The 57,671-nt window shown below is 43.0% G+C and carries 50 protein-coding genes and 1 pseudogene (1 of these 51 only partly in view); 28 read left to right on the forward strand and 23 right to left on the reverse strand.

Features of this window, described 5'->3' with window-relative positions:
- Positions 1-578 carry the 5' portion of a 1-acyl-sn-glycerol-3-phosphate acyltransferase gene (locus tag C7Y69_RS17280; RefSeq protein WP_013784275.1) on the reverse strand. 28 nt of this gene lie to the left of the window's left edge, so 578 of the gene's 606 nt are visible here — the first part of the coding sequence; its start codon is at positions 576-578; its stop codon lies off the left edge, out of view.
- Between the two features lie 129 nt (positions 579-707).
- Between C7Y69_RS17280 and C7Y69_RS17285 the strand changes: the two genes are divergently transcribed.
- Entirely contained in the window at positions 708-1,472 is a 765-nt protein-coding gene (locus tag C7Y69_RS17285; protein WP_041452886.1) for an NRDE family protein, read from the forward strand.
- 207 nt (positions 1,473-1,679) lie between these two features.
- On the forward strand, positions 1,680-2,870 hold the full coding sequence (locus tag C7Y69_RS17290; protein WP_126873541.1) for an aromatic amino acid transaminase: 1,191 nt from the start codon (positions 1,680-1,682) through the stop codon (positions 2,868-2,870).
- A 178-nt stretch (positions 2,871-3,048) separates the two neighbouring features.
- Here the strand turns inward: C7Y69_RS17290 and C7Y69_RS17295 are convergent, their stop codons facing one another.
- The 4 genes from C7Y69_RS17295 to C7Y69_RS17310 form a co-directional block, all read right to left on the reverse strand.
- Positions 3,049-3,498, reverse strand: coding sequence for a YaiI/YqxD family protein (locus C7Y69_RS17295; RefSeq protein WP_126873543.1), 450 nt, complete (start codon positions 3,496-3,498; stop codon positions 3,049-3,051).
- 22 nt (positions 3,499-3,520) lie between these two features.
- On the reverse strand, positions 3,521-4,282 hold the full coding sequence (locus C7Y69_RS17300) for an SDR family oxidoreductase (RefSeq protein ID WP_013784279.1): 762 nt from the start codon (positions 4,280-4,282) through the stop codon (positions 3,521-3,523).
- 78 nt (positions 4,283-4,360) lie between these two features.
- Positions 4,361-5,125 (reverse strand): SDR family NAD(P)-dependent oxidoreductase, encoded by a 765-nt coding sequence (locus C7Y69_RS17305; RefSeq protein ID WP_013784280.1) that lies wholly within the window; start codon positions 5,123-5,125, stop codon positions 4,361-4,363.
- A 74-nt stretch (positions 5,126-5,199) separates the two neighbouring features.
- Positions 5,200-7,002 (reverse strand): acyl-CoA dehydrogenase, encoded by a 1,803-nt coding sequence (locus C7Y69_RS17310; protein WP_013784281.1) that lies wholly within the window; start codon positions 7,000-7,002, stop codon positions 5,200-5,202.
- Positions 7,003-7,140: 138 nt separating this feature from the next.
- Here C7Y69_RS17310 and C7Y69_RS17315 point away from each other — a divergent pair, with 138 nt between their 5' ends.
- Together C7Y69_RS17315 and C7Y69_RS17320 are read left to right on the forward strand one after the other, a co-directional pair.
- Positions 7,141-8,130: a GlxA family transcriptional regulator gene (locus tag C7Y69_RS17315; RefSeq protein WP_126873544.1), complete on the forward strand. Its 990-nt coding sequence runs from the start codon at positions 7,141-7,143 to the stop codon at positions 8,128-8,130.
- A 122-nt stretch (positions 8,131-8,252) separates the two neighbouring features.
- Entirely contained in the window at positions 8,253-10,502 is a 2,250-nt protein-coding gene (locus C7Y69_RS17320; protein WP_126873546.1) for a TonB-dependent receptor, read from the forward strand.
- 251 nt (positions 10,503-10,753) lie between these two features.
- Here C7Y69_RS17320 and C7Y69_RS17325 read toward each other — a convergent pair whose 3' ends face one another.
- The 3 genes from C7Y69_RS17325 to C7Y69_RS17335 form a co-directional block, all read right to left on the reverse strand.
- Positions 10,754-11,194: a hypothetical protein gene (locus C7Y69_RS17325; protein WP_126873547.1), complete on the reverse strand. Its 441-nt coding sequence runs from the start codon at positions 11,192-11,194 to the stop codon at positions 10,754-10,756.
- Between the two features lie 146 nt (positions 11,195-11,340).
- On the reverse strand, positions 11,341-14,490 hold the full coding sequence (locus tag C7Y69_RS17330) for an efflux RND transporter permease subunit (protein WP_126873549.1): 3,150 nt from the start codon (positions 14,488-14,490) through the stop codon (positions 11,341-11,343).
- Complete coding sequence (locus C7Y69_RS17335) at positions 14,490-15,746, reverse strand: efflux RND transporter periplasmic adaptor subunit (RefSeq protein WP_126873551.1); 1,257 nt, start codon at positions 15,744-15,746, stop codon at positions 14,490-14,492. Before C7Y69_RS17335 ends, C7Y69_RS17330 begins: the two co-directional genes overlap by 1 nt.
- 361 nt (positions 15,747-16,107) lie before the next feature.
- Here C7Y69_RS17335 and C7Y69_RS17340 point away from each other — a divergent pair, with 361 nt between their 5' ends.
- On the forward strand, positions 16,108-16,416 hold the full coding sequence (locus C7Y69_RS17340) for an isoamylase early set domain-containing protein (RefSeq protein ID WP_126873552.1): 309 nt from the start codon (positions 16,108-16,110) through the stop codon (positions 16,414-16,416).
- Between the two features lie 93 nt (positions 16,417-16,509).
- Here C7Y69_RS17340 and C7Y69_RS17345 read toward each other — a convergent pair whose 3' ends face one another.
- The gene (locus tag C7Y69_RS17345) at positions 16,510-17,436 is read right to left on the reverse strand and encodes an electron transfer flavoprotein subunit alpha/FixB family protein (protein ID WP_013784288.1); all 927 of its coding nucleotides are present in this window, start codon (positions 17,434-17,436) and stop codon (positions 16,510-16,512) included.
- The gene (locus C7Y69_RS17350; protein ID WP_126873553.1) at positions 17,433-18,185 is read right to left on the reverse strand and encodes an electron transfer flavoprotein subunit beta/FixA family protein; all 753 of its coding nucleotides are present in this window, start codon (positions 18,183-18,185) and stop codon (positions 17,433-17,435) included. Before C7Y69_RS17350 ends, C7Y69_RS17345 begins: the two co-directional genes overlap by 4 nt.
- A gap of 365 nt (positions 18,186-18,550) precedes the next feature.
- Between C7Y69_RS17350 and C7Y69_RS17355 the strand changes: the two genes are divergently transcribed.
- The 5 genes from C7Y69_RS17355 to fldA all read left to right on the forward strand — a co-directional run bounded on the left by C7Y69_RS17355 (position 18,551) and on the right by fldA (position 22,505).
- Positions 18,551-20,200: an electron transfer flavoprotein-ubiquinone oxidoreductase gene (locus tag C7Y69_RS17355; protein ID WP_126873555.1), complete on the forward strand. Its 1,650-nt coding sequence runs from the start codon at positions 18,551-18,553 to the stop codon at positions 20,198-20,200.
- Between the two features lie 114 nt (positions 20,201-20,314).
- The gene (locus tag C7Y69_RS17360; RefSeq protein ID WP_126873556.1) at positions 20,315-20,716 is read left to right on the forward strand and encodes an H-NS family nucleoid-associated regulatory protein; all 402 of its coding nucleotides are present in this window, start codon (positions 20,315-20,317) and stop codon (positions 20,714-20,716) included.
- Positions 20,717-20,839: 123 nt separating this feature from the next.
- Entirely contained in the window at positions 20,840-21,622 is a 783-nt protein-coding gene (locus tag C7Y69_RS17365) for an alpha/beta fold hydrolase (RefSeq protein WP_126873558.1), read from the forward strand.
- Positions 21,623-21,732: 110 nt separating this feature from the next.
- Entirely contained in the window at positions 21,733-21,951 is a 219-nt protein-coding gene (locus tag C7Y69_RS17370) for a DUF2788 domain-containing protein (RefSeq protein ID WP_013784293.1), read from the forward strand.
- Positions 21,952-21,980: 29 nt separating this feature from the next.
- The gene (gene fldA / locus C7Y69_RS17375) at positions 21,981-22,505 is read left to right on the forward strand and encodes a flavodoxin FldA (protein WP_013784294.1); all 525 of its coding nucleotides are present in this window, start codon (positions 21,981-21,983) and stop codon (positions 22,503-22,505) included.
- Between the two features lie 100 nt (positions 22,506-22,605).
- Here the strand turns inward: fldA and C7Y69_RS17380 are convergent, their stop codons facing one another.
- A complete protein-coding gene (locus C7Y69_RS17380; protein WP_126873560.1) occupies positions 22,606-24,612 on the reverse strand; it encodes a methyl-accepting chemotaxis protein in 2,007 nt (668 codons plus the stop codon).
- Between the two features lie 314 nt (positions 24,613-24,926).
- Between C7Y69_RS17380 and fur the strand changes: the two genes are divergently transcribed.
- Positions 24,927-25,352 (forward strand): ferric iron uptake transcriptional regulator, encoded by a 426-nt coding sequence (fur, locus tag C7Y69_RS17385; RefSeq protein ID WP_057792126.1) that lies wholly within the window; start codon positions 24,927-24,929, stop codon positions 25,350-25,352.
- Positions 25,353-25,724: 372 nt separating this feature from the next.
- Here fur and C7Y69_RS17390 read toward each other — a convergent pair whose 3' ends face one another.
- Positions 25,725-27,065 (reverse strand): GntP family permease, encoded by a 1,341-nt coding sequence (locus C7Y69_RS17390; protein ID WP_126873562.1) that lies wholly within the window; start codon positions 27,063-27,065, stop codon positions 25,725-25,727.
- A gap of 283 nt (positions 27,066-27,348) precedes the next feature.
- On the opposite strand from C7Y69_RS17390, the gene C7Y69_RS17395 reads away from it, so the two are divergent.
- Entirely contained in the window at positions 27,349-27,954 is a 606-nt protein-coding gene (locus tag C7Y69_RS17395; RefSeq protein WP_126873564.1) for a gluconokinase, read from the forward strand.
- 94 nt (positions 27,955-28,048) lie between these two features.
- A complete protein-coding gene (locus C7Y69_RS17400) occupies positions 28,049-29,056 on the forward strand; it encodes a LacI family DNA-binding transcriptional regulator (protein WP_126873565.1) in 1,008 nt (335 codons plus the stop codon).
- A gap of 83 nt (positions 29,057-29,139) precedes the next feature.
- Here C7Y69_RS17400 and C7Y69_RS17405 read toward each other — a convergent pair whose 3' ends face one another.
- The 4 genes from C7Y69_RS17405 to C7Y69_RS17420 form a co-directional block, all read right to left on the reverse strand.
- A complete protein-coding gene (locus tag C7Y69_RS17405; protein ID WP_126873566.1) occupies positions 29,140-30,006 on the reverse strand; it encodes a D-amino acid aminotransferase in 867 nt (288 codons plus the stop codon).
- Between the two features lie 2 nt (positions 30,007-30,008).
- On the reverse strand, positions 30,009-30,941 hold the full coding sequence (locus tag C7Y69_RS17410; RefSeq protein ID WP_126873567.1) for a biotin-dependent carboxyltransferase family protein: 933 nt from the start codon (positions 30,939-30,941) through the stop codon (positions 30,009-30,011).
- Positions 30,931-31,635 carry a 5-oxoprolinase subunit B family protein gene (locus C7Y69_RS17415; protein WP_126873569.1) on the reverse strand — a complete coding sequence of 235 codons (705 nt, stop codon included), beginning with the start codon at positions 31,633-31,635 and terminating at the stop codon, positions 30,931-30,933. Before C7Y69_RS17415 ends, C7Y69_RS17410 begins: the two co-directional genes overlap by 11 nt.
- Before the next feature lie 127 nt (positions 31,636-31,762).
- A complete protein-coding gene (locus C7Y69_RS17420; RefSeq protein WP_126873570.1) occupies positions 31,763-32,491 on the reverse strand; it encodes a 5-oxoprolinase subunit PxpA in 729 nt (242 codons plus the stop codon).
- 65 nt (positions 32,492-32,556) lie between these two features.
- On the opposite strand from C7Y69_RS17420, the gene C7Y69_RS17425 reads away from it, so the two are divergent.
- The 5 genes from C7Y69_RS17425 to C7Y69_RS17445 all read left to right on the forward strand — a co-directional run bounded on the left by C7Y69_RS17425 (position 32,557) and on the right by C7Y69_RS17445 (position 41,632).
- A complete protein-coding gene (locus C7Y69_RS17425; RefSeq protein WP_126873571.1) occupies positions 32,557-33,429 on the forward strand; it encodes a S1 RNA-binding domain-containing protein in 873 nt (290 codons plus the stop codon).
- 26 nt (positions 33,430-33,455) lie between these two features.
- A complete protein-coding gene (locus C7Y69_RS17430; protein WP_126873572.1) occupies positions 33,456-33,863 on the forward strand; it encodes an OsmC family protein in 408 nt (135 codons plus the stop codon).
- A 185-nt stretch (positions 33,864-34,048) separates the two neighbouring features.
- Positions 34,049-35,125, forward strand: a complete 1,077-nt coding sequence (locus C7Y69_RS17435; protein ID WP_126873573.1) for an efflux RND transporter periplasmic adaptor subunit — start codon at positions 34,049-34,051, stop codon at positions 35,123-35,125.
- 23 nt (positions 35,126-35,148) lie between these two features.
- The gene (locus C7Y69_RS17440; protein ID WP_126873574.1) at positions 35,149-38,523 is read left to right on the forward strand and encodes an efflux RND transporter permease subunit; all 3,375 of its coding nucleotides are present in this window, start codon (positions 35,149-35,151) and stop codon (positions 38,521-38,523) included.
- Complete coding sequence (locus C7Y69_RS17445; protein WP_260563630.1) at positions 38,510-41,632, forward strand: efflux RND transporter permease subunit; 3,123 nt, start codon at positions 38,510-38,512, stop codon at positions 41,630-41,632. Before C7Y69_RS17440 ends, C7Y69_RS17445 begins: the two co-directional genes overlap by 14 nt.
- A 115-nt stretch (positions 41,633-41,747) precedes the next feature.
- On the opposite strand, the gene C7Y69_RS17450 is transcribed toward C7Y69_RS17445, so the two are convergent.
- Positions 41,748-42,065 carry a DUF3718 domain-containing protein gene (locus C7Y69_RS17450; RefSeq protein WP_126873575.1) on the reverse strand — a complete coding sequence of 106 codons (318 nt, stop codon included), beginning with the start codon at positions 42,063-42,065 and terminating at the stop codon, positions 41,748-41,750.
- Between the two features lie 369 nt (positions 42,066-42,434).
- Positions 42,435-43,229 (reverse strand): DUF2189 domain-containing protein, encoded by a 795-nt coding sequence (locus C7Y69_RS17455; protein WP_126873576.1) that lies wholly within the window; start codon positions 43,227-43,229, stop codon positions 42,435-42,437.
- A 362-nt stretch (positions 43,230-43,591) separates the two neighbouring features.
- Here C7Y69_RS17455 and C7Y69_RS17460 point away from each other — a divergent pair, with 362 nt between their 5' ends.
- Both C7Y69_RS17460 and yfbR (C7Y69_RS17465) read left to right on the forward strand, forming a co-directional pair.
- The gene (locus tag C7Y69_RS17460) at positions 43,592-44,812 is read left to right on the forward strand and encodes a pyridoxal phosphate-dependent aminotransferase (protein ID WP_126873577.1); all 1,221 of its coding nucleotides are present in this window, start codon (positions 43,592-43,594) and stop codon (positions 44,810-44,812) included.
- A 67-nt stretch (positions 44,813-44,879) separates the two neighbouring features.
- Positions 44,880-45,479, forward strand: a complete 600-nt coding sequence (gene yfbR / locus C7Y69_RS17465) for a 5'-deoxynucleotidase (protein ID WP_126873578.1) — start codon at positions 44,880-44,882, stop codon at positions 45,477-45,479.
- Between the two features lie 75 nt (positions 45,480-45,554).
- Here the strand turns inward: yfbR (C7Y69_RS17465) and C7Y69_RS17470 are convergent, their stop codons facing one another.
- Positions 45,555-48,044, reverse strand: a complete 2,490-nt coding sequence (locus C7Y69_RS17470) for a vitamin K epoxide reductase family protein (protein WP_126873579.1) — start codon at positions 48,042-48,044, stop codon at positions 45,555-45,557.
- A 720-nt stretch (positions 48,045-48,764) separates the two neighbouring features.
- Between C7Y69_RS17470 and coxB the strand changes: the two genes are divergently transcribed.
- From coxB to C7Y69_RS17510, 8 genes and pseudogenes are all read left to right on the forward strand, one after another.
- On the forward strand, positions 48,765-49,784 hold the full coding sequence (gene coxB, locus C7Y69_RS17475; RefSeq protein ID WP_126873580.1) for a cytochrome c oxidase subunit II: 1,020 nt from the start codon (positions 48,765-48,767) through the stop codon (positions 49,782-49,784).
- 68 nt (positions 49,785-49,852) lie between these two features.
- Entirely contained in the window at positions 49,853-51,796 is a 1,944-nt protein-coding gene (gene ctaD / locus C7Y69_RS17480) for a cytochrome c oxidase subunit I (RefSeq protein WP_013784318.1), read from the forward strand.
- Positions 51,793-52,464: a cytochrome c oxidase subunit 3 gene (locus C7Y69_RS17485; RefSeq protein WP_260563631.1), complete on the forward strand. Its 672-nt coding sequence runs from the start codon at positions 51,793-51,795 to the stop codon at positions 52,462-52,464. Before ctaD ends, C7Y69_RS17485 begins: the two co-directional genes overlap by 4 nt.
- A gap of 3 nt (positions 52,465-52,467) precedes the next feature.
- Entirely contained in the window at positions 52,468-52,851 is a 384-nt protein-coding gene (locus tag C7Y69_RS17490) for a hypothetical protein (RefSeq protein WP_126873581.1), read from the forward strand.
- 6 nt (positions 52,852-52,857) lie between these two features.
- Positions 52,858-53,808 (forward strand): cytochrome c oxidase assembly protein, encoded by a 951-nt coding sequence (locus tag C7Y69_RS17495; protein WP_013784321.1) that lies wholly within the window; start codon positions 52,858-52,860, stop codon positions 53,806-53,808.
- Positions 53,809-53,820: 12 nt separating this feature from the next.
- Positions 53,821-54,234, forward strand: a complete 414-nt coding sequence (locus C7Y69_RS17500; protein WP_126873582.1) for a c-type cytochrome — start codon at positions 53,821-53,823, stop codon at positions 54,232-54,234.
- A 9-nt stretch (positions 54,235-54,243) separates the two neighbouring features.
- Positions 54,244-55,146 carry a c-type cytochrome gene (locus C7Y69_RS17505; RefSeq protein WP_013784323.1) on the forward strand — a complete coding sequence of 301 codons (903 nt, stop codon included), beginning with the start codon at positions 54,244-54,246 and terminating at the stop codon, positions 55,144-55,146.
- Positions 55,147-55,411: 265 nt separating this feature from the next.
- A pseudogene (locus tag C7Y69_RS17510) lies at positions 55,412-55,762 on the forward strand (HD domain-containing protein); the annotation flags it as partial.
- Positions 55,763-55,880: 118 nt separating this feature from the next.
- Here the strand turns inward: C7Y69_RS17510 and yfbR (C7Y69_RS17515) are convergent.
- The 4 genes from yfbR (C7Y69_RS17515) to C7Y69_RS17535 all read right to left on the reverse strand — a co-directional run bounded on the left by yfbR (C7Y69_RS17515) (position 55,881) and on the right by C7Y69_RS17535 (position 57,497).
- On the reverse strand, positions 55,881-56,474 hold the full coding sequence (yfbR, locus tag C7Y69_RS17515) for a 5'-deoxynucleotidase (RefSeq protein ID WP_126873583.1): 594 nt from the start codon (positions 56,472-56,474) through the stop codon (positions 55,881-55,883).
- Between the two features lie 250 nt (positions 56,475-56,724).
- Positions 56,725-57,015: a recombinase family protein gene (locus tag C7Y69_RS17525; protein ID WP_126873584.1), complete on the reverse strand. Its 291-nt coding sequence runs from the start codon at positions 57,013-57,015 to the stop codon at positions 56,725-56,727.
- Entirely contained in the window at positions 57,009-57,143 is a 135-nt protein-coding gene (locus C7Y69_RS22095; protein WP_126873586.1) for a recombinase family protein, read from the reverse strand. The genes C7Y69_RS17525 and C7Y69_RS22095 overlap by 7 nt, the downstream gene beginning before the upstream one ends.
- Positions 57,144-57,146: 3 nt before the next feature.
- Complete coding sequence (locus tag C7Y69_RS17535; protein ID WP_126873587.1) at positions 57,147-57,497, reverse strand: hypothetical protein; 351 nt, start codon at positions 57,495-57,497, stop codon at positions 57,147-57,149.
- Positions 57,498-57,671 lie beyond the last annotated feature (174 nt).

Below are 57,671 nucleotides of genomic sequence, written 5' to 3' on the forward strand. Positions count from 1 at the left end.
TGGGCGCAAACGTTAGCATAAAACGCATAAATAGTTTGCATTTGTTCTTCAATATCGTCGATTTGGTCAATAATTGGGCCAAGTACAACGGTTTTCTTGGCGTAATCAAGCCCTAGCAGCTGAATGGGAATATTGGCCTCTTTAGCAATGTACATAAAACCGGTTTTCCAAGGAAATACGCCTTTTCGTGTCCCTTCTGGTGCCAAGGCCAATACTACTTCTTCGCTGTCTTGTATCTGACGTACGATATTATTCACCACCCCATGTGCTTTACTTCGCTCTATGGGTATGCCGCCAAGTTTCCTCACAATATAGCCTAAAGGGGGTGTAAAAATGGTGTGTTTGCCAAAAAAGTTAACCTTAATTCTTAACGCAAACACCACCAGTATGCCTATAAAGAAATCCCAGTTCGACGTATGTGGAGCAACAGCCAATATCACTTTTTTATCGTTGATGAGCTCGCCTTCCACTCGCCACCCCCGTTTAGTTAAAATAAAACTGCCGCAAGCACTTAGCCAGTGTGGCCATTTGCGTGGTAACTTATTGCCCACTAACTGATGATGAATCGTTTTTTTCATTCTTGTTATTCTCTTACTACGTTTTAGCGGGTAAGCATAAAAAAGTTAGCGGCAATCCACCACCTTTACATGATATTGAATGCGGTTACCGTGTTCATTATTCACAACAGTCAGCGAGTAAAGTTGTATATGTGCATATTGTTTATTGCAGTAGACCAAAGTCAGGAATTCCCTTTGGTTATTGCGGCAAATAGAGATGAATTTCACGCTAGACCCACTGCTGTGTCTGGGTTTTGGAATAATCACCCACATGTGCTTGCAGGCCATGATTTACAGGCTCACGGCACTTGGATGGGAGTTACGCGTAACGGAAAAGTGGCCGCCTTAACCAATATTAGAGCTCCTGAGACGATAAAAACCGATGCTATTTCTCGCGGCGGCTTAGTGGCAGATTGGCTTATTGATGAAGCAATGAAACAGCCCACCTACCTTAACGTATTACGTGCAAACCGGCACAAGTATAATGGCTATAATTTGGTTTATGGTGATGTAAAATCACTCGCGGTGTACAACAACTTCGAAGACACCCACGCTACGTTAACCCAAGGTGTTTACGGTTTATCCAACGCTAACTTAACGACACCTTGGCCGAAAGTCACCAAAGGAATAGCGTCGTTAACCGATTACGTGAGCCAAAATAATCAGCTTGATACTGAGGCACTTTTCGCCATTTTAAAAGACGAAGACAAAGCATCTGATCATACGCTGCCTAACACAGGCATTGGGTATGAATGGGAAAAACGTCTGTCGTCTATTTTTATCCAATCACCAGAATATGGTACTCGTACTTCTACTCTGCTTCTTGTAAATAGCCACCAACAAATACATTGGTATGAACGTACTTTTAATACGCGCGGTGACGTAGTGGGCAACCAACATTTTATTATCGGTTAAGTCGTGTTCTGCCTAGCACTACACACATAGGCGCAAGTGACATGCATCTGATGAGTATTAACTGACACGTAATTTTGTGATGTGTATTTCGTTTTACACCACAAATACCAATTTAATGACATATTTTCTACTATAAAGGGTCGTTTTTTCTACCATCGGTGGCATAATGCGTGCCTGCTATTTTTTGCATTGCAACGAGGAAATATCGTGTTTGAAGTATTACCCCATCTCGCCCCAGACCCAATACTTGGTTTGTCAGCTGCTTATCGTGAAGATTTAAATTCTCATAAAATCGACTTAGGTGTCGGTGTTTATAAAGATGAGCAAGGTAATACCCCTATTCTTACTAGCGTAGCGAAAGCGCAACAACTGTTGTTAGAACGTGAAACCAGCAAAACCTATATTACGCCACAAGGTAATCAGGGTTACATCGACAACATGCTTACTTTGCTTTTAGGCAAGAGCAGCCCTGTATTACTTGCTGACCGTGTTGCCGTGGTTCAAGCGCCAGGTGGTTGTGGTGCACTTCGCATTCTTTCAGAATTACTGGTTCGTTGTAACGAGAACGCTAAAGTATGGGTAAGCGACCCAACATGGGCTAATCATATCCCGTTAATTGGTTCTGCTGGTCTTAAAATTGAAACCTACCCGTACTTCGATAAAGCGTCTGCTAGCATTCGCTTCGATGCCATGATGGATACCCTTCGCGGTGCAGCGAAAGGCGATATCGTGTTACTTCACGGTTGCTGCCACAACCCAACGGGTGCAGATTTAACGAATGCACAGTGGGACGAAGTACTAGCGGTTGCTAAAGAGCGTGAGTTCCTACCTTTCATTGATGTGGCTTACTTAGGTTTCGGTGAAGGCTTAGATGAAGATGCGTATGGCCTTCGTCTTTTGGTTGAAAACCTACCAGAAGTGATTGTTGCGGCATCTTGCTCTAAAAACTTCGGTTTATACCGTGAGCGTGTTGGTCTTGCTGCCATCATTACTGCTGATACCAGCACACGCAAAATTGCTCAAGGCCAAATTCAATCTATTGCTCGTGGTATTTACTCTATGCCACCTAGCTACGGCGGTGCGTTGGTTGATATTATCTTGTCTGACGAAGCGCTTAATCAAGAATGGGTTAATGAAGTAGATGAAATGCGTAACCGTATGAAAACGCTACGTGCCATGCTGGTTAAGAACTTGCACGACAATGGTTCGCCAAAAGACTTCAGCTTTGTTAACGATCAAAAAGGCATGTTCTCGTTCTTGTGTATTACACCTGAGCAAGTGCGTGAAGTTCGTGAAAAACACAGTGTTTACTTTGTTGACTCTAGCCGCGTAAACATTGCGGGTATTAATAACGAAAACGTTGAAGCGTTAGCGAAAGCCTTAGTATCTGTGCTCTAGTTTTAAGAGCTTTGATATTTAAGTGCGCTAAGCTTTAAATAAGCTAAGTTTTAAAAGATAGGCTTTTCGGTTAAATAATAAAAATTAAAAAGGGCTACGTGATGAAAACGTAGCCCTTTTTTTGTTTGAGCGAGTCACTCAAATTATCTCAGTTGAGATAAAGATCAAACCCCTCGCGTTAGCGTGTGCCCGCGGTAATCATTCTATCTAACGCATTGGCGAAATTCTGTTTATCTCGCTGAGAAAACGCTTTAGGGCCACCCGTGTGTTCACCGCTTGAACGCATGGTATCCATAAAGTCTCGCATAGTAAGCGCGGCACGGATGGATGATTTGTCGTATTCATCGCCCCGGTTGTTCATGGCTTTGGCGTTCTTGGCCAGAATATCGGCAGCCAAAGGAATGTCTCCGGTAATCACTAAATCACCGGCTTCTATCTTTTCAACAATATAATCATCTGCGGCATCAAAGCCAGAAGGCACGATAGTTAACGTAATATGTTTATCTGGTGGAACAGACATAGAATGATTAGCAACTAAAGACAAAGGCAGACCGGTACGTCGGGCTGCCTTAAAAAGTATGTCTTTAATCACACTGGGACACGCATCTGCGTCAACCCATATATGCATGGTAAAATCTCGTTAGCGTTTTTTACGCTAGCATACCACCATCAACCACCACTGTCGTGCCTGTGGTGTAGCTAGATGCGTCAGACACTAAGTACAATACCGTACCTGCCATTTCATCCGGATCGGCAACACGGCCTAGTGGGATCACTTTAAGCGCGTGCTTCAAAATTTGATCATTTGAAGTTAGTGCTGAGGCAAACTTAGTATCAGTTAAGCCAGGTAATAACGCATTAACGCGAATATTTAAGCTTCCACATTCTTTTGCGAATGATTTCGTCATGCTAATAACGGCTGCTTTCGTAATAGAGTAAATACCCTGCATGTCACCAGGTGTTACACCGTTCACTGAAGCCGTGTTAAGAATGACGCCACCGCCCTGCTCTTTCATCATTTTGCCCGCTTCAATCGACATAAAGAAGTAGCCACGAATGTTCACGTCTACTGTTTTGTCGTAAGCGCCTAAATCTGTATCTAGGATATGACCAAAGTACGGGTTAGCTGCCGCATTGTTCACGAGTATATCTAGCTTACCGAATTCGCTTTTAATTTCGGCAAAAGCAGCGGTAATTTGCTCCATATCGCCAACATGACATGCAAGCGCTGTTGCTTTACCACCTGCATCACGAATTGAAGAGGCTACTGCTTCACAGCCATCAATTTTACGGCTAGACACAATAACATGTGCGCCATATTGCGCTAACAAACGTGCGATTGATTCACCAATACCTCGGCTAGCACCTGTTACTAAAGCAACCTTGCCAGTTAAATCGAATAAATTTTTCATAATAGTTTTCCCTTTTTTAAAATCTGTCGCGCTTTCATCAAACGCAATAACTTTTATCAAACTCAAGAAATTGGGTGATTAGGCCAACATGCCGCCATCAAGTACAACCGATTGTCCTGTCATGAATGAAGACTCGTCACTACACAACCATGCTATCGCATTCGCTATTTCTTCAGGTTTGCCTAAACGCTTCATGGGGTTTGCTCCCACCATGGCTTTTTGTCCACGTTCGTCTAATTTAGACAACACGCCCTGTACCATTGGCGTGTCAACAAAGCTTGGGCACACCGCATTAATGCGAATATTCGCACGGGCATATTCCACCGCTGCCGATTTAGTTAAGCCAATAACTCCGTGTTTAGATGCACTGTAGGCACTGATCATAGGCGCGGAGCGTAAGCCCGCTACCGACGCAATGTTAATAATATGACCACCACCATTTACGGTCATATGTTTAAGCGCATTTTTCATGCAATACCACACGCCCGCTAGATTCACCTGAATGTTCTTCATGAACATAGCATCGTCTACTTCAGTAAGGGGCGCTGGGAAATGGTCTATACCCGCATTATTGATGATTACGTCTAGCTTGGCTTGCTGTGAAAACGCCACTTCAAACATGGCATTCACTTGTGCAGGCTCAGTAACATCTACTTTTACCGCATAGGCATTACCGCCCGCTTCTTTGAGCTGATGCACTAAGGCTTCTGCTGCATCCATATTCAAATCGGCAACACCGACCAATGCCCCGCGCTCACATAAGGTTTTGGCCGAGGCTGCGCCAATACCTGAGCCGCCCCCTGTGATAAGGATATGTTTCCCTTCTACGTTTGATGCCACCATTTTATTGCCCCGCCTTAATATTTTTTGCAATGTGCCATTGTTGGTATGTCATTGTTATGCCCTTGAAGCCGTTATTAGAAATAACTGGCTTTCACATTTTCACAGGTTGGTTCTTGTGACGTAATGACTTCTATATCACGTTTCACTAGCGGTAATTCCCAATTGAGGAAGTATTCAGCAGCTGCCACTTTTCCTTCGTAGAAATCGCCGTCTTGACCACTTGCGCCATTAGCCAATGCTTGCTCGGCAACATTCGCTTGGCGTAACCAAATCCAACTCACTACGCAGGCAGAAAAGATATTCAAAAAGCAGCTTGCGTTAGTCAGTAACACGGCTTGTTTATCTGAACGTAAGTCACCCGCCGCTTGTTGAATGAGCCCGCCAAGTTGGTCAAGGTAAGGTTTAAGTTTTGCCGCTAGCGCTTGAGCTCGTGGTGTTGTAGCCGCTTTCATGTCGCCAGAAACACGAGCCATTAATACTTGGAGCCCTTTGCCTTCGCTTTGCCATAATTTACGACCTAGTAAATCCAAGGCTTGAATACCATTTGTTCCTTCGTGAATAGGGTTCAAACGGTTATCCCGCCAGCACTGTTCTACGGGGTATTCTCGGGTATAACCAGCGCCGCCAAGAATTTGAATGGCTAAGTCGTTAGCTTTAGGGCCAAATTCAGAAGGCCACGCTTTAAATACTGGGGTAAGTAGCTCGAGTAGCTGGGAAATTTCGGTGCGTTTTGCGGTGTCTTCTTCCGTCTCCAACGCATCAATTAAGGTGCTGCCATATAAACACAGTGCCATGCCACCTTCACAATAGGACTTTTGCGCTAACAACATGCGACGCACATCACCATGGTTAATAATTGGTGTTGCCTCATCTTCTGGAGCTAGTTTCGGCGCAGCACGCCCTTGGGTACGATCTTTTGCATACTCAAGTGAATAGCGATAGCCACGATAACCAATCATGGCAGCGCCGTAACCTACACCAATGCGCGCTTCATTCATCATCATGAACATGTAACGCAAGCCTTGGTGTGGTTCACCCACGAGATAACCATGACAGTCACCGTTCTCACCAAACGTAAGTGCAGTAGAGGTCGTACCACGATAACCCATTTTATGAATAAGCCCAGCCAGAGTGACGTCGTTACGGGGGCCAGGGTTACCGTTTTCATCTAGACGGTATTTAGGAACAACAAATAATGAAATACCTTTTACGCCCGCAGGGCCGCCAGGAATTTTCGCTAATACCAAATGAACAATGTTGTCTGATAATTCGTGTTCGCCTGCAGAGATATAAAGCTTACTGCCCTTCACGCGATACGTGCCATCTTCGTGAAGCGTTGCCGATGTGCGAATATCTGCCAAGCCAGAGCCCGCATGAGGCTCAGTTAATGCCATAGTGCCGGTAAAGTCACCTGTTAGCATTTTAGGTAAAAAAGCTTGCTTGGTTTCTTCATTGGCAAAATGTTTCACCACATTTGCCGCCGCAGCAGTAAGAAAAGGATACGCTGTAGTGGAAGGATTTGCCGCTAAGAAGTAACCCGCACACGCATTCATAATGGTAACGGGTAATTGCATTCCGCCATCTTCATAATCGAAGTGACCTGCAATAAAGCCTGACTCCCTATAAGTATCAAAGGCTTTTTTAACCTCATCTATCATGGTGACTTTTTTGCCATCAAAAGTAGGCTCATCTTTATCAGCGATAGCGTTGTGAGGAAGAAACAGCTCTTCAGCCATTTTTTCTGCCATATCAATAACGGCATTAAACGTTTCAACGTTATGTTCTTCAAAACGGGGTTTTTCACACAAAGACTGTGTATTTAATACTTCATAGAGTTGGAATTGCATTTCCCGACGGGGAATAAGTTGGTCAGCCATAATAAAGTCCTTGAGCAAATTGTTAATGCATTGTGTCATATTCGTTATCATGCCATTATTGTCATTTATGACACAATCATGGCCATTTACGCCAACAATCACCGTTAGTTATCGTATTTAATAAACTGTATTATTTTTATGAATAAACCACCGTTCGTCGTGACCGTATTAGGATTTGATCAAGCTTTGGCTTCTGCCATCACTGGCGCACTCGATGTCTTCGCATTTGCAGGCATCAGTTGGCAGCGCATTCATAACCAACCCACCACCCCTAAATTTAAAGTTCAGCTGGCGAGTTTTCACGGCAAACCTTTTCACTGTACTAACCAGTTACTGCTAACCCCTAACATTGCTATTGAAGATGTGACAGACACTCATATTTTGCTGATCCCCACGATTGGCGGCGATATCGATACGGTTTTACAAGAAAACGCGAATCAACTTGTACATATTAAACGGCTGCAAAAACAAGGGGCGGATATTGCAGGTAACTGCACCGGGACTTTTTTGTTAGCAGAGTCAGGGTTACTTGATAATAAAGTTGCCACTACCCATTGGGGCTATGCTGATAAATTTCGCTCTCATTATCCCAATGTTAATTTGCAGTCTGAAAAGATGGTAACTGAACAAGATGCTATTTTTTGTGCAGGTGGCGGTATGGCGTGGATAGATTTGGCTATTTTGCTTATAGAACGTTATTGCGGTCATCAAGTGGCCAGTGATACTGCCAAGTCTCATGTACTCGATTTTTCCAGGCCGAATCAAACCGTGTATGCAAGCAGTCGCCAGCATAAATTTCACCAAGATAAAGATGTGTTAGCAGTGCAAAATTACTTGGAAGAACATTTTACAAAACGGCTCACGCTGAAACATGTTGCCCACGAACATAATATGACTGAGCGCACATTAATAAGGCGTTTCAAGCAAGCCTGTGCAATAACGCCTATTCAATATTTACAAGGTTTACGGTTAGAACAAGCACGAAAAATTTTAGAAACATCTATGTCTCCTCTTGAATCCATTGTGAATAGTGTGGGTTACGAGGACCTCAGTTCTTTCACTCGGCTTTTCAAAAAATATACCGGTTTATCGCCCTCACAATATCGCGCCAAGTTCATAAGAAAATAAATATTTACAACAATGATAAGTTTTTATTACCTAGTTTGTGTAAAATGCTACGCCGCGTACAGACCGCTTTTTCTGTACCGAAAAACACTACAAAAGTATAATTCAAAACTCTTGGTGGACACATGAGAACACATAAACTAGCCTCTTTGGCGCTTGCAGTTAGTGCAGCGTTCAGTACTTCAATCCTTGCTCAAGAAGCAGAAACAATACAAAAAAAAGAAACGGCTCTTGAACAAATTACCGTAACAGCGCAAAAACGTACCCAGTCAATTCAGGAAGTACCTATTTCTGTCGCGACGCTTAGTGGTGAAAAATTTGAAAGCTTGTTTTCAGGTGGTGAAGATATTCTTGCATTGGCCGTTCGCGTGCCTGGCCTTTACGCTGAGTCGTCAAACGGTCGCGTAGCGCCACGTTTCTATATTCGTGGCCTAGGTAACACCGACTTCGATTTAGCCGCCTCTCAACCAGTTTCTATTATCATGGACGAAGTGGTAATGGAAAATGTGGTACTAAAAAGCTTCCCACTTTTTGATGTGCAACAAGTTGAAGTATTACGTGGCCCACAAGGCACCTTATTTGGCCGTAACACTACAGCAGGTATCATTAAGTTCGATACAGTAAAACCTACACAAGATTTAGAAGGTTACGCTAAAGCCGGTTTTGGTTCTTATGGCACAATGAATTTTGAAGGTGCTATTAGTGGCGGTTTAACTGATGAGCTATCAGCACGCTTGTCTGTACTTTCACAAGAGCGTGATGATTACATCGACAATGCTTTTACCGGTGAAAACGATGCGATTGGCGGCTTTGACGAAAAAGCTTATCGCTTACAGCTTCTTTGGGAACCCTCTGACGATTTCTCAGCTTTATTAAATGTTCACGGCAGAGAATTAGATGGCACAGCGTCAATTTTCCGCGCTAACATTTTTGATGTTGGCAGCAATAACCTAAACGCAAATTACGACCGCGATACCATTTATTATGATGGTGACATCGACGGCAACGGTGCTGACAATAACCCTCAAGAATATGACGGTTTCGGCGCATCACTAAAGCTTGAATACGATATGGATGATGTGACCTTCACATCAATCTCAGCCATGGAAACCGCTGAAGGTTCAAGCCTTGGTGACATTGATGGCGGTTTCAACAATGCTGATGGCACATCTGGCCCTGGCGTTATTCCATTCTCTGCTGTTACTCAAGATAATCTAGACGACCTTGAGCAATATACGCAGGAATTCCGCTTATCAAGCAACACCACTGATGCAATGAACTGGCAACTAGGCGCCTTCTATTACGACGCGTCTTTCAACGTGACCAGTATTGACGGTTTCTTTGGTGCAACCACTGTTTTCCATGAAAACAGAACATGGGCGGTATTTGGTCAAACGTCTTACCAAGTGAATGAGAAACTAAATATTACTGGTGGCCTTCGTTATACTCATGACGAGAAATCATTGATTGTTGGCGATCAAAACGTAGATGGCTTTGCCGTCGTTATTGGCGCTGCAAGCGTACAAGATTACGAGCCAATTAACGTTGATGATGGGCAAACCAGTTTCGAACTTAGCGCTAATTACCGTATAACAGACGATATGTCTGCTTACGCTCGCTACTCAAATGGTTTCCGTGCTCAAACTATTCAAGGTCGTGATGTTGCATTTGAAAGCTCACCATCTGTGGCTGACGCTGAAACGATTAACTCTTATGAAGTTGGTTTTAAATCTGATTTGCTAGATGGAACACTTCGTCTTAACGGTGCAGCGTTCTACTACACGGTTGACGATATGCAATTGTCAGCCATTGGTGGTGGTAACAACTTTACTGCACTCGTTAATGCAGATGAAGGCGAAGCCTACGGTTTTGAAATTGATTCTCAGTGGTTAGCGACTGATGAACTAACCTTTACTGCTGGCTACAGCTACAACCACACAGAAATTAAAGATGACACATTAACGATTGGCGGTTGTGGTTCTTGTACTGTTACCGACCCAGTAGCAGATGATGGCAACTACATTGTGAACGGTAACCCGTTCCCACAAGCACCAGAGTCAATCTTTAACTTTACCGCACGCTACACTGTACCTATGGGCGACAACGGTGAATTCTTCGTATTTACCGATTGGGCGTTCCAAGGTGAAACTAACATCTTCTTATATGAGTCTGTGGAATTTACAACTGACGACAACTTTGAAGGTGGTTTGCGTATAGGTTACGAAAACTTCGAGCATAACTACACAGTGGCATTGTTCGGCCGTAACATTACCGATGAAGATAACGTTAAAGGGGCTATCGACTTTAACAACCTTACCGGTATTATGAACGAACCACGTATCCTTGGTGTTGAAGTGAAGTACTCTTTCTACTAATCACTATTTTGATTTAGGTTGAAAGTGCAGATCTGATCTGCACTTTTATTCTTGGCTTTATCAAGTACTGCATTTAAGAGTGATAAACATAAAAAAGCGAAGGTGTCGTTTTAACGACCCTTCGCTTTTTTGTTTTCTATATTCCCTTAGCAGTTTACTCGTTCGTATTTGGTGTTGGGCATTCTTTTTAATATTTGCCATTTTCCCTAGGCCTACATACGTTTGCCTGATACTTACAACTACATTAGTGGCTAAGCCGCAAACTGCCCGGTTCGTGTCCACGCTCTGTCTTGCTGTAGCATTCCTTTCTGCAGCTTTGGTTCCTGTGGTATTCCTTGGGATGCATTTTCACGCAGATCCTTTTCTTCCAAGAGAATACGCTGCAACTTGCGGCAAACATTCACCATCCGAGACATCTTGGTAAAATAAACCTGCTCTATTAACTCCCCTTTTTCATTAAACATAAAAGTGGCTAACTTGCAGTTTTTATAGGGCAAATAAAAATGGTGGACTGTAAATCGACGAGACACAGGCGCGCCCATCACTTTTTGATACATACAAAAAGGCAACGAGTCAGCCCGCTTATCTCCACCAAATAAATGTGTTAAGCGCTGGAACTGATCTTGCCCTGGTGAAGATAATATTCCGAACTTTTCAATAAGTTGATCAACTGCTTTAACACCTGTTGTCATCGCGTTCACCTATATACTGTTTATTTATACAGTATATAGGCAATCGTACAAAATGCAAACAAAAACACCGCATTGGAGAACCAATGCGGTGTTTTTATAATCCGTCTAGCGAACTAGACGGGAGTTTTTCTATTTGTTAGCGCGTATTACTGCTGCTCGATAGATGCCGAACTAACAGACTCAGTATGCTTTCTACCTTTAAATACATTTTTAATGTCATTTAATATGAGGTACAAGGCAGGTACTAGTAGTAAGGTAATAATCGTGGCAAACAAAATACCAAAGGCCAATGAAATTGCCATAGGAATAACAATTTGGGCCTGTAGGCTTCGCTCAAATACGATTGGCATTAACCCCATAAAGGTCGTTAACGAGGTTAATATAATCGCGCGGAAACGCTGCGTACCAGCACTAATGGCTGCGCGCATCAGTGAATGGCCTTCTTGGCGTGCTCGATTAACAAAGTCCACCATAATCAAGCTGTCGTTAACCACTACACCGGATAACGCAATAATGCCACAAATCGACAGTACACTTACCGCCATGCCTAATACCAAGTGCCCAATAATCGCGCCTACCACACCAAATGGTATGACTGACATGATGATAAACGGTTGGCTGTAAGATTTAAGCGGAATAGCCAGTAGCGCGTAAATCGCAAATAAGGCAAATAATAAGCCCTGCGCCAAACTCATCATTGCATCAGCTTGTTCTTTTGCATTGCCTTGTAACTGGAAATCCACTTTAGGATAGCGAGCTAACAAATCAGGCATAACAGATTCGATAACCTCACCTGTTATTTCAGACGGATCCATCAAGGCCTTGTCTACTACGGCGGTTACCGTAACAGAGCGGCTGCCATCTACACGAATGATTGAATCGAAGCCTTCGCCTACGGTAAAGCTAGCCACTTGCAGGAAAGGTATCTCTTGGCCGTTAGGCGCACGAATACGCATATTTTCTAAGTGTTCAATAGAACTACGTTCTGCTCTTGGATAACGTACCATGACTTTTATTTCTTCATCGTCACGTTGAATACGCTGAACTTCCGCGCCGTAAAAGCCAAAGCGTACTTGCTGCCCTAGTTGTTGTAGCGTAATACCTAATGCGTCGGCTTGAGGTTTCAATGCTAATTGAATCTCTTCACTACCACCTGAGAACGTATCATTAATATCGGTTACACCGTCGTAGCCTGACAAGATACTTTTTAATTCATCACTTACGGCTCTTAAAGACGCAATATCACCAGAGCTAAATTCGAAGCTAAGATCAGCACCACCACCAGGGCCACCCGGAGCGCCAATACTGAATGTCTTAACACCTGGTATTTCAGACATTTCATCGCGCCACAGCTGATGAATTTCATAATCGGCCATGGTACGTGTTTCACCTTTGGTCAGTTCGGCAAACACCTCCCCACCCAAATCACCGTTATCAAACGCCATGGAGTGTTTAATTACGCCTTCACCTGTATCGTCACGCACCTTTTCATCCATACGCATCATGCCTTCACGTAATGCAGTAAGCACTTCGTCTCGCTGTTTTAGCGAAGAGCCTGGCTCTAGCTCAAAACTTGCAAACATGAAGTCACTAGGAATACTGGGGAAGAAAACAAATCGCACAATACCGCCGCCAAATAAACCAATGGTCAGAATTAGCATGGCTAAGAAAACGGATACCGTGGTGTAACGATTACGTATTGTCTTTTCTAAGAATGGCGCATAAACATTGTGTATAAAACGCTTAATACCTTCACTGAAAAAGTCTCTAAATTTTTGCAGCTTATTAGCCTTCGCTGGATCATAAGGCTTTAGTTTCATATGCACTAAATGTGCAGGCAAAATAAGCTTCGACTCTATTAATGAAAACACCAAACAAATGATCACCACGAGCCCAATGGTTTTCCAAATGACACCAAAAGGACCCGACACCATTAGCATGGGTGAGAATGCCGCTATGGTAGTAAGCACGCCAAAGGTGGCCGGCATAGCCACTTTCTTAACGCCTGCAATCACATTTTCGGTACTGTGGCCTTTTTGATCAATTTCGGAATAGGCCGACTCCCCCATAATGATGGCATCGTCTACTACTATTCCAAGTACAAGAATAAAGGCAAATAAACTCAGCATGTTGATAGACACACCAAGCATATCAATAGGCATAACTAACAACGTACCTAGAAAACAAACCGGCAGGCCAACGATCACCCAAAACGCGAGTTTTATTCTCAAAAATAACGACAGTACTAAGAACACCAACAAGCCACCAAAAAACATATTTTCAAGCATCATGTTCAATCTATCTGCTAGATAAAACGAACTATCTCCCCATGTGTCGGCGGAAATATGGGCTGGAAAATCATTCTTTTTCTCGTCGATATAGCCGTTAACTTGTTCTGATATTTCTAATGCATTTTGATCACCCACCGCTTGTACGCGAAGGCTAACTGCTGGTTTTCCATCGAACAATGCATATTGGTTGTTCTCAATAAAACCATCATTAATATAGGCAACATCGCCTAACGTCACCCGTGTGCCATCAGTATTGGTGACTAGCACTATCTGGGAGAAATCCCAGCCAGTGTATGCCTGCCCTTTAGTTCTAAGCAGAATATCGCCATTTTCGGTGCGAATAGACCCACCAGGTAAATCAATACTTGACTGACTTAAACGACTGACCGCATCTGCAAAGGTAAGGTTGTATTTTTGTAGGTCTACCTCAGACAATTCAACCGATATTTCGTAGTCTCTAGCCCCAACAACTTGCACGCTTGAAATACCGGGAAGGTTGGCAACGTCATCTCGAATATCTTTTGCGAACTCTTTTAATTCACGTTCACTGGCATCGCCAAATACTGAAATCCAAATAACATCTTGTTGAATTTTCTGGCGATAGATAACCGGCTTTTCTGTGTCGGCTGGAAAAAGAGGAATGGCATCAACTTGCACCTTCACTTCGTCAAGTAACGATTGAATGTCGTAATTTTCCTCAACTTGAATGCTGACCGTACCCATGCCCTCTACCGCGGTAGAGGTGACTTGTTTAATGCCCTCTAGGTTTTTAATCGACTCTTCTATCTTTAAAATTACGCCCTCTTCTACTTCTTGAGGCGCAGCGCCCAAATACGGTACGCGAACATTGATAATGTCTATTTCAAAACTAGGGAAAACTTGTTTTTGAATACTAAAGGCACCAAATAGGCCGCCAACAATTAACAACCACATCAACAAATTTGCCGCAACACTGTTGCGCGCAAACCACGCGATTAACCCTTTTTGCGTATCAATTTGGTTCATTACTTACCCCCAGAAGAAGCAGGACTTGTTTCAGTAGTATCATCTTCAACGTCTACTGATTGAGTGTCGGCCTCTTTATCGTTCTCTGCTTCTGGTGGCATGGCAGGCTCATCACCTGGCAGTCTTACTTTCATACCATTATAAGGGTTCGGAACTGCACTGGTTACTACCAGCGCGCCACTGTTTAAGCCGCCACCAATGAAAGCTTTTTCTGCCGTGGTACGCACTACGTCAACCGGTACAATTTCAATTTCGCGGTTATCGTTAACAATCAGCACTGTATTATCAAGGCGTAAAATGGAGCGAGGGATCACGGTTAAGTTTTGTTTTTGGTGAGAAACAATTTTGGCTTGAACGAATTGACCGAAGCGAAGTGGTGCGTTGTCGCCGCCATTAAATTGATAAGGGTCTTTTACTTCAACCACAGCATAAAGTACGCGACTGCCTGTATCCAAAATACCTTCAGAACGAACTAACTTACCAGTCCAGGTTCTATTTTTACCGCCTACCGTTGCGTTTAAAGTCACATCAGATTGTTGGTTAGATTGATTACCAATATCTATGAACATCAAGTCTTTATCGGTTATGGGTAAACGTACCTCGGCGGTGTCCGTTGAATAAACGGTGCTTACTGTAGCGCCTGCTGACACAAATTGACCTAAATCGATGTTTCGCTCAACCACTATGCCGTTGTATGGGGCTCTAATTTGCGTACGATCAAGATTACGCTTGGCACGCTCAAGTTTTGCTTCTGAGGCTTTAACATTCGCTTGCTCTTTGGCTAATTGAGGCTTACGCAAGCCAAGCTCAGGCGGCACAACACTGCTTACTGAACGCCATTCTTGCTCGGCGACTTTACCTCTTGCGAGCTCTTCTTGAAGCGCAGCATGCGCTTGAGCCAGTTCAGCTTCAGCCAACTTTACTTCAGTACGGTAGTCATCTTGTTCAAGGGTGATTAGCACATCCCCTTTTTGGAACATGCCCCCAACAATCAATTTATCGGACAAACTAACGACTTGCCCACTGACTTGTGCGCTAAGTGATGTTCTATTACGAGGCACTACGTTGCCCTGAGAATCAACTACGAAGCTTACAGGTTGGTAATCCATTGGTTTGGCATCAACAAGGAAGGCTTGCGTTTCGACGGGAATTTGCTCTGGAGGTTTACGTGAAGAAATCATAATTGCCGCAACAACAAACGCGACTAAAATGATGATAAGAGGTATACCGCTTTTTATCCAGATGGAGTTTTTCATTATTTTCCCTATAAAACGTAGTACTGATGCTTAGCCGATGCACCGACACTCACCTACTTGCATAAGTGAAATCTGTCTGGCGAACAATGGGTTAAAGCTATACGTGATTTATTATTTTTTTATTGGTTCTAGTGTAATGTGTTTCGACGCGAAGCGCTTGTCTTCGTTTGTTAAAAATTGTGAATTATTTAACTAATTAGTGCGCGACTCAACGTAATATAAAAAAATCCACTCAGAATTAAAATGTAAGATTGCTAAATGAGTAATAATCGTTGATTATTTAAACACCTGCACACTCGCAGGAAAAGTTGCGCTTATCGATGCAACAACGAATTTGTTACGCTAAAAGGGATGACCTGTCATGAGCCTAAAAAAGCAATACCTGAAATCTAAACCCGTTTGTAAAGTAACATTCCGCCTTTCCGCCGAAGAAGCAAAAAATGCCGATGAAGCTAGCCTTGTGGGTGACTTTACCGAATGGGACAAGCAACCTCTGTCGATGAAAAAACTGAAGAGCGGGGATTTCACGCTGACTATTAATTTAGAAACCGATCATGAGTATCAATTTCGCTATCTACTCGATGGTGATATGTGGGAAAACGATTGGGCCGCCGATGCTTATCTACCTTCTAGCATCGGAAGCGAAGATAATTCTGTAGTTCGTGTTTAACACTGCCCTCGCCTGCGGTTTTTAACCGTTACTACGAGCATTAAAAAAGGCTGCGTTTGAAGGCAGCCTTTTTTGATTTTTTAAACGCGTTTTTTATAACGTGTTTTCTAGTTCAGGTAACACATCAAATAAATCGCCAACAAGGCCATAATCCGCTACTTGGAAAATAGGCGCTTCTTCGTCTTTGTTGATAGCAACAATGACTTTCGAGTCTTTCATACCGGCAAGATGCTGAATAGCACCAGAAATACCTACAGCAATATACAGCTGCGGTGCAACGATTTTACCGGTTTGGCCTACCTGCATGTCATTTGGTACAAAGCCCGCATCAACTGCAGCACGTGATGCACCAATAGCAGCACCAAGTTTGTCAGCAATACCTTCAAGTAACTTGAAGTTTTCGCCATTTTGCATACCACGACCACCAGAGATAACCACTTCAGCAGCCGTTAGCTCAGGGCGCTCAGACTCAGTAAGCTCTTCAGAGACGAAGCTAGATTTTTCGCTTTCTTTAACCACATCTAGTGTCGTTACTTCAGCGCTTCCACCTGTTGTTGCAGCATCAAAAGAAGCGGCACGCACAGTGATCACTTTTTTGCTATCAGACGATTGTACTGTCGCAATAGCGTTACCAGCATAAATAGGTCTGATAAAGGTATCTTCGCTTTCAACACCAATGATGTCAGAAATTTGAGCAACATCTAAAAGTGCAGCTACACGAGGCATGAAGTTCTTGCCTGTTGTAGTAGCGGCCGCTAATAGGTGGCTGTAATCATCAGCAAGTGATAACACAAGATCGGCAACGTTTTCAGCAAGCTGATATTTGTAAACTGCATTGTCGATAAGCAATACTTTGCTTACGCCGTCAATTTGCGCAGCACTGTCAGCAACAGCCTGACAACCTTCACCCGCTACAAGCACATGAATGTCACCGCCCATTTTTGCTGCAGCATGAACCATTTTTGCAGTTTCTGACTTCAAGCTAGCATTGTCGTGCTCGGCATATACAAGAACTGTCATGAGATCACCTTTGCTTCATTCTTAAGTTTTTCGACCAACTCAGCAACATCCGCCACTTTCACTCCACCTTCACGTTGAGGCGGTGGCGTTACTTTGAGAACTTTAACGTTAGATTCAAGTGCCACACCGAAGTCAGCAGCTGGTTTAACATCCAGTGGCTTACGTTTCGCTTTCATAATGTTTGGCAGCGAAGCATAGCGAGGTTCGTTCAAACGTAAATCGGTAGTCACAACGGCTGGTAACGTTAAGGCAACGGTTTGTAGACCGCCATCAACTTCACGGGTAACGTTAACGCTTGTTCCGTCTACCGCTACTTCTGATGCAAAGGTGCCTTGAGGCATACCGGTTAATGCAGCAAGCATTTGCCCGGTTTGGTTATTGTCTGAATCGATACTTTGTTTACCTAACACCACCAACTGAGGCTGTTCTTCTTCAACAACTTTAGCAAGAAGCTTAGCCACTTGAAGCGAATCTAGGTTTTGGTCTGTATCAATTTGAATACCGCGGTCAGCGCCTAGTGCTAACGCAGTACGAATTTGTTCTTGGCAGCTTTTATCGCCAATAGAAACCACGACGATTTCTGTCGCTATCCCTTTCTCTTTTAGTCTTACTGCTTCTTCAACAGCAATTTCGCAAAAAGGGTTAATGGCCATTTTAGCGTTAGTAAGATCAACGCCAGAGTTATCGGCCTTCACTCTTACTTTAACGTTATAATCGATCGCGCGTTTGACCGGGACGAGTATTTTCATATTTACCTCAATTGTTGAGTTCGTCGGTGTATGTTGCTATTCCATGCTAATAAGCGGTTAAGGAAACAGCGTTACTTCACCACGCATTCTGAAACTTAAACAATGTGCTTTACGCTAACTTTGCGTTACGGCGAAGACATTTTCAAAAGGCTAGACCCAAAATATCATTAACACCACGTTTACTTGCACAGTATTTGTGCTGCTAGTTAACGTTAACGTAAACTCCCTGCAATGTACTTACTGTTGACGTAAACGTCAACCTAGATTACCTTTCAGGACGACAATTAATTTACATGTTTTTGACACATCGCATTATTTGTTTCATCAATAGTGCACTATAAAAAATCGAACATAAGGAGCCACCCGTGGAACGAGAATCGATGGAGTTTGACGTAGTCATCGTCGGTGCCGGCCCAGCTGGACTATCAACCGCCTGCAAGCTTATGCAGCTTGCCAATGAAAACAACCAAGAACTCATGGTCTGTGTTGTCGAAAAAGGCTCTGAAGTGGGTGCACATATTCTCTCAGGTGCGGTATTTGAGCCTAGAGCAATGAACGAACTTTTTCCAGATTGGAAGGAAAAAGGCGCACCTTTGAACACCCCAGTGACCGAAGATCATATTTATTTATTGAATAGTGAATCATCATCAAAACGCCTACCAAACGCGATTACCCCTAAAACCATGCACAACGATGGTAACTACATTGTGTCGATGGGTAACGTCTGTCGTTGGTTAGCTGAACAAGCGGAACAACTGGGTGTGGAAGTTTTCCCTGGCTTCGCAGCTTCAGAGGTCATTTATAATGACGACGGCAGTGTTGGTGGTGTATTAACGGGTGACATGGGTGTTGGCGCAGATGGCCAACCCAAAGATGGCTATATGCCTGGCATGGAACTTCGAGCGAAATACACCGTATTTGCAGAAGGTTGCCGTGGGCATTTAGGTAAAGACCTTATCGAGCATTTCTCGCTTGATAAAGACGCTTCGCCACAACATTACGCAATAGGCTTCAAAGAAATTTGGGATATCGACCCTGCTAAACATCAGCCTGGTCTAGTCGTACATAGTGCTGGTTGGCCGCTAAACGACGCAACTGGCGGTAGTTATTTATACCATGCAGAAGATAATCAGGTATTCGTAGGCCTTATCGTCGATTTGAACTACAGCAACCCGTACTTAAGCCCGTTTGATGAATTCCAACAATTAAAACACCATCCTGTCTTTAAACAATATTTAGAAGGCGGTAAGCGTGTTTCTTATGGTGCCCGTGCAATTGCAAAAGGTGGCTTTAATTCTTTACCTAAAATGACGTTCCCCGGTGGCATATTAGTAGGTTGTGAAGCAGGTACGCTTAACTTTGCGAAAATCAAAGGTAATCACACGGCTATGAAATCAGGCATGCTAGCTGCTGAGTCTATTATTGAAGCTTTAGCGAAGAATGCAGAAGCCCCTGAAAGTGAATTAACTGGCTATACCGATAAATTTAAAAATTCGTGGGTATATGATGAATTATTCCGTTCACGTAATTTCGGACCGGCTATTCATAAATTAGGTAATTTCTGGGGGGGCGCATTTAATACGCTTGAGCAGAACTTCTTTAATGGTAATTTATTTTTCACCATGAAAGACGAACATAAAGACTATGCTCAACTTGATTTGGCCTCTGATGCTAAAGAAATTAGCTATCCTAAACCGGACGGCGTTTTAAGTTTTGATAAGCTTTCTTCAGTATTTTTATCAAATACAAACCATGAAGAAGAGCAGCCTTGTCATTTACAATTAAAAGATGCTTCTATTCCACTAGAAGTTAATTTCCCTAAATATGCAGAGCCTGCACAGCGCTACTGCCCTGCTGGGGTGTACGAAATTATTGAAGAGGAAGGGTCTAAGCGTTTTCAAATTAATGCGCAAAACTGCGTGCATTGTAAAACGTGTGATATTAAAGATCCTTCACAGAATATTCGTTGGGTTGTGCCTGAAGGTGCCGGCGGACCAAATTACCCAAATATGTAATTTAAAGCCATTTATCTTAAAAAATTAAAAAGCGGACTTTCTCCGCTTTTTTTTTGTGCTAAATTTAATTATGATTCGCCTGAAAAATCCACTACGAAACGCAAAGGTTATTAAATGAACGAATTTTTAGATATTTTAACCCATGGAAGACGTTTACAAGGTGCTGTAAAGGAATTAAGCATTCAAGAGCTAGAAACAGTGCAAGAAAAACTTGCAAATATTATTGATAAAAGAAAAGAAAAAGCGCTTGAAGAAGAAAAAGTTGGTCAAGAAAAACGCGCCAAGCTTGAAGAAATTAAAAAACAAATGGAAGAAGCGGGTTTAAATTTCGAAGACTTACAATCATTAAATGAAGAGGCCCCTAAAAAGGTAGGTAAAAAGCGCCCTGTTAAATATAAATTAACAGATAGCGAAGGTGTTACCCACCCTTGGACAGGCATCGGTCGTATGCCTCGCGTATATAAAGAAGCTCTTGAAAGCGGAAAGTCGTTGGAAGACTATTCAGTAAACGCATAGTACTTGTGCTATAAAATGGGCTAGCGGTGAATAAATTTACTGCTACCCCTTCTTTCTATCTCTTGTCATTTTTAAATTCTCCCCCACTACTAGTCTTAATTACTATTTTTAATAGGGTATAAAGTGTCTTTGCATTTCAAATTATCCGAAGCCCAAAAAGATTCTCCATGGTTAGTGTTAGTTCATGGTTTGTTTGGCAGTGCTGATAACTTAGCAGGCGTTAAGCGTCACTTTGAAAGCACCTACAATATTATTAGTATTGATTTACCTGATCACGGACAATCCCCTTGGACTAACGGGTTTACGTTGGAAGCTGCGGTAACGGGAGTTGTTGAAATACTCGATAATTACCAGATTGATAAAGCGGCTTTTTTAGGCCATTCCTTAGGCGGTAAAATGGTAATGCAATTTGCGTTATTGAACCCTGACCGTGTTAGCCATTTAATTGTGGCAGATATTGCCCCCGTGAAATATTCACATAGTCATCAAGCAGTGTTCGATGGCCTTAAAAACGTCCCACTTGACGCGATAAGTGATAGGAAAGAGGCACAAGCCGCTCTTTCTGAATACGTTAAAGAGCCTGGTGTACAGCAGTTTTTACTTAAAAGCTTGTACCAAACTGACAGCGACGAGTGGAAATGGCGTTTCAATGTCGATGGATTAATTGCCAGTTATTCACGAATACTTGATTGGCCTCAAAGTAATTTGACCTTTCATGGGATAACCTTGTTTATTAAAGGTGCTGAATCAGATTACATTAATAATTCTTATAGGAAGGAAATTGCGAAATATTTCCCTAGTGCCAAAGCCCACATTATTGAGGGTACAGGACACTGGCTACATGCTGAGAAACCAAGTGTTTTCAATGCAATTGTGGCTCGCACATTAGAAAAGACGGCAAGTTAGCGTTATCTAAGATGCGAATGCCTATTATTACTTTTTTTTGACCCTTTTTGACTCTGCTAGGCGTATATACTGTGATATAGTTGCGCCAGATTTTTTCCAATAAAGACACTATGCTTGCAGAAAACTTTGAGCTAATTGAATCCATCATGCTGTACGGCGGTTTATTTATACTATTTGTATTGATGAGCTTTGCGGTACACGATGTCCTATCAAAAAATAACGTGCCGTTAATTGGGCGTGTTGTGACTTATGGGGTATTAGGCTTAGGGGCCATTGGTTTCCTAGCAAAAGGAATCATTGAATGGTTCTGGCTAAGCACAGGTGTATAGTAACTAGTAACGAATAATAGAGGTTTGATATGGCAAGCGTTGGCCTGTTTTTCGGAAGTGACACCGGTAATACCGAACATGTTGCGAAAATGATCCAGAAGGAACTGGGTAAACAGCTAATTGATGTAAAAGACATTGCCAAGAGCAGCAAAGAAGATATAGCAGAGTTTGATTTGCTTATTTTCGGGATCCCTACTTGGTACTACGGTGAAGCGCAATGTGACTGGGATGATTTCTTCCCAGAATTAGAAGACATTGATTTTACCGACAAGCTGGTAGCTATTTTTGGCTGTGGCGATCAGGAAGATTATGCAGAATATTTCCTTGATGCTATGGGTATGGTTCGCGATATCGTTGAAGGCCGTGGTGCCATTTTAGTAGGACAATGGCCTACCGAAAGTTACGATTTCGAAGCCTCTAAAGGTATGGCAGACGACAACCACTTTGTAGGCTTAGGCATTGATGAAGACCGTCAACCAGAGCTTACCGAATCACGTGTAAAGTCTTGGTGTAAGCAAATTCATGACGAACTGTGTTTATCTGAATTAGCCTAGTTCACAAGCTTCATGCTTATTAGTAATAAAAACGCCGCTTTTGTTAGCGGCGTTTTTGTTTGCGTTATTATTTGTTGCGATATTCACACCACAAAAAAAGTTAAAGCTGAAAACGCTCCACCGCTTTTCTAAGGCTGTCAGTTTGCGCATCTAGCATCATAGTCGACTCATTGGCTTGGCGGGTACTCTGAGCACTGGAGTCAGCCAGAGCAACAATGGTATTTAAGCTTGAGGCTACATCTGCCAGTAATACATCTTGTTGCTGAGTATCTGTAACAATATGCTCATTTATTTGGCTTAAACGAGCAATAATTTCTCGAATACTTTCAACCTGCTGAGATACTTGTTGCGTAATTTCCACCCCTTCTTGGGCTTGTTCCCTGCCCGCATTTATGGCTTTTACCGCTTTCTCAGCATCTTTTTGAAGGTTGCCTATCATAGACTCGATTTCTTCGGTCGAGTTATGTGTACGATTTGCCAAGGTGCGCACTTCATCAGCGACTACGGCGAAACCTCTGCCTTGCTCTCCTGCCCTAGCGGCTTCAATTGCTGCGTTAAGTGCTAATAAATTGGTTTGCTCAGCAATGGTTTTTATAACGTCAAGAATGCTGCCAATGCTGCGTGAGTGTCCATCTAAACGATTTATAATATCTGCGGATGCTTCAGCCTGTCGGGCTTGGCTGTCTACCTGACTGCGGTTTTGGGCAACTAGCACACTAATTTCTTCGCTTTGTGCGGTCACGGTATGCAGCGCTTCCATAGCATCATTAATTTGGCTTAAATTGCTACGACTCGTGTTTTGCACATCTTGGGTATTAGTAGAAATTACCGTGACTTGTTTACGTTGTTCATCCACACCTTGTAAGCTTTTTTCACCTAAGGCGACGCTTTCTTTAGTAATGGTAATTAAGCGTTTTTCTTGTTCTAAAATATTCCCCACTAACTCTCGCAAACTATTGGTTAAACTATTCACTTTGACGGAAAGCGCCGTGAATTCATCATTCCCTATTTCAGGTAGCGTGTGGCTTAAATCCCCTTTACTCAGTTGAGTTAACCCTTCATTAATTCTTCCAAGGGGCGTAGAGATGCTTCGGGTCGCCAGCACACCTAACGTAATGGCTGCAATCAGGCCAATCACTGCCACAACAAAGTTTTTAACTAAGTTGGTTTGCACAGATTCCAAAATCGCATTTTGACCCTCAATTGATTCAGACTGCACACTATCAAATAATGTATTAATGCTGCTTAACGCCACCTGCAACGCCGTTAATGCTTCGTCTTTTTTCGCTTGAGCTACGGCTATTTCATTTAACTTTTGTTGTTGTAGCGCCACCAAACCGTTGGTGCCGTTTACGTTTTCAATGAGTAAAGCAAATTGTTCATTGAAAGCAGCTACCGTGCCCCCATCATCAATATCAAGTGCAAGGCGGTTTAAGTAATCTTTATCTACCGTAATATTACTGATTTGATATTTAATATCGTCAATTATATTGGCCGTTTCTTGTGCATCTATACTGGCGGCAAGTTCGCTAAAAGAATCTGTGGTGGTAAGCAGCTTGTTATCGATATTCGTCCCTGCACCAATTAATGTGTCTAGGCTTGGACTGTCTGACTCTAAGTAAGACAAATCCAGCATTAAGGCGCTTGCTTCATCTGCCTCGCTCATTACTTCACTCAATTTTTCGCCCAACGCGCGTTCTATCGTGATTCGCTGCGCTAATGCTGCATACATATCATGACTATTTTCTACGTAGGCTAAACTTGCATTTACCGCTTCTACCGCAATTGGATTGCTAGGAAGAATAATAGTTAGGTTCTTGAGATCCTGCACAAACTCGTCTGATAGCGTTTTAAACTTTTGTTGATTTTGGGCCAACGCGCTGGGTGTATTTTCGTGAAAGCCATTTGCCGTAACCACAGATAAAGATAGGATCTCGGTTTTGACTTTAAGCATACTGGTTTGAGCTGGCATTTTCCGCTCAACCACGTCTTCTGCTGAACGTCTAATGTCGTTTAAACCGAAATAAGAAAGAATACTTGTGATGAGTAACAAACAACCAAAAAGGCCAAAACCTAGTTTTATTTTATTTATAACCGTTAATTGCATTGGCATAATTCTAAGCACGCGATGAAATCTACGTACCAACCTCGTTTTACCATTATTACTACAAGTTTAACAGAATGTTAAAAATATGCACTCAGAGTTTAAATAGATGCTATTAATTATTAACAATAACTGACACTTACAAACTGGTCTGTCCTCAAAAAACAAAATAGTCGACAAGATGCCACTTCAATAAAAAATTCTAATTCGTTCGAATTTCCATCGTACCGAACAAGAAACAGTAGTTTTACTTTTAAATCCTGACGAGTTACCTATAATAGCTCCATTGATAAACATCTCGTTCTCAGTAGGTTGTAATGGATCAGAATAAAGAACTTAAAAAAGCAGGTTTAAAAGTAACCCTGCCACGTCTAAAGATTTTGCAAATTTTGCAAGAACCTCAAAATCAACACATCAGTGCAGAGGACGTGTATAAGATTCTGATCGAGCAAGAGGAAGAGATTGGCCTTGCAACAGTTTATCGCGTACTAAACCAATTCGATGATGCGGGTATCTTGAATCGCCATCATTTTGAAGGTGGCAAATCAGTTTTTGAAATAAGCCACAAAGAACATCACGATCACTTAGTATGCCTAAAATGTGGCAAGGTAATTGAGTTTGAAGACGATATTATCGAGCAGCGCCAAGACATGATTGCGAAGAAGCACAATATCAAGCTTACACATCATAGTTTGTATCTTTATGGTGAATGTACAGATGGAAATTGCGAAGGTAACGATTAGTTACCGCAAAGCACTTCTGTTTAGCAAAAGCCCTTTAATGTGAATTGAAGGGCTTTTTGTTATAAACGCCAGTACTGCATAGTAATACCGCATAGTATTACCGCATAGTATTACCGCATAGTAGCACCGCATATTCACCTCCTAGTTCGCCCTCAAATAGCGTATAGCGTCTATCAATTTTCGCCCTACCGTAGCATTTAAAATAGAGCCCTTTCTGACTAGCTTCAACAAAATACACATACCACAATTATAACTGCAACCAAGAATGGAAACCGGTTTCTTCAATAAATATAATAAGTAGTCATAAAAATGAGTTTCTAGTAAGCGCTCTAAAACCAAGGTTTACTATGTGTAGCTATAGACGAGTACGTATTAAACGAACATCGCTAAGAGTAGGGTTAGCATTAGCCCCACAACGCCAATAATAGTGGCCATGCACGTCCAGGATATTAAGGTGGTTTTTACCGAAATATCGAAATAGCGGTTAATTATCCAAAACCCCGTATCGTTTACATGCGACATTGCTGTAGCTCCGGCAGCAATAGAGATGGTCATTAGCGCTAATAAAGACGGTGATAACGACAAAGCATTAACAACGGGAGCCATCAGACCAGCAGCCGTTAACATTGCAACGGTAGCTGAGCCTTGAATAATCCTGACGGAAATGGCAATAAGAAACCCAGCCATTAGCGGTGGTAAGGGTGAAAGTGCCACTACATCGGCAAAGGCTTGACCTGCCCCCGAATCGATTAATACTTGTTTGAACATACCACCCGCACCTGTCACTAATATCACGAGTGCAACTGGCTCTAACCCTTTCGATGCCACATTTCTCACTTGATCTGCGCTTAAGCCTTGGTTTATTCCGAGCCACTTAAAACATGCCAAGGTCGCGATGGTGAGTGCGATGAAAGGATGCCCAACAAAAATAAATACCTGTTTTACTATGCCGTCGGCTAGCACAAATTTCGCAATTGACCCGACGAGGATCACAACAAGAGGAAAGAATAACAAAGCGGCCACTAATGAAAACGAGGGCAATGCTTCTACTGGCCTAGCCTCGATATTTCTAATATGTTCCGGCACTGGCACTTGGATTTTTTTGGCGATATAGGAAGCGTAAATTGGGCCTGCAATACAAGCACATGGCACGCCAACGATAAAACCAAATAAAATCACTAGTCCAATGTCGGCATTTAATATAGATGCTACGGCTACAGGCCCTGGCGTGGGGGGAATAAAGGCATGGGTAACCGCAAGCCCTGCTGCTAAAGGAATGCCATAATAAATTAACGACTTACCGGTTTTTTGCGCCATTGAATATATCAGCGGCATTAATATAATGAGTCCTACCTCAAAAAATACCGGTATCGCCACAAGGAAACCGGTTATAACCAGTGCCCATTGGCTATTTTTTTCACCGAACTTCTGCTTGATGGTTAGCGCTAATCTATCCACACCACCCGACTCTTCTAGGAATTGCCCGAACATTGCGCCTAGCCCCACTATGGTAGCAACAAAACCAAGTGTATTTCCCATACCACTTTGCATGGAATTGAGCACTTCTGTGGCGTCCATTCCCGTGCCTAGTCCTACAAAAGCTGCTGCGATAATAATGGCAATAAAGGCATGTACTTTTCTAGCAATAACCAAATAGGCCAGCAGTACAATGCTGACTATGGCGAAAAAAAGAAGCGAAAAGGTATCTGACATGTTTCTTCCCTATAAACCTGCACTTAAGTCTGTACTTGAACCTGCAGTTAGCGGCTCGTAAAATTCTGAAGTACGTAATGAAAATTCTTATTATCTAGTAAACAGAGAACACCCAGGCAACCCGTTGTTATTCTACGCAACACCACGTTAACAAATTACGCATTCGCCGTAACAATATTATAAAGAAACCTTGAACGCAACCGGTTTCCAACTTATGATTATTTTAAATAAGTCATCCTAGTGTTGAGCACTTTCCTTAGCATTGAGTTAAAAAGGTAGTTAAATGACTGCAAATACCGTTTTCTTTATTACTGGCGTTTCAGGCACAGGGAAATCTACTATCGGCGAGCGTGTGGCTTCTGAACTGAGACTTGTTTTTGAGGAAGGTGATAGTTATCACCCTGTGGCTAGCGTAGAAAAAATGTCTGCTGGGATTCCGTTAGAAGATGCCGACAGATGGGACTGGCTAACGCATTTGAATAAAATAGCCAAAGATCATTTGGCGAATGATCGAAGCGCTATTATTTCTTGTTCAGCGCTTAAAGCATCCTACCGAGCATTATTATGTGAAGGGCTAAGTGAAGGGCTAAGTGAAGGGCTTAATAAAGAGCTAACAGGAAGGCAAGCTGAAGAGAAAAAAAATCCATTAGCTAAAAGCGTTCAATCGAATGTAAGGTTCATCTACTTACATGCCTCTACCGATACCATTGGCCAAAGGCTTAAACAAAGACAGCATTTTTTTGTGGGCGATGATATGCTCAAAAGTCAGTTTGCTACCCTTGAAATACCAAATAAAAATGAGGCTTTCTTTGTGGATGTTTCACAAAGCATCGATGAGGTGGTGGCCAAATGCAAGACGTTTATCAGCTCAGTGATAGATGCTTCATAGCCCCTAAATTTGACGCCTTTTCAAACGAGAGTATAACGCCCCATTACAGTGAAATAAGTAAACTGTGCAACAATAATAAAAATGAATCTACCTTATGAAAAATATTAAAAAACGCACAACCATTTCAGACATCGCCGCACATTTAGGTATTCACAAAACTACGGTTTCTCGCGCCCTTAAAGATTCAAGTAGCATCTCAAAAGCGTTATCACTGAAAATAAAGAAAGCGGCTAAGGATTTAAATTACATTCCTAACCGCGCCGCGCAGAGCTTATCTATACAAAACAATAAAACGCTTGCCTTACTACTCCCTTCATTTGGAAACAATGTTTTTAACGAGGTAGTTTCAGGTGCAAAAACGGTTGCTGATGAACTTGGCTATGCATTAATGATTGGTGACTCTACCTATTCAGAATTGGGAGAGGAACGTATTGTTGAATCTTATATTCAGCAAGCAGTTTCAGGTTTTATTCTCACTTCTAGTCGTCATACCGACGAAACCATAAGAATGTTAAAAACCAGCGATGCACCGGTGGCGGAAATTATGGATATGTCGGAGTCTACTTTTGATATTAACTATGGCGTAGATCATTTCAATGCGGCAAAAGCAATGACAGACTACTTGATAAACGAGAAAGCCAGAAGGAAAATCGCATTTTGTTCGCTGCAGCTAGACTGGCGTGCCGTACTTAGAAAGCGGGGTTGGGAACAAGCGCTTTACAATGCACGTCTTCAAGATGATATGTGTCTTCAATCACGCGCTGATGCCTCATTTCAAGCAGGCGCAGAACTGCTTGCAGAATCGCTTCACAAGTGGCCAGACTTAGATGCCGTATTTTTCGTGAGTGATGAACTTGCAGCGGGCGCCGTAATGGAATGTAATCGCAGGGGGATCAAACCTGGAAAAGACATCGATATATGTGGTTTCAATGACTTAAGTTTTGCGAAAGCTATTTACCCTTCCCTTACCACGGTATTCACACCGAGAAGAGAGATGGCTGAATTAGCCACCCGCGCATTGATATCAATTATTGAAGGTAAAAGTGTAAAAGAAACAAGTAAAGTATTTCCCTATGAGATTAAATTTAGGGAAACTGCTTAGGTATTTTTGCCTGCATGCGCTTCCCTATCCTTCAATGTAAATTACGTTATTGTAAGCCAGCCTTTAAGTTTTAGCCGCTAGGCCTAAGCCTCAAACTTATAATTGTGATAAGCCTTTATGGCTTTCTCCCACATCTGCCCTACTTCACCGCTACCAATAGTTTTACCATCAACTTCAACGACAGGCGCAATTTCTTTGCTTGAAGAGGTTAACCACACTTCATCTGCATTGAATAAATCTTCCTTAGTAAACCACTTTTCTTCTACTGCCAAACCCGCTCGGTTAAATGCTTCTAACGCTATTTGACGAGTAATTCCAGGTAACAGCTGGTTATCTAATGGTGGGGTAAAAATGGCATTATCTTTTACCATAAACACGTTGCAAGAACTCGCTTCAGTGATAATACCGTCACTGTTGTGCAGAATAGTTTCTTGCACACCACTATCTACCCCCGCCTGAAAGTGCATCACATTACCTAACAATGACGTTGATTTGATATGGCAACGCTGCCAGCGCTTGTCTTCTTCAAGCGCCACCTTAAAGGGCTTAACATTGGCTGCTTCTAACGGTTGAGCTGGCGCAATTTCAAAGGCAAAACCAAATACGGTAGGCGTAATATTTTGCGGGTAGGCATGATAACGCTTGGTGTCCGTTCCACGACTAATATGGAAATACACGCCAATGTTTCCGCTTGGAAAATGGCTGGCATTGGCGTCGATAAGCCCGTCTAGATTTTGCTGCCACTGCTGTGCACTGTATGGGTTAGTAATAGAAATAGCCGCCAAGCCATCGCGCATTCTGCTTAAGTGGCCGGTCATCCCTACCGCTTTACCGTGGTAAGTAGGAATAACTTCGTAAATACCATCACCGAATAAAAAGCCTCGGTCCATGGGGGAAATTTTAGCTTCTGATAACGGCATGAATTCGCCGTTTAAAAATGCAATGGTCACTCTTATTCTCCTGTAAGGCGAAATCGTTTTTGCCAATTTAATAAAAATGCGGCGCGGGCATCATCGTAATGCTGACTCATGAAGGTAACAGTTTCCCCCGGCACGGCTTGCGCTAAACGATTAACATCAAGCAAACTTACACTGCCAAGCTTTGGATAACCGCCTAAGGTTTGTCTGTCTCGCATCATCACAATAGGTTGTCCGTCGGGCGGAATTTGCATCGCACCGATATGTATAGCCTCAGAACGCATTTTAGTCATATTGCTATGTATGGGTGAACCAGACAGTCGATAGCCCATACGATTAATATTTGTTGTTACCGTATACTCGTTTAAAAACAAACGCCCTTTTTCAGAAGCGCTAAACTTGTCTTCTTGGTAGCCTAAGATAAGCGCTAAGGGCTGACTCAAGTCGTATTGCGGCCAGTGCTTCGGTGCTAAAGCCCTGTGAGCACTTTGTATTGTTGGGGTTTCAATATTGATGGTATCGCCACCCCCTAACGGCGCGCCTTTATTTTCAAGGCCGCCTATACCTTCGCGCAAGACCGTGCTCGCACTGCCTAGCGGTGAAGGCACTTGCCACCGACCGTGTATTGCAAGATAGGCCTTACTGCCCATGTGTTCACTGTCAATAGATACCCGATCACCCGCTTTAACAAAGATAGTTTCAAATGGAGAAACAGACTGTTCATTTACTAGGCAAACCACACTACGACCCGTGGCAGCAACTTGCGCATCGGTATCACACACAAATTTTGCGCACCCTATAATTTCAATACAGGGCGTACCTTCTTGGTTACCGGCCAAATAATTCGCCCACCAATATGCTTCTTCATCCATAGGGCCTGACTGACAAAAGCCTTGGTGCTGTTTACCTTGCCGACCGTTGTCGATAATTAGGCTCAGCAAACCATTTTGTTCAACACTAACCTTCATGCAAGTCTCTGAATTCCTGTTCTGAAATGGGCGCGAACTTAACATTGTCACCTACTTTTAAAAGCGCGTTATGGCTAGTGTCCACTAAATTCAGTGGGCATAAACCTAACAAGTGCCAGCCACCAGGCGATGACGATGGGTAAATAGCAGTTTGCGCGTCGGCAATCGCCACTGCCCCTTTAGGTACCTTATTTCGTGGCGTTTCTAATCTAGCGCACTGTAAGGTTTCGGGCACATTCCCCATATAAGCAAAGCCAGGGGCAAAGCCCACGGCGTAAACTTTGTAAGTCATGCTAATATGAGCATCAATAATATCCTGCTCACTTAACCCCGTTTTTTGGCTTACCAACGCTAAGTCGTTAGCCGGCTCTGCCCCATACCACACAGGTATTTCATGAGTTTTTGCGCTAATGCCGCCAGTACCATTGATACTCATATTCGCATCTTGTGCTGCTAGCGAGCGAAGCATCTGATAAACAAAGTGGCTATCCACTTTATGAGCATCAAAAACCAGCAGCAATGAGTCGTAGGCTGGAACACATTCTTTTAGCCATGGAAACGTCATGCTCGTAATGGAATGCAACCAATGCTGACATCGCGCATTGGCAACATCTACCGTGTCGCCCGCGAAGTACAAAAGTATGGCATCTAAGCCAGCAGGTACTATCTGCTTAATATCCCCAAAGGGATGCATAGTAATATCCTTAATAAAAAGGGTGAAATTATGGCGACGTTAAGGCATTTACGTGATTTATTAAGTAAAAAATGAAATCACTTGGTGTTTTCTTCTACTTTGTAAATTCCTTATACCTTTGAGCCACCTATTTCATGCATTCACGAATTTGTTGTGCAATCTCGACAGCACCCGCGGTATCGCCATGTACGCACAGTGTGTCAGCCTGCAATGGCAGTCTTTGCCCGCTAACGGTGACAACTTCACCATCTTCAATCAAAAGCTTCGCTTGGGTTAGCGCTTCTGCGGCGGTTAACACCGCGCCTTCTTGTGAGCGGGGCTGCAAAAAACCTTCATCGGTATAGCGACGATCTGAAAACGCTTCGAATATTAACGTCAATCCATATTCTTGTGCTTCAAGCACCAAGGCTTCATTGTGTGCGTGAGATTGCACCATCAACCCCAACCGGCCTTTGTTAATACTCCCCACAGCTTGCATGACCGCGGTACGCACTTGAGGGTCAAGCATCATATCGTTGTATAACGCTCCATGGGGTTTCACATAACTCACTGGCACGCCAACAATACTGGCCATACCCATCAATGCACTAACTTGATATTGAACACAGGCTATCAGTTCTTTTATTGGCATAGCGAGACTTCGACGCCCAAACCCTTGTAAATCGGGATAAGAAGGATGCGCGCCTATTTCAACATTACTGTTTTTAGCCAGATACAGCGCTTGTTTCATCACTACGGGATCACCGGCATGAAAGCCGCACGCAATGTTAGCTTGGTCAATAAATTTCATAATGTCGGCGTCTACAGGCATTTGCCATGCACCGAAACTTTCACCTAAATCGCAATTTAACTTCATAAGTGTTTAGCTCTTAACCTCAATCCGATATCATGTTACCTGTTCTTTTTTAAAAGTCAGTGTTAATGATAAATATTGGAAAAATTAATACATTAAAAGTGGTCGCCGAATATCCGTTTGGCTATGCGCTAGCACCACTTGCCGATAATGTAGATGAAACCGACTACAGTAGTGAAGATATGCCTACTGTAACCTTACCTCACGACGAAGTAACCACGCCGCTGGAAGTGGAGCAAACCCTAGATGTGTTTGTGGCTACCGATCAACGAGGCGATTTGTTTGCTACCTTGAAGCCACCGCGCATACAAGTGGGTGAAACCAAGGTACTCAAAGCGGTCTCGGCTACCCACTTCGGTGCATTCTTCGACTGGGGCCTAGAGAACGACTTACTCATTCCCGCCGATTATCAAGAATCGCCTATAGATCCCGGCATGTATTACGTTGTTCACGCTTTCTTTGATGAAAAAACAAATCGAATTTTAGGTGCAACCCGTTTGCACTATTTCCTTAAAGAAGGCAGCGCCTATCTTAGCGAAGGTGAAAATGTAAGTTGCTTGGTTTATGCCAAGTCAGACTTAGGCTTTAAAGTGGTATTGAATGAAAGAGCCCTGGGCTTAATATTTCATAGCGATGCATTTAAACCACTTAAAGTAGGCCAATCTACCGACGGCGTAGTCAAAACCATCCGTGAAGATGGCAAAATTGATGTGGTGTTGCAGCGTCATGATAAGGAAACCCGAGATGCCTTGCAGCAAGCCATCTTAGATGATTTGGAAGCCCATGGTGGCATTTCAACGTTAACCGACAAAAGTCCGCCCGATGCCATTTACCAACATTTTAATGTAAGTAAAGCCGCGTATAAAAAGGCATTAGGCGCATTGTATAAGCAAAAGAAAATTACCATTGGCGCAGACGCCGTTCGTCTCACCCAATCGTAAGCAGCAAGTAATAGTTAGGAAGTATAATGAAAGCACAAGTTTCATGGGATAAAGACCTCACTTTCACCGGTACTACCGACAGTGGGTATAAAACCGTTATGGACGGCAGTGGTAATGCGGTATCACCAATGGAGTCAGTATTATTAGCCGTTGGCGCCTGCTCCAGTATTGATGTGGTAGACATTCTTAAAAAAGGCCGCCACCAAATTGAAAGCTGTGAATGTGAACTAGAAGCCGATCGCGCTGATGACGCCCCTCGCGTGTTTACGAAAATTCATGCCCACTACACTGTGGTAGCTAGCAGCGTGACCGAGAAGGCATTGGCACGTGCAGTACAACTTTCTACTGAAAAATACTGCTCAGTTATGTTGATGCTAACGGGCAACGTGGAGATCACCACCAGCTATACTTTAGTTGAATCTACACACAATTAGGCTAATACACCATCTATTAGTGTAAAAGGCTATCAGTGATTGATAGCCCTTTTTCATTTCCCTCAGGAAATAAATACAACCTACTGATTACTAACAAATAAACATCTCCTTACATTTACTGGCATGGTTGCTGCTGTTAGCTGTTATTACTCTAATAATTAACGACAACAATCAGGTATTTGACCATGGACGCTTCGTTTAACTCGCTTCGCACACTGTCCCTTACTGGCGGCATACTCTCTTTATCTTTAATGCTAGGTGCGTGTACCGACGCCGATGCAATAAATCCAACGGAAGACATCGCTGAAGCGGTGATAGCCATACCGGTAGAAGCCGCTACGGTAACCAAGGGATCAATTAGCTCTACTTATACTACTACCGCCATTTTGGAAGCGAGAGAAGAAGCATTTGTGGTAGCAAGGGCGTCCGGCATAATTGAACAGATAGTGGTAGAAGAAGGTGACTACGTTGAAAAAGGCCAAGTGCTCGCGCAATTAGATAAACGCAGATATGAACTTAATCTTGCCAAGGCAAAGGCAGATTTAACCGGTCTTGAGCGTGAGTTAGATAAGGTAAACAAAGTCTATTCTAAAAACCTTATCAGTGTAGATACCTACGACAAACTGACCGCACAATATGAATCAGCCAAAGCGTCGGTTCATCTTGCTGAACTAGATTTAAAAGAAACCACAATTACAGCGCCTATCAGCGGTTTCATTGCTTCTCGAAACGCCAAAGTAGGTAACCTGACTGAATCTTTCCAACGAGAGCGCATGTTCCATATTGTGCAACAGCAGAATTTACAAGGCGTGGTGTACTTACCTGAAAACGAATTGCAAAATGTAGCAGTAGGTCAACCCGCCACCCTTATTGTTGCTGCACTAGGCAATAAATCATTAACAGCATCGGTAGAGCGAATTAGCCCTGTAATTGATGCGGCCACTGGCACATTTAAAGTTACCCTTGCGGTGCCAAATGAAAAACACGTATTAAAAGCGGGCATGTTCACTGACGTAGCCCTTGAGTACGCACTCCACAATAGCGCTACGCTACTTCCTCGACGTGCGCTTATCACTATGGACAACCAACATAGCGTCTTTGTTGTTAAAGACAACATAGCCACAAAAGTCGACATTGAAACTGGCTTTGAACAAGACGAAATGATTGAAGTGTTAAGCGGCTTACAAGGTGAAGAAAAAGTGGTTACTGCTGGCCACCAAAACCTAAAAGACCAAGCCCCTGTAGATGTCGTTAACGGCTAAGCCCGCTATAAAAAGGATATACCATGCGTATTGTTGATATAGCGGTTAAACGCCCGGTTGCCGTGTCTATGTTTACTTTTGCTGTGCTGTTGTTTGGTATGGTCTCATTAGGTCGATTATCGGTAAATTTACTGCCCGACCTCTCCTACCCCACGTTAACCATTAGAACCGATTACACAGGTGCTGCTCCAGGCGAAGTGGAACAACTTGTTTCTAAACCTATTGAAGAAGCTATTGGCGTAGTAAAAGGAGTAAGGAAAGTAACCTCTACTTCTCGTGCTGGCCAATCAGATGTGGTGATGGCGTTTAGATGGGGTACCGATATGGATTTCGCGAGCTTAGAAGTACGCGAAAAACTTGATGTGCTTCAACTGCCTCTCGACATTGAAAAGCCTCGCCTGTTGCGCTTTAACCCGAGTTTAGATCCGGTGATCAAACTGGGGCTTACAGAAAACGTGGCCACCGGCCAACTGTCTACCGCCCAAATGAAAAGGCTACGGTTATACGGCGAGCAACAAGTGAAACGGGCTCTCGAATCTGTTGAGGGTGTGGCTGCTGTGCGTGTTGGCGGTGGCCTTGAAAACGAAGTACACATTCTTATCGACCAACGTAAAGCCAGTCAGTTATCTATCCCTATTACCCGTATTATTGACCGTATTAAAGCCGAAAATGTCAACGCCGCAGGTGGTCGTATTGAAGGCGATGCCCAAGCGTTCCTGGTGCGTACCCTGAATCAATTTGAAAACCTGACCGAAATTGAAAACCTTTTTATTGGCCGTTTCGAAGGTAGAAACATTCAATTAAAAGATGTGGCGACGGTAGAAAGTGCTTATAAAGATCGTAGTGTGGTAACCCGCTTTAATGGCAGTGAAGGGGTTGAAATTGCGATTTACAAAGAAGGTGATGCAAATGCAGTTGATGTAGCAAAGCAAATAGCCTCTCGTCTTAGTGAAGTTGAGAATGACATTCCTTCGAATTACACACTGACGCAAATATACGATCAGAGTGTGTTTATAAAGCAAGCCATCGATAATGTTAAGTCAGCGGCAATCATGGGCGGGTTACTTGCCATGTTGGTGCTGTACCTATTTCTTAAAGACTTCTGGACTACAGTCATCATTTCTGTGTCTATTCCTGTGTCGGTTATTGCCACCTTTAACCTGATGTATGCCAACGATATAAGCTTAAACATGATGAGTTTAGGGGGAATTGCACTGGCCGTAGGTTTGCTTGTCGATAACAGTATTGTGGTGTTAGAAAACATCGACCGCCACAAAAAGCGTAGGCAAGCTATGTTAGCAAACAATGCTGATGGTCATATCAGCCAAAGTACTCCTGTTTTGGCTGACGATCCGGCTGCATCAGGCACTAAGGAAGTATCAGGTGCCATTGTCGCTTCTACACTAACCACAATGGCCGTATTTGTGCCGCTTATTTTTGTAGAAGGTATAGCGGGCCAGCTATTTAAAGATCAAGCCCTTACTGTCAGTTTTGCACTCGCCGCTTCGTTAGTGGTAGCGCTCACTCTTATTCCCGCCATGGCGCGAAGAAAGCAAAAAACACAGCTTGCCCATGAAGATACTTTTTCATCCCCGGCAAAAGCGCGCCCCACTAGCTTGCTAGGGAAAATTGGCTATGCCGTAAAATGGCCTTTTGCAACGATACTTCGCTTTGTGTTCGTGTATTTGCCTGCCGCGTTAATTACCTTAGTGATTGGTGCATGGCATATTCTTGCAAAGGGCTTGTCGCTATTGTTTACGCCCTTAGTGTGGATATTTAATAAGGGCTTTAATGGCCTAGAGAAAATATATCACAGCGCCCTAATTGCTAGCTTGAAGGCCAGAACACTTGTGGTCATGATAGCCTTAGTTTCAGCCGGCGGTGCGCTGCTTCTTGTCCCTAAACTGGGTATGGAGCTGATTCCCACTATGTCGCAAGGTGAATTCTCGGTAGATATTACCCTACCAGCGGGTACCCCCTTAAGCACAACAGATGCAACGTTATCGAACTTATCGACAATCGCATCGGCAGATGCGAACGTAGCAAGAACATACGCTATGTCGGGTACGGGAAGTTTAATTAGTGCCGCGCCTAGTCAAGGTGGCGATCACTGGGGAAGACTCAACATCGTAATGGCTCCTAATGCCAGTTCCAGTTCGAGCGAAGGCAAAAATGCGAGTAGCAATATGGACAAGGTAAAGGCCGCTCTGCGCGATGCGCTTAACCGTTACCCCAATGTTCAAGCTACTTTTACTGAGCCAGAACTTTTTACTTTTGCCTCGCCTATTCAAGTTGAAGTCAGTGGTTATGATTTACGCCAACTTCAAACCTATAGCGATAAAATTGCCCACGAATTAAGTACACATAACAATTTCACCGATATCGCTACCAGTATTCGTGAAGGTAACCCAGAACTAAAAATTGAGTTTCATCATGCCAAGCTATCTCGTTTAGGCCTTGATGCTGCCACGGTATCGTCTTTAATTGCCGCTAAAATTGGTGGCCGCGTTGCAACACAATACAGCCTTGAAGATAGAAAAGTGGATGTATTGGTTAGAACCAAAGACAGTCAGCGCGACAACATCAATGATGTACGGGCCATTGTCGTAAACCCTGATTCATCACAACCTATTCCCCTTGGCGCCGTAGCCGATGTTTACATGAGTGTTGGGCCCAGTGAAATTACGCGTATTGGGCAACAACGGGTGGCATTAATTTCTGCCAATTTAGCAAAAGGGAAGCTAGATGAGGCCGTTGCATTGGTCAATATGGTGCTTAACGATACGCAGTTACCTTTGTCTATGGATGCCACAGTGACTGGGCAAAGTGAAGATATGCAAGATAGCTTCAGGTCGCTGCAATTTGCCTTAGCGCTGGCTATTTTTATGGTGTATTTGGTGATGGCGTCACAATTTGAATCACTTCTACATCCACTGCTTATACTGTTCGCTGTTCCCCTTGCTGGCGCGGGTTCTGTGTACGGACTATGGCTTACCAATACACCATTGAACGTAGTGGTATTCATTGGGCTTATTATGCTGTGCGGCATCGTGGTTAACAACGCTATTGTGCTTGTTGATCGCATTAACCAGTTACGTGCTAACGGCATGGAAAAAAACGCGGCCATCATCGATGCAGGAAAAACCCGTTTACGCCCCATTGTGATGACAACCCTGACAACGATTTTAGGCTTGATGCCCATGGCCTTTGGTTTAGGTGAAGGCGCTGAAATACGCACACCTATGGCCATTACGGTAATTTTCGGGTTGCTATTTTCTAGCTTACTAACCCTAATACTGCTACCCGTGCTTTACAGCCTTTTCGATAAAAAAGCATCAACCGTGGTAGAAAAAAACCAAGGTTCAGAGGTTTCGGGAGGCACCTATGAAAACGCCTAACGATAAGCATAACAATGGCGCTACGCAACCTAATAAGCCCACTGAAAATACTATCCATGGTATTGGCGCTGCACTAGCTCGATTTGCGTTAAATCGCCCAGTGACTATAGGCATGGTGTTTATCTCCATGTTGTTGTTTGGCGCAGTGTCTGGAAAGTTGTTGCCATTAGAAAAATTCCCTGGCATTGATATTCCTGAAATGGTGGTCGAGGTGCCCTACCCCGATGCCACGCCGGTTGAAATTGAAACCATGATCACCCGCCCGGTGGAAGAAGCCATCGCCACCATGTCGGGTATTAAACGATTGCGAGCAAGGTCATATGAAAATAAAGCGGAAGTTATCGTTGAGTTTGATTGGGATGAAAACCTTAAGGCAAAGGGCGTAGAAGCCAGAGAAAAGATTGACGCTATTCGCCACCTGCTTCCTGCAGATGTAGAACGTGTCATGGTGTACAAATTTAACACCAATGATATGCCTATTTTTCAACTTCGCGTATCGAGCGATCGTGATCTATCCCTTGCGTATGACTTATTAGAGCGCAACTTAAAGCGCCCTATTGAGCGTGTTGCAGGTGTGTCTAAGGTAGAACTATATGGCACTCTCAAAAGGCAAATTACTATTCGGTTAGACCCGAAATTACTGACCGCCTATCAAGTGGATGTCACTGCCTTGGGTCAAAAGCTTCAAAACGCCAACTTTTCGTTAACCGCAGGCTACATGTATGACAATGGCGAAAAAATACTGGTTAATCCTGTTGGTGAATTCACCGACATGGCCGATTTCGAAAACATGTGGGTTTCACCCAATGTGCGTTTGTCAGACATTGCCACTATCAGCTTTGAATTGCCCGAGCAAAGCGAAGGCCGCCACCTAGATAGAACCTTTGCAGTAGGCTTCAATATATTCAGAGAGTCTGGCAGCAATTTAGTCGAAGTCTCGTCGGCAGTGATGGAAGTGATAGAGGAAGCCAAGTCTGACCCTGCATTTACGGGTATTAACCTGTTTGTTATGGATGATGTGGCAAAAAGCGTAACCTCGTCGCTGTCTGATTTGTTAAGTGCCGGACTGTTAGGCGCATTACTTTCTATCGTTGTGCTGTATTTATTTTTGCGCCAACTGACGACTACATTAATTGTGGTGCTTTCTGTTCCCTTCTCTATTTGCATCACCTTAGGGGTAATGTACTTATTGGGCTACACCCTAAATATTTTGTCCTTAATGGGGTTAATGTTAGCGGTAGGTATGTTGGTTGATAATGCGGTGGTTATTACCGAAAGTATCTTTCAAGAACGTCAACAAGATAACAATATCAGCCGCGCCACCCAGCGAGGAGTTAACAATGTTAGCTTAGCCGTTATTGCAGGAACCGCCACTACGGCCATTGTATTTTTGCCCAATATTGTAGGGGTAAAAATTGACGTCACCATATTTTTAGAGCACGTCGCCATCGCCATTTGTATCTCGCTTTTCGCCTCGTTATTTATTGCCAAAACCTTGATCCCTTTGCTTACTACAAAAATAGCAATTCCTGAAGCGAAAGAAGACAGCACACCTGGCTATATCACGGGATATGGTCGAATTCTGTCATGGGTAATGGCAAACCAAGGAAAAACATCACTTATAGCATTAAGTATTTTGCTTTCTACTGCTATTCCTATGCAGGTCGTCACCTCTGATGATGAAGGTAATGATAACCAAGAACGAATTTGGCTCAATTATCATGTTACTCAGAACTACACGCTTGATGAAGTAGAAAAAACGGTGGATAAAATGGAGGCGTTTTTATATGAAAACCAAGAACGTTTTCATATCAAGCAAGTTTATACCTACTTTACACCTGGTCATGCGGTGAGCGGTATAACGTTAAATGACGAGCTTCCAGTTAGTGTTGGGGCTATTAAAGAAGATATTCGGGAAAACATGCCTGCCTTCGTTAGAGCTCGCCCATCATTTCAATGGGACAGTGGCAATGGCGGCGGTGTGCGTATTACCTTGTTGGGCGAATCTTCAGATACCTTGCTAGAAATATCAGAACGCCTTATTCCTATACTCGCTAATATTGATGGGCTCACCGATGTAAAAGCCGATACTGGCTCTAAACGCGACGAACTTCAGATTCGAATTGATAGAGAAAAAGCGAACCGATTGGGCATTCAAGTGAGTGACGTAGCCCAGCTTGTGGCTACGGCATTAAGAGGCGCGAATTTACGCACATTTCGATATGGTGATGCAGGTGAAGTGAATGTTCAACTTCGCTATGGCAGCGATGTTCAAAAATCGTTGGATGCACTTAAGCATATCAACATTGGGTTTAATCAAGACAGGGCAATCACCCTTGCTATGGTGGCTGACTTCTCGATTGTGCAGCAACTTTCGCAAATTAATCGAAGCTACCGACAAACGGCGTTAGATATCGGCGCAAATTTGGAAGATGATGCCACTATAGAAGAAGCCAAAGAGCGTATTCAACAGGCACTAGCCCATATCGAACTGCCCACGGGTTACCAGTGGACACTAGATGGCAGCTTTTCACGCCAGGATGAGGCTAATGGGGTGATGCAAATGAATATGCTGCTCGCCTTGTGCATGATTTATGTGGTGATGGCGGCGCTGTTTGAATCACTCGTGCTGCCTACCTCGGTGATTACGTCGTTACTTTTTTCATTTACCGGCGTCTTTTGGGCCTTTATGGTAACGGGTACATCCATGTCGATAATGGGCATGATTGGCATGCTGATTCTCATGGGTATAGTGGTCAACAACGGGATTGTATTAGTCGATAGAATTAATCAACTGGTTAATGAGGGAATAACCCTATATGACGCCGTTGTGCTGGGCGCACAATCTCGCATTAGACCTATTCTAATGACAGTGGCAACAACCGTACTCGGTCTAGTACCGCTAGCAATGGGCGCAACAAGAATAGGTGGCGACGGACCGCCTTACTCACCAATGGCCATTGCCATTATTGGTGGGCTAGTGTTCTCCACCATGACCAGTTTATTTTTGGTACCACTTGCTTATGTGTTGCTACTCAAGCTGCGTTTTAATACTCAGCGAATGATAGTCAACGGACAAGCTAGAATAGCTAAACTTATTAAAGTGTGAATAGTGTAGTTACGATGACTAAGCCGTAAATAGTGTTAAGCATTACTTACGTAGCGGGTGTTTCTGCTGATAAAACATAACAGCGCAGTCACCCGCTAATTTAGTAAACGCACAATTAACTACGTGACGTTAGGTATTCGTGAACTGAGTTGGCATCACGCTCAACAGAGAACTTGATTAAGTTAACACCATTACATGTTAAACCGTCTTCTGCAGTTACCATACGTAAAACTTCACGTTGGCTTGCACCAATACGGCCTACGTTACGGGCAAGGCTTGAACGCAATACTTTAATATCATCAAGTACTACCGCTTTACAGAAACCAGAAAATTGTGTTTCGCCTACAAAGCGTACGTCTTTTACTGGGGCAGCGTTAGCATTAACAGCAAAAGCTAGTGCAGCAGTAGCCGCTAAAGTTTTAAGTAATTTCATCATTAGATCCTCAAAGGTTTTGGCAAACTCGTAAAAGCAGTACAAGGAAGGTATTCCCTGAGTGCCCTTTATTTATGACCTAAAATGGAAACTAATGCTGTTTAAAGATTGTATAAGGCGAGTAAACTAACGGTAAATCAGAATGTTACAAAGTCTTTAACGAACTATAGGTTTGATTTATAAAGGATTATCAATACCAATTATATTTCTTTGTTATAAATAGGCGGGTTTTACTATCAAAACGGTCTAATACTTTTGTATATTTCTGTTAATAAAAAGCACAGCAGTATGAAATTTTCACAAAAAAAAGCGGGCTGACTCAAGAAAAAACCGTCCACCCGCTTATTTTTGTTGTAATAAAACTACATTTTACTCGTATTTTCTCAACCGCTTGGTAGAAATCGCATCTATATAAGCATGCCACGAGGCATAACCGATAAGAGGCATTAATACGATAAAGCCAATAAACTGTGTTACGAACCCTATTACTACCGCAGTGAATATTATTGCGCCCCAGATAAGCATGGTTATTTTGTTAACCCAAACCGCGTTGACACTGGTGAGCAGCGCAGTGGCTAAATCCACTTTACGTTCCATCAAAATAGGTTGAGTGAACGCTGTAATGAACAACATCAACATGGTAAATCCAGCCCCTACTATTGAGCCAAGTACCAAGAATGGCATTAGGCTTTGAAGGGTAGTTTCTATATTAGATGGATACAATGCATGAATGAGGGATGCGACTCTCAGCCAAAATATCATCATTACCATGAGCAAAATACCAAACCCCCACTCGTTGACTGCGTTTCTTCGCATAGAGCGCAATGAATGTAAAAAGCTTGGTTTGTGGCCTTTCTCTAATTCCCAGCTTATATCGTATAAGCCTGCTGCTAAAAATGGACCAACCAACATAAAACAAACGATGGCGGGCATTATTACTAAGTGCCAACCAGTCATTTCTACTAAGTACATTATGAACCAAGGGATCACCGCGAACATAACGCCATAAACCGCAGTCAAAACAGGCGTACGCATTGCATCCCGTAAGCCTAGTGAAAGCCATTTTATAGGATCGCCTATATCGAGTTCCTTACAAGGAATTACCCTTGCAATACCGCTTTGTGTTATCGCATTTTCTGGGGTTTCTTTAAAATGGTGCGACATAATGAGAATTACCTCTGCTATTCCACGTAAAAGGTGTTGGCGCGCCCATACTAATGCGCCGTACTTATACGATAGGCCGATTCACACTATTTTACAATTAATTAACACTATTTTATCCTTTATGATAAGTATCTTTTTCTAATTAGCTGTTTAATCGCAGGTTTACTTCATGAAGAATATTTAAAATATGCATTTAAAAATTAAAATTTCGCTATTTAGGGGCTATTTTATGAGGTAAAGCTCACAGAGGCGTCCATTTTTTAATCAAATCGAAATATATTTCACGTTTTGCGTTAATTTAGGCTTCGCAAGGGTATGTGGTTTACGTTAACCTCAAGGTCTGTAAATTAATCAGATAGACCATGAAAACTGTATCTCGCTCACATAAATTAGATAACGTTTGTTATGACATTCGAGGACCCATTGCGGCGCAAGCTCGAAAAATGGAAGATGAAGGCCACCGTATTTTAAAATTAAATATAGGTAACCCTGCCCCATTTGGTTTTGAAGCCCCCGACGATATTCTTAAAGACGTTATTCATAACCTGCCCACTTCTCAAGGATATTCAGATTCAACGGGAATTTACGCGGCACGTGTAGCAGTAATGCAGTATTACCAACAGCGTAACATTCAGCATATTCGTGTAGACGATGTTTACATTGGTAACGGCGTTAGCGAATTAATAATGATGGCCATGCAGGCGCTACTTAATCATGGTGACGAAGTACTGATCCCAAGCCCAGATTATCCATTGTGGACAGCGGCAGTAAGCTTATCTTCTGGCTCTCCAGTACATTATAGATGTGATGAACAAGCGGGTTGGTTCCCTGACTTAGACGACATAAAAAGCAAAATTACCAGCAAAACACGGGCTATTGTACTAATTAACCCGAACAACCCTACTGGCGCAGTGTACGACAAAGCCTTGTTGCAAGACGTCGTCGATTTAGCAAGAGAACATGGATTGGTTGTTTTCAGTGATGAAATCTACGATAAAATTTTATACGACGATGCCGAGCACACCTGTATTGCCTCTCTTGCTGACGATGTATTTTTCGTAACGTTCGGCGGATTGTCGAAAAACTATCGTGTTGCAGGGTTTCGCTCTGGTTGGTTAGTGGTAAGTGGCAACAAACGTTTAGCAAGAGATTACATTGAAGGCTTAAATATTCTGTCGTCTATGCGGATGTGTGCAAACGTTCCCTGCCAAAGTGCAATTCAGACTGCGTTAGGGGGCTATCAGAGCATAAACGATTTAGTGAAAGACACGGGTCGCCTTCGCATTCAGCGGGATGTGGCGGTAGACATGCTAAACAGTATTGACGGTATACACTGCGTTAAGCCTAAAGGTGCTATGTATTGCTTCGCTCGCGTTGATGAGAAAAAATTCAACATAAACAATGATGAGCAGATGATTTTAGATTTGCTGCGCGCTGAAAAGATTCTATTAGTACACGGTAAAGCATTTAATCTGACTGACGGCGTTTATTTCCGTTTAGTGTTTTTACCCCACAGTGATGTGCTAGTTCCGGCGCTTCACCGTATAGGTAACTTCTTTCAACACTATCAACAAGGCGCTTAGCCGTTCGCGGGACGCTTACCAATAGCGGCCCTGCTCTTTTGCTTCCCTTTCGACTAGGAACCATTTAATGAAAGAAAAAAGCACATTTTTGGCGTGGATCACTAGGATGCCACTGTTAGAACGATGGGCATTGATGCACTGTTTTCAACAGGAGAATGTATCAGAGCATTGTCACCAAGTGGCTGTAATAGCGCACCTACTGACTGTTATAAAAAACAAACGCTTTAACGGAAATCTCAACCCTGAAAGAGCGGCAATCCTGGCCCTATATCACGAAGTATCGGAAACTAAACTCCAAGATATCAATACCAACACAAAGTATCATAACCCCGAGTTTACTAAGGCATTCAAGACACTTGAAAATATTGCTGAGAAAGAGTGCTTAGCGACGCTACCTGAAGATCTTCGAGATGAAATGGAGTCGTTGATTGTGCAATCTAAGGTCGACCCTGAGTACAAGGCTATCGTAAAAGCTGCTGACCTACTTCAGGCTTATGTTAAAACAAAAAATGAGCTTCGTTTCAATAACGATGAATTTTGTCATGTAGAAGAGCACCTTACAGCCAAATTACAAGCACTAGAATCTAGCATGCCAGAAGTGAAATGCTTCATGGATATATTCCTAGATAGTTGCACCACTACGTTAGACAAATTGTCAGAAACTTAGACGCCCGATTTCCTTAGCCCTTTATCCCCTAAACCTCTTAGCACGTTAGGCATACTTACTATTACAGTATGCCATCTAAAATATGGCCTTATCCCAAAGGCCATAACGATTATGTATATTCCCCTTTGGTAAACTTAACCCAATGAGTAAAGCACCAGAAAAGATACTAGATGCAATAGCCATAGCGCCTACACTATAAATAAACGGGGTAACAAACAACGCACCTCCCAACGGAATAAGCACATATCTAAACGCTCTCCCTGTTTCTGCCAACGCTGTGACAACCACCGTTATTACCAATGCACCAATAAGATGGTCTGCGTTGGCCATGCCTCCCTCTGCCCCCAAGGTCATTCGAGTAAACATTAGCCATATACCAATAGGTACGCATAAAACCAAACCTATTGGAAATGTCACACCGCCACCTACCAAGTCTTTTATTATGGTGCCTACGGGGCGCTCGAACTCAGAACGTTCAATCTTTTCGGCTGTACCTTCATCGGTATCACCGGTAAACAATATTCGTAGAAGAGGACGACCTTGCTTTTTGCGACGATACAAAAACGCTGATGTTGCCACTAATTCATCTAATGAATAAGGGATTTGAATTAGCATGGCCGCCGCTGCAATCAAACAGAGCGTACACCATGTACCTAATAAGATTGGTTGAATGATAATGAAGAGTATAGAAATAGCGCCTAAGGGAACTATCATGATCCCAAAGAGCATAACTAACCACGGCATAGTCCGCCAACGGCGGGTAGAGCCCATTATTCCTGTGAGAATTTCAAGTGCGTAAGTCATTGCCCCAAGACCTGCGTCTGGAACCGGCCATGCTTCTGAAAATGAGGATGTGATAATTTCCTCGGTACCATTTTGCGGGTCTGAAGCAACCCCAGTAAAGAATGGGTCCCAAACTGCATCAATGTGACCGAGTTGGTACGCACATAAATACCGCGATATAAGGAACCCAACAAAGGCTAAGGCTATAACTGGCATCCGCTGTAACCATCCTGATGGATTAAAATCCCAACCCGGCGGTACATTTGGACCCGTTTCCGCTGCCACGTTAGCCACTCCTGGTGTAGGTCTAGTGCATACAGCGAAACCAATTATCAACATACCGACCAAAGTGTCATTCAAATACCCTGCGGCACTTGGTGCCCAAAATATCAAAGGAGCACACAACAGCCAAAACCCGACTAAGCCAGCGCCCCATCGTGCCCACCCCATCCTCCATGACAGCGACATGCATGAGAAAAACATTAACGCAAATGCGCTTATATAATTGCTGACACTCATGGCTTGCGATACATAGCCCAAGATGGATGGCGCACTCAGCAACCAAAACGCGAGTCCTATATTAAGAAAATGTGCCCATAAAAAGTTTTGATGTTGGTCACGGTAACGTTTCTCATTCTGCTCTCGTACTGTGTGAGAATTTTTATCTTTTTCGCTACTTGTTTGTATCCAGTCAGGGCGAGTAATACCGTTCTTTTTATACCAAGCGGAGGGATCGGCTTTCAAATGACTCGTTAAACTCTGTAATTTATCGAAGATTTTATGTTTAGGCTGCCAATTTAATTGCGTTTTCGCACGGGAAATATCGAGATGATAATGTTGCGATGCAAGATCAATCATAAAAGGCTTAATGAACGGCTTTTCCCCATGATCGATTGCATCCGGGACAACTGGCTCAGTTTTCACCTGCATCCAAGCACCTGCTTTCGCGAACATGTCTGGCACATTGACAGTATTCCACTGTGTCTCACCGAATAATAAGTTACCAATTCTGTTTTGTAATGCCTGGTAGCTCATGACTTCTTCTTCGCCCGCCAAAACAACATGCGCTTTTGGCAGTGACTCTCGTCTTTCAATGACTTTTTCAAACACGTTTATCATGTCTTCTTGATGTATAAACGACTGACCAGCCATAAGGTCGCCAGCATACACATGGCTTTTCATATCCCGTTCATACACTCTCGCAATTTGATGAGACAAGGTAGGCACCGCGGTTTCATCATCGTATAACCCAGCTAGACGTAATATTGTGTAGGGTATTTTATTGTCATTTTTTATGATTACGTTTTCGGTACGGGCTTTCGATTTGGGATATTCCCATGCGGGCTCAACAGCTGTATCTTCATCGACTTTTTGACCTGGCACCCCCGCTTTGTGTACCAACATGGTGGAGGAATAAACAAAGCGTTTAACTTCAAAGTTGGCGAGACCATTTAAAAGGCGCTTAGTCCCTTCAACATTTACCTCTTCATATAACGGGTTAGGCTTACCTGTAAAATCAAAATACGCTGCCAAATGCACCACTGCCGCAATTTGTTTTCCGTGATATTCGCGAATTTTATGCAAGGCCAACTCGATTGATTCATCTGAGGTTAAATCGCATATGTAGCTCTCATCTGCGCTCTCACATTCATCGCGGTCCAATCCAATTGTGGTGTAGTTAGTACTTAGTTGCTGACAAAGGTGAGTGCCTATATTTCCAGAGGACCCCGTTATTAAAACGAGTGGCTTACCAGTATCTTGAGAATCGGTTTCATTATTCATAGAGAGGTCCGTTGAGTGATCCATTTAGATGCCCTTTGAGCAATTCACAATTCACGTAACATGACAAGATAAAAATATCTTTTCGTGCAGTTAGTTTGCCACTTGTCCAGCACCTGTTTGGCGATACCGCCGTTCATCGCTGTGCATCAATAATTCAGGACTCATCGGACCTATTCTGGCTCATTCAGATTGTATGATTATTGCCGCCCTGTTCGCGTGTATGCGCAATATTTTCGCCCTCCGGTAATTTTTTACATGCATTAGTCAAAGAGGCATTGTGACTTATGCATAAAATCTTTTTAAACGTTTGATACGGCTCGGATATCGGGTTCAAACCTTAAATAACCATTCCGCCGTCGCCATTTTGCTGCATTAAATTATGTAGATGCTGGTTGACCAGAATAAATAAGCTGGGATGTTCTGGCTAGGATCATGCAACGTGCAAAAAGTGCAAGAAGCTGTTTAGGCGAACACACTTTATTTCAAGATTTGAAATCAAGCCTTACAAGTGGTGATAACCGTGCTGAGGTGTTATCAGCGCGCTATAAGTCTTCGATTAAGATGGGATTCGAGGCGAAAAGCAAAGATTTGGCTACGTGTAATTATTACAAACCGCCTAAGTAATATTTACTCCGCTTCTTTTGTAAATGCTTCAAATAATAAGTACCTAGGTGTTCTGAAGTCGGGATAGAACAATCAAATGGAGATAGGTTATAAAAGATGCACTTTTGGTCCGAAGTTAGTCGTAAAGCCATCTATGTAGGCATGTTGTTGCTATCAAATATACCTTTGCTGTATGCGCAAAGCCAATCTGCTATTGAACCTGCCAGTGCCCAAGCACGAGGGATCAGCTACATCTGGTGGAGTATGTTTTGGGTTGCGGTAGCGGTTTTTATTGCCGTTATGCTTATATTAGCTTGGGGCCTGTGGCGTGGAAAAGCTGACAAACCTACTCATCTTAGTTACCTCGCCAGCCGTAATTTGGTCATCGTAGCTGGCGTAGCGGTACCTTTGATAACCGTTATATGCTTAGTGGGCGGTAGCTTATTTTTAGGCCGTACATTATCGGAAAAACCACCAGCGGACGCACTCGAAATACGTATCACCGGATGGATGTGGTGGTGGCAAATTGAATACCTTGATGAAAACTCAAACACTATCGCGACCACTGCGAACGAATTGCATGTCCCCGTCAACAAGCCCATTCAACTTTACCTAGAAAGTGGTGATGTTATCCATAGTTTCTGGGTGCCCCAATTACACGGCAAAACCGACCTTATTCCTGGGCGCACAAACTCAAGTTGGTTTGAGGTTGATGTTTCAGGCACCTTCCGCGGGCAATGTGCTGAATTCTGTGGATTACAACATGCTCTTATGGGGTTTTTGGTGGTCTCTGAGCCTCAAGCTGAATTTGATGCCTGGTTGGCAAATCAGCAAACCCCATCAAGTGCACCATCTACTAGTGAAACTACAGCGGGTCAACGGGTCTTCTTTGAAGCAGGTTGCCAGCATTGTCATACTATTAAAGGCACAGACGCAACGGGCACTGCAGGCCCCGATTTAACCCATCTAGCGTCTCGACAATCAATCGCTTCAGTTACTAGGCAAAACAGTAGAGCACATTTGGGTGGATGGGTCGCTGATCCTAATGGAATCAAGCCTGGCGCAAAAATGCCTATGTCTCAATTGGAGCCTGAGGAACTATCCAACCTACTGGATTACTTACAGAGCCTGAATTAATCACACTGAACGACAGCAAAGAGTGCGTTAAACCGCGGTTAAAAACACTTGATAAAAAGGGATTGAGCTTGAAAAATCAACCACAAACTGAACAAGCTATTTTCGATGACCAAGACGGTTCTGAACCTATTTTAGATAAAACGTGGCTGTCACCTCCTGGTTTCTTTGGCTGGTTCACCCATGTAAACCAACGTCAAATTGGCTTTCGCTTTGTTGTCACATCTCTCATTTTCTTCGCCTTAGGCGGGCTTCTCGCGCTAATGATGCGATTACAGTTGGTACAGCCAGAAAACACCTTAATGGGGGCTGAGTTTTACCATCAAATAATGACAATGCATGGCACCACCATGATGTTCTTCTTTGCGGTGCCGGCCATGGAAGGGCTGGGTATCTACTTAGTGCCCTTAATGCTTGGTACTAGAGACATGTCGTTTCCCCGGCTTAATGCATTTGGTTATTACGTTTATTTGATCGCTGGTATCACATTGTATTTGGCGCTCTTTCTGGGAATGGCACCCAATACGGGCTGGTTTAGTTACGTCCCTTTAGCGGGCATTGAGTATTCCCCAGGGCGAGGGGTGAGTTTCTGGACGACCATGATCACCTTTATCGAGATATCAGCGCTTACAGCGGCAGTTGAGTTAATTGTTACCATTTTAAAACAACGAGCGCCGGGAATGACGTTAAATCGAATGCCAATTTTCGTTTGGTCCATACTGGTTATGTCGTTCATGATTGTATTCGCTATGCCCACCGTAATGGTAGGTAGCGTATTACTGGCACTAGACCGCACATTTTCTACTCAGTTTTTTGTGGCTACGGGTGGCGGCGACCCACTGTTATGGCAACACTTATTCTGGTTTTTTGGCCACCCCGAAGTTTACATTATTGTAGTACCGGCGCTCGGTATTGTATCCACTGTCATTTCAACATTCTGTCAGCGAGAAGTGTTTGGTTATACCGCGGTTGTGCTATCGATGGTTACCATAGGTTTCGTGTCTTTTGGATTGTGGGTACACCACATGTTTACCACAGGTTTACCTCACTTAGGGCTAAGCTTTTTCACCGCAGCAAGCGCTATGATAGCGATCCCCAGCGGGGTGCAGATTTTCTGTTGGATTGCCACGCTATGGGGTTCAAAAATTCAATTTAAAACGCCCATGCTATTTATTATGGGCTTTTTTGCTGTGTTTGTTATTGGCGGTTTAACTGGGGTAATGGCCGCCTCAATTCCATTTGATATGCAAGCTCACGATAGCTATTTCGTAGTTGCTCACCTCCACTATGTTCTTATCGGTGGAGCAGTATTGCCGTTTTTTGCAGGTTTATATTACTGGTACCCTAAAATGACAGGTTCGATGCTAAATGAGCGCTTAGGACGCTGGAGTTTTTGGCTTATATTTATAGGGTTAAATCTAACCTTTTTTCCAATGCATCAACTAGGGCTTGATGGCATGCCTAGGCGGGTTTATACCTACTTACACAACATGGGCTGGGGAGAAGTTAACTTTTTCGTAACCTGTGCCGCGTTTTTAATGGCGTTCGGTTTTTTACTCACCTTTATCAATACGCTTATCAGCCCCTATCAATCTCGCGCTGCTAGCAGTAACCCCTGGAATGCAGATACCCTTGAATGGTGGGCTCAATCGCCCCCGCAAAATTACAATTTCAGGCATCTTCCTGTTATTAGCAGTCGCACACCACTTTGGCAAAAAGTGCCTTTGCAAAAAGTAACCGGGATCCGTGCTGATCGCCGCGAAATAATCATCACAACTTTGCTAGACGCAAAACCCCAGGGGGTGTGTATTATGCCCTCACCTACTTACTGGCCATTTGTTCTGGCATTAACCGTTGGGTTTGGTTTTCTAGGGTTTATGTTTAAGCCTATTTTATTTGTGGTTGGTTTCTTTCTAAGCTTTTTCGCTATTGTGGGGTGGTTGTGGCCTACAAGACCTTGGCTAGAAGAAAAAGAGCCTAAAGACGGTCATCCTGTCAGAGGTTTACAGTCATGAGCGAACAAATGAATAGCATGAGCGAACAAATGAATAGCATGAGCGAACAAATGAATAGTGAGCGCCCAGATAATAACTCAGATGTGGACGTATCCAACTTTTCACGGCATTTAAATGGTCATAATGCACCTATCTGGTGGGGAATTATCGGCCTAATATTAATTGAGCTTAGCGTGGTCTCAGCGTTTACCGTTACCTATCTGTATTTATATATGCAGCACCCTCAGTGGCCCCCTAATGATATTCCTGCGCCACCTTTGCTTATTCCGACCTGGTCGATGATTTTAATGTTGCTAAGTTGCGTAACTATGTATCTAGCGGGTAAAGCTGTTGAAAAAAATCAGGCTAAGCACTTTGTTGTATATACCTTCGCGTCGGTGGTCATGGCTTGTTCGGTGTTGTGGATACGGTGGTTGCAATTTGGCAACTTTGAAATGCGCTGGGATCAACACGTCTATGGATCTTTGCTGTGGACCATTTCGGGTTTTCACTTTATTCATATTGTTTCTGCTGCCATCGGCACCGCTGCCATCGGCCTTTTTGGTATGGCCGGCTTTTATACCAGACAACGCCAGATTGGCGTAGTAGTCGATACTATGTATTGGAACTTTGTCGCCTTTGCATGGCTTCCTTTTTACTTAGTACTGTATTTCTTTCCTAGGTTATAAATAATGACTAAACCCGTTTCACTTAACCGAGTTGGTTCCGGATACCTTTGGCGTTTTTGGTTCATTGCCATCGCAGCGTGGGCACTGCAACTGTTTATCTGTTACGCCCTTGTAGAATGGCACTGTGCCAGACCCAGCACTTTTTCTGAGCAAACATTACAGCGGATTGTAGGTATTGTTACCGCTGTATGCTTTGTCGCGGCACTCGTAAACCTGCGTTACGCGTTTCGCTATTATCGACAACTCAAGAAACAAAAAAGCAGCCAGTCGCGGGAAATATTCATGTCCTCGGGTGCCTGCATAATGAGCGGGTTTTTAGCCGCAGTGATTTTGATGCAAGGTTGGCCAACCTTACTTCTAGCCGCCTGTAGCAGTGCGGGAGGATAACAAAGCATGCTAATTCGCACATTAAGTTTATTGGTAGCCCTATTGCCCTTTAGCAGTTTTGCGCATGTGGTTAATGTACCTCTATCATCACAATATAGCTTTCTATCCATAGATCCGGTTTCAGCACTATTGTTGCTGATTATCGCTATCTGCTATTTTCGAGGCAGTCGAAAAATCAGTAAGCGAGTAGAATCGAAGCAAAAGCAATATCGCCGACAAATGCGTTGGTTTTGGTCAGGTTGGTTAACCCTGGTGATCGCTTTAATTTCGCCGATTGATTCTATCGGGGAGAAACTATTTTCAGTACACATGGTGCAGCACGAGATGTTGATGATGATAGCCGCACCTTTGCTAGTGTTATCTCGACCAGAACAAACCATTTTGCTTGGTGGGCGAGGTTTTCTAACCCCTATCGTGCACAGCTTTACCGGTCGTTCACCGCGTATGCTACGGTTTTACCGTCAATTAGCTACCCCCCTCTGGGGCTGGCTAATACACTTTTTCGGCCTTTGGCTATGGCATTTACCTTTTCTGTTAAATGCCAGTTTAACCAGTTCTTGGGTGCATAGCTTACAGCATGCCACATTTTTACTCATCGCTTGGTTATTCTGGTATTCAATTTTCCGTCTCGATAAATCTAATTCGATGTCAGCAGTTATCTCGTTATTCACCACCGGTATTCATGCGAGTCTGTTAGGCGCCTTGCTGACATTCTCACCTAGCATCTGGTACAGCCCTTACGCGCACACTACACAGCAATGGGGGCTTAGTCCTATTGAAGACCAACAGTTAGGAGGACTCATTATGTGGATGCCTGCAGGAATTGTTTTCATCCTAGCGGCCCTAGTGACCTTGGCGCGGTTATTGCGTTCTACGAATGATAGTGATGGTCGCATTGGTAGCACCGCCGATATTGACGAGAAAGAAGCGGTCGAAACCCATCAAAGCAGTAAATAAGGGAGTAGTGAATTGCAAAAGTTAAACGTGTCCACTTGTGTTTTGACCACTTTTTCGAGTTTACGTCTCGCGTTTTCTAGCTCCTTAAGTGCTGCGATAGTTATTACATTCGGTATTTGGGCTTTCCCCATCAGTGCGCAGTCCATCGATGCGCAGCTAGAGCAAGGCAAAACTCTTATGATCACCAAAGGCTGTAGCAGCTGCCACCAATTAACTAAATTGCCTGCCGCCAAGGGATTAGTAGGGCCGCCGTTAGACAAAATGGCCTCGCAAAGTTATATAGCTGGTGTACTACCAAATTCCCGCGAGAATTTGACGAAATTTCTGCTCGATCCCAAAAAGTTTCACAGTGATACTGCCATGCCTACGCCCGATATTTCTGAACAAGAAGCTCGTCACATCACGGATTATTTGTTCAAAGAGTGATTTTTAACCATGACTAAAACGATTAATATTAAGCTCAACAAGCGATTTTATTCATTAGCAGGCGTTGTACTGGCGCTCATAGCTGCTGTGATATTTAGTTTGGTTTATTTTGGCGTGTACAACGTTTCCGCGCTGACCGGACACACGACACCGGTTTATAAGTTTCTAGAACATGCACGTATTCAAGCGGTAGATGCCCGGGTAGACGAGCAAGTTCCAGATTTAACCCTGTTTGACTGGCAAAGGTCTGGCTTGAAAAACTACCAGCGACATTGTATTGCATGCCATGGCGCACCCGGTGTTGCACCCGAGCCGTTTTCGCTTGGCATGATGCCACCACCAAGTGCTATTGTACGCGTGGCTGGCCAGCGTTCACCCGCTGAATTATATTGGGTGATAGAAAATGGCATAAAAATGTCGGGTATGCCAGCTTGGAAATATCGTTTAACCCAAGAGGAATTATGGGAATTGGTCGCCCTGGTTAAGGTGTTGCCCACATTGTCAAAAGCTGAATATGCCCAATTGGCAGACCATAACTTCGCTATTGAGGGTGTCGAGAGTGTACTTGCCAACCAGCAAGACGAAACGGCTATTATGCAGTCTAGCTTAGCAGAGCCTCGTGCTACACAAGCACTTTCTGGGCAAGTTGCAATGCAACAATACAACTGCTCTAGTTGCCATGTTATCGATGGTATTGCATCTGCAAGCTATCATGTTGGTCCCCCCTTAAATAATATGGTAAATAGACGATTTATTGCCGGTACCTTGCCAACCACGCGAGAAAATCTGATCCAGTGGATTATGGACCCACCACATTTTAAGCCTCAGAGCCTAATGCCCAACCTAAGGGTTAAGCGGAACCACGCTGAAGCCATGGTTGATTACTTGTATGAAATCGCTGATGAAAAATAGTCGCTTTATATACTACTCAAACTATGCGCTAGACATACATAGTATTAGTGAATAGTATCAAGGTATCTATTTGAATTTTTATGCTATTTAGTGCCTGACATTCAGGTTATTAACCTTTGTGCACGATAAAATTCTTTTACGTTATTCGGGCGGTTTTCCCTACCCAACACTTTCGTTAAGTGACACCGTGTCTGAAGAATCCAATACAGGTTGATACTTGTCTAACAATACCAATCTAGCTAGCATAAATGTTGAATGTTAAGGAATGCATGCAGTGACAGTACAAAGATGGGAACAGGAATTACACGCTCGCCGCTTGCCGCGAAGTGTTTCACGAGACGGCGACCATCGTAACCCTTACCAGCGGGATAAAGCGCGTGTACTGCACAGTGCCGCGTTTAGACGCTTACAAGCCAAAACCCAAGTATTGGGGGTTGGACTAAGTGACTTTTATCGCACTCGCCTTACCCATTCTTTAGAAGCCGCGCAAATAGGTACCGGTATTACTGCGCAGTTATGCGGTAAGTTTCCAGATATTGCCAGTAAATTGGCCCTTGATGCTACGCTTATTGAAACCCTATGCTTAGCCCATGATATTGGCCATCCGCCTTTCGGAAGAGAACACCAATTTTGTATCTTTTAATACAGGAAGGAAGCTTGAAGCCTTATAAAACATATCATTAAGCTAAAAGCTATACATACAATTTACCACATACAAATTTCAAAAGTCAAGTTTAACTAGATAGATCATCCAAACTAGCCAAGCAGTTTTGTTCAAATAGATCCATGAACACACCTACTTCTGGCATTTCTTCTTTATATGCGTCAACTTTATCAGATAAGCGTTTTTTAACAGATACGAATTCCGGGTTATGGAATTTAAGTTCATCGCACGCTTTGAAATAAGCAGTAAGAACATCTGCCGCTTTTACCAGTTTCTTATATTCTTTATCTACCTGTTTCTGAATAACCAGCTCTTTAAACAGAGGTTTTAATTTTTCGGGAAGGGTGTTTAGGCACTCAATCTCAGCCAAATCTTCAATTTTCTTGAATTCCTCGGTTAATGCTGGAGAGCTGTATTTTGTAACGTGGTTGATATCTTGAAGTTTAGTTTCAGAAACTTCATGGTATAAAGCGATTGTAGCCGCCTTCTCAGGACTTATTTGACCACCGCAGTACACATTTTTTATAGTTGCTAAGAGATGAGCGATAACAGCAACTTGATGGCTATGTTCTGCAACATTTTCTTCTTTCATTAAGTGCATAGGAGACCAGCGCTTAATGAGGTTCATACGAAGTATCCATGCTAAAAACGAACTATTTTTCACTACAAAACCTCTCAAATAAAATTAAAATTCTCACCATTTCAATATTTAAAAAAACATTATGCTCCCCCACTTGAAGGTTCAAGTGGAATCAATCTATAAAAATGTGTACTTAGCCTTCTTCTGAAATTTGATTAAGCGTTCGGTTGATTGTTGAACGACTAACTTTGTACTTTTTTGCTAAGTTAGAAATGGATTCTAGATATAGTTTTCATTATATCGTTAGCTTGTTTTTTTATATAATACTGGTAACCTACCTAGGCTTACCTTGAGCTTTTGCTTCTTCGCGGCCTTCAGCATTTCTGCTTCTGATAAGATCACGTTCTAGTTGAGCGAATATTCCACATAGGTTAATTATCGCTACTGAAAAAGGGTTATCACTGCTTACATTAAGTGAGACATCTATGGTTTTTAGATTTGCACCTTTACGATGGATATGCTCTATTGCTTCCAGAATAGACTTTAAAGAGCGACCTAATTGGTCAAGACGAGTTACAATAACCTCGTCACCATCTCTTATATAATCAATAAGCCCTTTCAGCATCTCATCCTAACTGAAGTACTAGAGTGTTTACCCTGAAAGATTCTCTCACAGCCAAATTCATTTAATTTAGTAAGTTGAATATCAAGCTCCTGTTCTTGAGTTGATACTCTGACAAAACCAACTTCCATATATTATCTAGCTTCAGCCAACTCTAAAGATGCGGCTATCTCGTACTCATCATCTGTTTGATTTCCATAGATATCTCCGCGATGAATATCATAGAACGTTGCAAAGTCAGGAATATCCGAAACTATATTCCTTCCCCATTTAGATTTATAAATAATGTTGTTAGTACTTAAATGCTTAATTAATTCGTGTGCCTCTGAACTTAATGACACTCGTTCAAGTACCTTATAAGTTTCTTGTCCATATTCGCAAATGTGAGTGGTATTACCTTCTTCCACTATTACTCTAAATGGATCTCTTAAAATTTCTTTTAACTCTTCGAATGATAGCTTTCTAATTTCTTTAATTTCACTCATATACATGTCCGATTATTATAACTTTCTGACACCATACCAAACAGGTATCCGAAAAAACAACAACTTTCTGACACTTACAATTATTTGAATTTTACTGATTCTTGACATGACAATTAGATAACTACGCATTCTATTGATGTAGTATTTATGAATGTATGGTTTAACTATGGTAGT

The organism is Alteromonas sp. KS69 (assembly GCF_003989595.1).
Lineage (GTDB): Bacteria > Pseudomonadota > Gammaproteobacteria > Enterobacterales > Alteromonadaceae > Alteromonas > Alteromonas naphthalenivorans.

Excerpts from the sequence above, each read along its gene's own strand:
- C7Y69_RS17395 (WP_126873564.1), top strand. The coding sequence starts at position 27,349 with ATGACTGCAAATACCGTTTTCTTTATTACTGGCGTTTCAGGCACAGGG.
- C7Y69_RS17380 (WP_126873560.1), bottom strand. The coding sequence starts at position 24,612 with ATGCAATTAACGGTTATAAATAAAATAAAACTAGGTTTTGGCCTTTTT.
- C7Y69_RS17320 (WP_126873546.1), top strand. The coding sequence starts at position 8,253 with ATGAGAACACATAAACTAGCCTCTTTGGCGCTTGCAGTTAGTGCAGCG.
- C7Y69_RS17415 (WP_126873569.1), bottom strand. The coding sequence starts at position 31,635 with ATGCATCCCTTTGGGGATATTAAGCAGATAGTACCTGCTGGCTTAGAT.
- C7Y69_RS17445 (WP_260563630.1), top strand. The coding sequence starts at position 38,510 with ATGAAAACGCCTAACGATAAGCATAACAATGGCGCTACGCAACCTAAT.
- C7Y69_RS17400 (WP_126873565.1), top strand. The coding sequence starts at position 28,049 with ATGAAAAATATTAAAAAACGCACAACCATTTCAGACATCGCCGCACAT.
- C7Y69_RS17295 (WP_126873543.1), bottom strand. The coding sequence starts at position 3,498 with ATGCATATATGGGTTGACGCAGATGCGTGTCCCAGTGTGATTAAAGAC.
- C7Y69_RS17315 (WP_126873544.1), top strand. The coding sequence starts at position 7,141 with ATGAATAAACCACCGTTCGTCGTGACCGTATTAGGATTTGATCAAGCT.
- C7Y69_RS17485 (WP_260563631.1), top strand. The coding sequence starts at position 51,793 with ATGAGCGAACAAATGAATAGCATGAGCGAACAAATGAATAGCATGAGC.
- C7Y69_RS17450 (WP_126873575.1), bottom strand. The coding sequence starts at position 42,065 with ATGAAATTACTTAAAACTTTAGCGGCTACTGCTGCACTAGCTTTTGCT.
- C7Y69_RS17330 (WP_126873549.1), bottom strand. The coding sequence starts at position 14,490 with ATGAACCAAATTGATACGCAAAAAGGGTTAATCGCGTGGTTTGCGCGC.
- C7Y69_RS17305 (WP_013784280.1), bottom strand. The coding sequence starts at position 5,125 with ATGGTGGCATCAAACGTAGAAGGGAAACATATCCTTATCACAGGGGGC.
- C7Y69_RS17285 (WP_041452886.1), top strand. The coding sequence starts at position 708 with ATGTGCATATTGTTTATTGCAGTAGACCAAAGTCAGGAATTCCCTTTG.
- C7Y69_RS17390 (WP_126873562.1), bottom strand. The coding sequence starts at position 27,065 with ATGTCAGATACCTTTTCGCTTCTTTTTTTCGCCATAGTCAGCATTGTA.
- C7Y69_RS17435 (WP_126873573.1), top strand. The coding sequence starts at position 34,049 with ATGGACGCTTCGTTTAACTCGCTTCGCACACTGTCCCTTACTGGCGGC.
- C7Y69_RS22095 (WP_126873586.1), bottom strand. The coding sequence starts at position 57,143 with ATGGAAGTTGGTTTTGTCAGAGTATCAACTCAAGAACAGGAGCTTGAT.
- C7Y69_RS17425 (WP_126873571.1), top strand. The coding sequence starts at position 32,557 with ATGATAAATATTGGAAAAATTAATACATTAAAAGTGGTCGCCGAATAT.
- C7Y69_RS17525 (WP_126873584.1), bottom strand. The coding sequence starts at position 57,015 with ATGCTGAAAGGGCTTATTGATTATATAAGAGATGGTGACGAGGTTATT.
- C7Y69_RS17340 (WP_126873552.1), top strand. The coding sequence starts at position 16,108 with ATGAGCCTAAAAAAGCAATACCTGAAATCTAAACCCGTTTGTAAAGTA.
- C7Y69_RS17360 (WP_126873556.1), top strand. The coding sequence starts at position 20,315 with ATGAACGAATTTTTAGATATTTTAACCCATGGAAGACGTTTACAAGGT.
- C7Y69_RS17505 (WP_013784323.1), top strand. The coding sequence starts at position 54,244 with ATGACTAAAACGATTAATATTAAGCTCAACAAGCGATTTTATTCATTA.
- C7Y69_RS17440 (WP_126873574.1), top strand. The coding sequence starts at position 35,149 with ATGCGTATTGTTGATATAGCGGTTAAACGCCCGGTTGCCGTGTCTATG.
- C7Y69_RS17460 (WP_126873577.1), top strand. The coding sequence starts at position 43,592 with ATGAAAACTGTATCTCGCTCACATAAATTAGATAACGTTTGTTATGAC.
- C7Y69_RS17470 (WP_126873579.1), bottom strand. The coding sequence starts at position 48,044 with ATGAATAATGAAACCGATTCTCAAGATACTGGTAAGCCACTCGTTTTA.
- C7Y69_RS17430 (WP_126873572.1), top strand. The coding sequence starts at position 33,456 with ATGAAAGCACAAGTTTCATGGGATAAAGACCTCACTTTCACCGGTACT.
- C7Y69_RS17455 (WP_126873576.1), bottom strand. The coding sequence starts at position 43,229 with ATGTCGCACCATTTTAAAGAAACCCCAGAAAATGCGATAACACAAAGC.
- C7Y69_RS17410 (WP_126873567.1), bottom strand. The coding sequence starts at position 30,941 with ATGAAGGTTAGTGTTGAACAAAATGGTTTGCTGAGCCTAATTATCGAC.
- yfbR (WP_126873578.1), top strand. The coding sequence starts at position 44,880 with ATGAAAGAAAAAAGCACATTTTTGGCGTGGATCACTAGGATGCCACTG.
- fldA (WP_013784294.1), top strand. The coding sequence starts at position 21,981 with ATGGCAAGCGTTGGCCTGTTTTTCGGAAGTGACACCGGTAATACCGAA.
- C7Y69_RS17420 (WP_126873570.1), bottom strand. The coding sequence starts at position 32,491 with ATGAAGTTAAATTGCGATTTAGGTGAAAGTTTCGGTGCATGGCAAATG.
- C7Y69_RS17350 (WP_126873553.1), bottom strand. The coding sequence starts at position 18,185 with ATGAAAATACTCGTCCCGGTCAAACGCGCGATCGATTATAACGTTAAA.
- C7Y69_RS17370 (WP_013784293.1), top strand. The coding sequence starts at position 21,733 with ATGCTTGCAGAAAACTTTGAGCTAATTGAATCCATCATGCTGTACGGC.
- C7Y69_RS17310 (WP_013784281.1), bottom strand. The coding sequence starts at position 7,002 with ATGGCTGACCAACTTATTCCCCGTCGGGAAATGCAATTCCAACTCTAT.
- C7Y69_RS17335 (WP_126873551.1), bottom strand. The coding sequence starts at position 15,746 with ATGAAAAACTCCATCTGGATAAAAAGCGGTATACCTCTTATCATCATT.
- C7Y69_RS17300 (WP_013784279.1), bottom strand. The coding sequence starts at position 4,282 with ATGAAAAATTTATTCGATTTAACTGGCAAGGTTGCTTTAGTAACAGGT.
- C7Y69_RS17495 (WP_013784321.1), top strand. The coding sequence starts at position 52,858 with ATGCTAATTCGCACATTAAGTTTATTGGTAGCCCTATTGCCCTTTAGC.
- C7Y69_RS17325 (WP_126873547.1), bottom strand. The coding sequence starts at position 11,194 with ATGACAACAGGTGTTAAAGCAGTTGATCAACTTATTGAAAAGTTCGGA.
- C7Y69_RS17345 (WP_013784288.1), bottom strand. The coding sequence starts at position 17,436 with ATGACAGTTCTTGTATATGCCGAGCACGACAATGCTAGCTTGAAGTCA.
- fur (WP_057792126.1), top strand. The coding sequence starts at position 24,927 with ATGGATCAGAATAAAGAACTTAAAAAAGCAGGTTTAAAAGTAACCCTG.
- coxB (WP_126873580.1), top strand. The coding sequence starts at position 48,765 with ATGCACTTTTGGTCCGAAGTTAGTCGTAAAGCCATCTATGTAGGCATG.
- C7Y69_RS17490 (WP_126873581.1), top strand. The coding sequence starts at position 52,468 with ATGACTAAACCCGTTTCACTTAACCGAGTTGGTTCCGGATACCTTTGG.
- C7Y69_RS17535 (WP_126873587.1), bottom strand. The coding sequence starts at position 57,497 with ATGAGTGAAATTAAAGAAATTAGAAAGCTATCATTCGAAGAGTTAAAA.